This window comes from Trinickia sp. (assembly GCF_036503415.1).
Lineage (GTDB): Bacteria > Pseudomonadota > Gammaproteobacteria > Burkholderiales > Burkholderiaceae > Trinickia.
In genome coordinates, this window is record NZ_DASXWY010000162.1 from 1 (window position 1) to 55,382 (window position 55,382).

Annotated in this window: 53 protein-coding genes; 18 read left to right on the forward strand and 35 right to left on the reverse strand. The window is 64.4% G+C overall.

The window, feature by feature from the left end; translation table 11 throughout:
• Positions 1–342: FAD-dependent oxidoreductase (locus VGL01_RS20265; RefSeq protein ID WP_331572496.1), on the reverse strand; the 342-nt coding region annotated here is incomplete at its 3' end.
• Between the two features lie 2 nt (positions 343–344).
• Complete coding sequence (locus VGL01_RS20270; protein WP_331572498.1) at positions 345–1,079, reverse strand: cupin domain-containing protein; 735 nt, start codon at positions 1,077–1,079, stop codon at positions 345–347.
• Between the two features lie 393 nt (positions 1,080–1,472).
• Here VGL01_RS20270 and VGL01_RS20275 point away from each other — a divergent pair, with 393 nt between their 5' ends.
• Positions 1,473–2,168, forward strand: a complete 696-nt coding sequence (locus tag VGL01_RS20275; protein ID WP_414720312.1) for a 2OG-Fe(II) oxygenase — start codon at positions 1,473–1,475, stop codon at positions 2,166–2,168.
• Positions 2,169–2,212: 44 nt separating this feature from the next.
• On the forward strand, positions 2,213–2,875 hold the full coding sequence (locus VGL01_RS20280) for a phosphoribosyltransferase (RefSeq protein ID WP_331572500.1): 663 nt from the start codon (positions 2,213–2,215) through the stop codon (positions 2,873–2,875).
• A gap of 28 nt (positions 2,876–2,903) precedes the next feature.
• On the opposite strand, the gene VGL01_RS20285 is transcribed toward VGL01_RS20280, so the two are convergent.
• The 9 genes from VGL01_RS20285 to VGL01_RS20325 all read right to left on the reverse strand — a co-directional run bounded on the left by VGL01_RS20285 (position 2,904) and on the right by VGL01_RS20325 (position 14,781).
• Entirely contained in the window at positions 2,904–4,592 is a 1,689-nt protein-coding gene (locus tag VGL01_RS20285; RefSeq protein ID WP_331572502.1) for a SpoVR family protein, read from the reverse strand.
• The gene (locus VGL01_RS20290; RefSeq protein WP_331572504.1) at positions 4,582–5,856 is read right to left on the reverse strand and encodes a YeaH/YhbH family protein; all 1,275 of its coding nucleotides are present in this window, start codon (positions 5,854–5,856) and stop codon (positions 4,582–4,584) included. Before VGL01_RS20290 ends, VGL01_RS20285 begins: the two co-directional genes overlap by 11 nt.
• A 125-nt stretch (positions 5,857–5,981) precedes the next feature.
• A complete protein-coding gene (locus VGL01_RS20295) occupies positions 5,982–7,904 on the reverse strand; it encodes a PrkA family serine protein kinase (protein ID WP_173258615.1) in 1,923 nt (640 codons plus the stop codon).
• A 500-nt stretch (positions 7,905–8,404) separates the two neighbouring features.
• Complete coding sequence (gene rbsK, locus VGL01_RS20300; RefSeq protein WP_331572506.1) at positions 8,405–9,379, reverse strand: ribokinase; 975 nt, start codon at positions 9,377–9,379, stop codon at positions 8,405–8,407.
• 29 nt (positions 9,380–9,408) lie between these two features.
• The gene (locus VGL01_RS20305) at positions 9,409–10,428 is read right to left on the reverse strand and encodes a LacI family DNA-binding transcriptional regulator (RefSeq protein ID WP_331572508.1); all 1,020 of its coding nucleotides are present in this window, start codon (positions 10,426–10,428) and stop codon (positions 9,409–9,411) included.
• A 106-nt stretch (positions 10,429–10,534) separates the two neighbouring features.
• Positions 10,535–11,542, reverse strand: a complete 1,008-nt coding sequence (locus tag VGL01_RS20310; RefSeq protein WP_331572510.1) for an ABC transporter permease — start codon at positions 11,540–11,542, stop codon at positions 10,535–10,537.
• Entirely contained in the window at positions 11,539–13,122 is a 1,584-nt protein-coding gene (locus VGL01_RS20315) for a sugar ABC transporter ATP-binding protein (protein ID WP_331572512.1), read from the reverse strand. Before VGL01_RS20315 ends, VGL01_RS20310 begins: the two co-directional genes overlap by 4 nt.
• A 176-nt stretch (positions 13,123–13,298) precedes the next feature.
• Entirely contained in the window at positions 13,299–14,276 is a 978-nt protein-coding gene (locus tag VGL01_RS20320; protein WP_331572514.1) for a sugar ABC transporter substrate-binding protein, read from the reverse strand.
• 223 nt (positions 14,277–14,499) lie between these two features.
• Positions 14,500–14,781 (reverse strand): hypothetical protein, encoded by a 282-nt coding sequence (locus VGL01_RS20325; RefSeq protein WP_173258626.1) that lies wholly within the window; start codon positions 14,779–14,781, stop codon positions 14,500–14,502.
• 342 nt (positions 14,782–15,123) lie between these two features.
• Here VGL01_RS20325 and VGL01_RS20330 point away from each other — a divergent pair, with 342 nt between their 5' ends.
• Together VGL01_RS20330 and VGL01_RS20335 are read left to right on the forward strand one after the other, a co-directional pair.
• On the forward strand, positions 15,124–15,567 hold the full coding sequence (locus VGL01_RS20330; protein WP_331572516.1) for a hypothetical protein: 444 nt from the start codon (positions 15,124–15,126) through the stop codon (positions 15,565–15,567).
• A gap of 130 nt (positions 15,568–15,697) precedes the next feature.
• Positions 15,698–16,300, forward strand: coding sequence for a BPSL1445 family SYLF domain-containing lipoprotein (locus VGL01_RS20335; RefSeq protein ID WP_331572518.1), 603 nt, complete (start codon positions 15,698–15,700; stop codon positions 16,298–16,300).
• 67 nt (positions 16,301–16,367) lie between these two features.
• Here VGL01_RS20335 and VGL01_RS20340 read toward each other — a convergent pair whose 3' ends face one another.
• From VGL01_RS20340 to mltG, 8 genes are all read right to left on the reverse strand, one after another.
• Positions 16,368–17,435 carry a glycosyltransferase family 4 protein gene (locus tag VGL01_RS20340; protein ID WP_331572520.1) on the reverse strand — a complete coding sequence of 356 codons (1,068 nt, stop codon included), beginning with the start codon at positions 17,433–17,435 and terminating at the stop codon, positions 16,368–16,370.
• 209 nt (positions 17,436–17,644) lie between these two features.
• Positions 17,645–17,998, reverse strand: coding sequence for a Rap1a/Tai family immunity protein (locus VGL01_RS20345; protein WP_331572522.1), 354 nt, complete (start codon positions 17,996–17,998; stop codon positions 17,645–17,647).
• Positions 17,999–18,106: 108 nt separating this feature from the next.
• The gene (locus tag VGL01_RS20350) at positions 18,107–18,880 is read right to left on the reverse strand and encodes an ankyrin repeat domain-containing protein (RefSeq protein WP_331572524.1); all 774 of its coding nucleotides are present in this window, start codon (positions 18,878–18,880) and stop codon (positions 18,107–18,109) included.
• A gap of 49 nt (positions 18,881–18,929) precedes the next feature.
• Entirely contained in the window at positions 18,930–19,721 is a 792-nt protein-coding gene (locus tag VGL01_RS20355; protein ID WP_331572526.1) for a TatD family hydrolase, read from the reverse strand.
• Positions 19,722–19,756: 35 nt separating this feature from the next.
• Positions 19,757–20,278, reverse strand: coding sequence for an N-acetyltransferase family protein (locus VGL01_RS20360; protein ID WP_331572528.1), 522 nt, complete (start codon positions 20,276–20,278; stop codon positions 19,757–19,759).
• A gap of 14 nt (positions 20,279–20,292) precedes the next feature.
• Positions 20,293–21,342 (reverse strand): DNA polymerase III subunit delta', encoded by a 1,050-nt coding sequence (locus VGL01_RS20365; RefSeq protein WP_331572530.1) that lies wholly within the window; start codon positions 21,340–21,342, stop codon positions 20,293–20,295.
• Positions 21,343–21,414: 72 nt separating this feature from the next.
• A complete protein-coding gene (gene tmk, locus VGL01_RS20370) occupies positions 21,415–22,035 on the reverse strand; it encodes a dTMP kinase (RefSeq protein ID WP_331572532.1) in 621 nt (206 codons plus the stop codon).
• Positions 22,036–23,049 carry an endolytic transglycosylase MltG gene (gene mltG / locus VGL01_RS20375; protein ID WP_331572534.1) on the reverse strand — a complete coding sequence of 338 codons (1,014 nt, stop codon included), beginning with the start codon at positions 23,047–23,049 and terminating at the stop codon, positions 22,036–22,038. It lies immediately after the preceding gene.
• A 79-nt stretch (positions 23,050–23,128) separates the two neighbouring features.
• Here mltG and VGL01_RS20380 point away from each other — a divergent pair, with 79 nt between their 5' ends.
• Entirely contained in the window at positions 23,129–24,166 is a 1,038-nt protein-coding gene (locus VGL01_RS20380) for a folate-binding protein (RefSeq protein WP_331572536.1), read from the forward strand.
• 8 nt (positions 24,167–24,174) lie between these two features.
• The gene (locus tag VGL01_RS20385; protein WP_331572538.1) at positions 24,175–25,011 is read left to right on the forward strand and encodes an NRDE family protein; all 837 of its coding nucleotides are present in this window, start codon (positions 24,175–24,177) and stop codon (positions 25,009–25,011) included.
• A 4-nt stretch (positions 25,012–25,015) separates the two neighbouring features.
• Here the strand turns inward: VGL01_RS20385 and VGL01_RS20390 are convergent, their stop codons facing one another.
• The 6 genes from VGL01_RS20390 to VGL01_RS20415 form a co-directional block, all read right to left on the reverse strand.
• The gene (locus tag VGL01_RS20390; protein WP_331572540.1) at positions 25,016–25,864 is read right to left on the reverse strand and encodes an SDR family oxidoreductase; all 849 of its coding nucleotides are present in this window, start codon (positions 25,862–25,864) and stop codon (positions 25,016–25,018) included.
• A gap of 16 nt (positions 25,865–25,880) precedes the next feature.
• On the reverse strand, positions 25,881–26,879 hold the full coding sequence (locus VGL01_RS20395) for an NADP-dependent oxidoreductase (protein ID WP_331572542.1): 999 nt from the start codon (positions 26,877–26,879) through the stop codon (positions 25,881–25,883).
• 113 nt (positions 26,880–26,992) lie between these two features.
• Entirely contained in the window at positions 26,993–27,475 is a 483-nt protein-coding gene (locus tag VGL01_RS20400) for a PaaI family thioesterase (protein WP_331572544.1), read from the reverse strand.
• Positions 27,476–27,504: 29 nt separating this feature from the next.
• Positions 27,505–27,807 carry a Dabb family protein gene (locus VGL01_RS20405; protein WP_331572546.1) on the reverse strand — a complete coding sequence of 101 codons (303 nt, stop codon included), beginning with the start codon at positions 27,805–27,807 and terminating at the stop codon, positions 27,505–27,507.
• Between the two features lie 107 nt (positions 27,808–27,914).
• The gene (gene pncA, locus VGL01_RS20410) at positions 27,915–28,541 is read right to left on the reverse strand and encodes a bifunctional nicotinamidase/pyrazinamidase (RefSeq protein ID WP_331572548.1); all 627 of its coding nucleotides are present in this window, start codon (positions 28,539–28,541) and stop codon (positions 27,915–27,917) included.
• Complete coding sequence (locus VGL01_RS20415) at positions 28,538–30,184, reverse strand: 3-(methylthio)propionyl-CoA ligase (protein ID WP_331572551.1); 1,647 nt, start codon at positions 30,182–30,184, stop codon at positions 28,538–28,540. Before VGL01_RS20415 ends, pncA begins: the two co-directional genes overlap by 4 nt.
• A 138-nt stretch (positions 30,185–30,322) precedes the next feature.
• Between VGL01_RS20415 and VGL01_RS20420 the strand changes: the two genes are divergently transcribed.
• From VGL01_RS20420 to VGL01_RS20440, 5 genes are all read left to right on the forward strand, one after another.
• Entirely contained in the window at positions 30,323–31,879 is a 1,557-nt protein-coding gene (locus tag VGL01_RS20420; protein ID WP_331572553.1) for a protein adenylyltransferase SelO, read from the forward strand.
• 62 nt (positions 31,880–31,941) lie between these two features.
• The gene (gene msrB, locus VGL01_RS20425) at positions 31,942–32,394 is read left to right on the forward strand and encodes a peptide-methionine (R)-S-oxide reductase MsrB (RefSeq protein WP_331572555.1); all 453 of its coding nucleotides are present in this window, start codon (positions 31,942–31,944) and stop codon (positions 32,392–32,394) included.
• 100 nt (positions 32,395–32,494) lie between these two features.
• Positions 32,495–33,025 (forward strand): septation protein A, encoded by a 531-nt coding sequence (locus tag VGL01_RS20430; protein WP_331572557.1) that lies wholly within the window; start codon positions 32,495–32,497, stop codon positions 33,023–33,025.
• 3 nt (positions 33,026–33,028) lie between these two features.
• Entirely contained in the window at positions 33,029–33,367 is a 339-nt protein-coding gene (locus VGL01_RS20435; protein ID WP_331572559.1) for a BolA family protein, read from the forward strand.
• 107 nt (positions 33,368–33,474) lie between these two features.
• The gene (locus VGL01_RS20440) at positions 33,475–34,254 is read left to right on the forward strand and encodes a peptidylprolyl isomerase (RefSeq protein ID WP_173258662.1); all 780 of its coding nucleotides are present in this window, start codon (positions 33,475–33,477) and stop codon (positions 34,252–34,254) included.
• A 105-nt stretch (positions 34,255–34,359) separates the two neighbouring features.
• On the opposite strand, the gene purL is transcribed toward VGL01_RS20440, so the two are convergent.
• Positions 34,360–38,445 carry a phosphoribosylformylglycinamidine synthase gene (gene purL / locus VGL01_RS20445; RefSeq protein ID WP_331572561.1) on the reverse strand — a complete coding sequence of 1,362 codons (4,086 nt, stop codon included), beginning with the start codon at positions 38,443–38,445 and terminating at the stop codon, positions 34,360–34,362.
• Between the two features lie 293 nt (positions 38,446–38,738).
• On the opposite strand from purL, the gene VGL01_RS20450 reads away from it, so the two are divergent.
• From VGL01_RS20450 to pgi, 3 genes are all read left to right on the forward strand, one after another.
• Positions 38,739–40,040 carry an FAD-dependent oxidoreductase gene (locus VGL01_RS20450; RefSeq protein WP_331572563.1) on the forward strand — a complete coding sequence of 434 codons (1,302 nt, stop codon included), beginning with the start codon at positions 38,739–38,741 and terminating at the stop codon, positions 40,038–40,040.
• Between the two features lie 116 nt (positions 40,041–40,156).
• Entirely contained in the window at positions 40,157–41,743 is a 1,587-nt protein-coding gene (locus VGL01_RS20455) for an NAD(P)H-hydrate dehydratase (protein WP_331572565.1), read from the forward strand.
• A gap of 183 nt (positions 41,744–41,926) precedes the next feature.
• Entirely contained in the window at positions 41,927–43,543 is a 1,617-nt protein-coding gene (pgi, locus tag VGL01_RS20460) for a glucose-6-phosphate isomerase (RefSeq protein WP_331572567.1), read from the forward strand.
• A gap of 39 nt (positions 43,544–43,582) precedes the next feature.
• Here the strand turns inward: pgi and VGL01_RS20465 are convergent, their stop codons facing one another.
• Positions 43,583–44,275, reverse strand: coding sequence for an ABC transporter ATP-binding protein (locus tag VGL01_RS20465; protein ID WP_331572569.1), 693 nt, complete (start codon positions 44,273–44,275; stop codon positions 43,583–43,585).
• Here VGL01_RS20465 and VGL01_RS20470 point away from each other — a divergent pair.
• Entirely contained in the window at positions 44,274–44,963 is a 690-nt protein-coding gene (locus VGL01_RS20470; protein ID WP_331572571.1) for an arylesterase, read from the forward strand. The genes VGL01_RS20465 and VGL01_RS20470 overlap by 2 nt on opposite strands.
• Before the next feature lie 21 nt (positions 44,964–44,984).
• Here the strand turns inward: VGL01_RS20470 and VGL01_RS20475 are convergent, their stop codons facing one another.
• On the reverse strand, positions 44,985–46,919 hold the full coding sequence (locus VGL01_RS20475) for a SurA N-terminal domain-containing protein (RefSeq protein WP_331572573.1): 1,935 nt from the start codon (positions 46,917–46,919) through the stop codon (positions 44,985–44,987).
• A gap of 183 nt (positions 46,920–47,102) precedes the next feature.
• Here VGL01_RS20475 and phaZ point away from each other — a divergent pair, with 183 nt between their 5' ends.
• Both phaZ and VGL01_RS20485 read left to right on the forward strand, forming a co-directional pair.
• The gene (phaZ, locus tag VGL01_RS20480) at positions 47,103–48,410 is read left to right on the forward strand and encodes a polyhydroxyalkanoate depolymerase (RefSeq protein WP_331572575.1); all 1,308 of its coding nucleotides are present in this window, start codon (positions 47,103–47,105) and stop codon (positions 48,408–48,410) included.
• A gap of 36 nt (positions 48,411–48,446) precedes the next feature.
• Positions 48,447–48,914 carry a universal stress protein gene (locus VGL01_RS20485; RefSeq protein WP_331572577.1) on the forward strand — a complete coding sequence of 156 codons (468 nt, stop codon included), beginning with the start codon at positions 48,447–48,449 and terminating at the stop codon, positions 48,912–48,914.
• A gap of 67 nt (positions 48,915–48,981) precedes the next feature.
• On the opposite strand, the gene VGL01_RS20490 is transcribed toward VGL01_RS20485, so the two are convergent.
• Entirely contained in the window at positions 48,982–49,458 is a 477-nt protein-coding gene (locus VGL01_RS20490) for a universal stress protein (RefSeq protein ID WP_331572579.1), read from the reverse strand.
• 289 nt (positions 49,459–49,747) lie between these two features.
• Between VGL01_RS20490 and fnr the strand changes: the two genes are divergently transcribed.
• The gene (gene fnr, locus VGL01_RS20495; protein ID WP_331572580.1) at positions 49,748–50,527 is read left to right on the forward strand and encodes a fumarate/nitrate reduction transcriptional regulator Fnr; all 780 of its coding nucleotides are present in this window, start codon (positions 49,748–49,750) and stop codon (positions 50,525–50,527) included.
• Between the two features lie 28 nt (positions 50,528–50,555).
• On the opposite strand, the gene VGL01_RS20500 is transcribed toward fnr, so the two are convergent.
• From VGL01_RS20500 to VGL01_RS20525, 6 genes are all read right to left on the reverse strand, one after another.
• A complete protein-coding gene (locus tag VGL01_RS20500) occupies positions 50,556–51,545 on the reverse strand; it encodes a zinc-dependent alcohol dehydrogenase family protein (protein WP_331572583.1) in 990 nt (329 codons plus the stop codon).
• Between the two features lie 21 nt (positions 51,546–51,566).
• Positions 51,567–51,845 carry a DUF1488 domain-containing protein gene (locus tag VGL01_RS20505; RefSeq protein WP_331572585.1) on the reverse strand — a complete coding sequence of 93 codons (279 nt, stop codon included), beginning with the start codon at positions 51,843–51,845 and terminating at the stop codon, positions 51,567–51,569.
• A 149-nt stretch (positions 51,846–51,994) separates the two neighbouring features.
• Positions 51,995–52,843, reverse strand: coding sequence for an ureidoglycolate lyase (locus VGL01_RS20510; RefSeq protein ID WP_331572587.1), 849 nt, complete (start codon positions 52,841–52,843; stop codon positions 51,995–51,997).
• A 34-nt stretch (positions 52,844–52,877) separates the two neighbouring features.
• The gene (locus VGL01_RS20515) at positions 52,878–53,654 is read right to left on the reverse strand and encodes an SDR family oxidoreductase (protein ID WP_331572589.1); all 777 of its coding nucleotides are present in this window, start codon (positions 53,652–53,654) and stop codon (positions 52,878–52,880) included.
• Positions 53,651–54,979: a UxaA family hydrolase gene (locus VGL01_RS20520; protein WP_331572591.1), complete on the reverse strand. Its 1,329-nt coding sequence runs from the start codon at positions 54,977–54,979 to the stop codon at positions 53,651–53,653. Before VGL01_RS20520 ends, VGL01_RS20515 begins: the two co-directional genes overlap by 4 nt.
• 29 nt (positions 54,980–55,008) lie before the next feature.
• Complete coding sequence (locus VGL01_RS20525; RefSeq protein WP_331572595.1) at positions 55,009–55,338, reverse strand: UxaA family hydrolase; 330 nt, start codon at positions 55,336–55,338, stop codon at positions 55,009–55,011.
• Positions 55,339–55,382 lie beyond the last annotated feature (44 nt).

Sequence of the window (55,382 nt, forward strand, 5' to 3'; positions counted from 1 at the left end):
CCAACGGGACAATTCGGCGTCGTCATTGCTGAGGTACAGCAGCCCACACCGATGAAAGCCCGTGTCTTCGCCCGTTTCGATCGCAAATCGTTGCCAGAGCTCGAGACTCTTGCTCGCCATCGGCAATTCGCGCGCGTCGCGGTTCTGCTGCCGGCACCAGCCCCAATTGCGGCTCGACTGCTCGGCGCCGATTCTCCCCTTCTCGACCAGCGCGACCGAAACCCCGCGCCGGGCCAGGTAGTAGGCTGCAAAGACGCCGATGATGCCGCCACCGATCACCACCACGTCGGCAGCGGCCGGCAGCGTGGGCGAAGTTTGAATCTGCTGCAGCGGGGGCGACATGATCAGCCTCGCTCGGTTGAAGTCTGAACGTTCTGCGTCACGTAGAATTTCGCTACGCGCTCGCTACTCTCCCATCCGATCGGCGCGCCCTGGGGCACGAAGATCGCGTCGCCGGTGCCAAGCGACAGCACGCTGCCGTCAGGCGCCGCGAACCGCACGCTGCCGGCCACGAGATGCATGAACTCGTTCACGCGATGCGGCCGGACGATCCGATGGTAGGGCGTCGAATCCCACGTGCCCGCGAGGTACTCTGCGCCATCGTCGGTGAAGACATTGTCGCTACGGCATTGCGGCGCGGGGCCCAGGAGTATTTCCGCCGGTAGCGACGCGGAGGGCTTGAAGTCGGCCTCGGCCCGCAAAGGGATGAGTCCGCGCTTGGTCGGTTTCTCGCAAGCGGCCGCGCAATACACGAAACGCACGCGGGACTCAGCCTGGACGCGAAGCGCTGTACCGGCCGCGATGACCGCACCCGCCTGCGGACCGAGCAGCAGCGGGGCTTCTCCGGCGGCATGTAGCGTGAGATTTCCCTCGACTACGACGAGAGTTTCGATATGAGGAAACCTTGCGACGTCGAGCTCGCCAATGAAGCTGACCCGACCCGCGACCATCGAGTCCGGTCCTTCCCACGCGATCTCGCGATGTCGTGCAAAGGGGTCGTCGTTGCCGAACGCCGCCCTGCGGAACGAGGTTGAAAGCGGTGCGCCGTCCCCACGGTGCAGCACGAGTGCCACGGTCATTTTTGCTCCTCTGTATTGCGCGATTTCCGGACCTTGCTAGCCTGATCTAGCTCGTATCTGTAAAGCGAAGTCAATTTATCGCGTAACAGGCGGGACGTGCGGTTGTTCGCGGCGAACAAACCGCATGGACGTTACGTTTTTGCCGGTGCATGCGGAATTTTGTGCTGCGCCGCCGTCGGTGCCCCGGCTCGCGGGCGAACCGCTCCGAGTCGGGGATCGGATGAAGAACGAAATAGCAAATTTCGGAGCGTGGGCAGCGCGCCCGAGCGTTACATTGAATCCTTCCGGCAATTCCTGGAGGCTGCATTGGCCACGCAACCGTACACGTCCGCCGCTGCCGTGGCAGCGCTGGATGCCGACGACAAAGTTCCCGGCGAATGCCCGGCAACGCAATTGCGCATCCAAACGCTCGACTGGCCCGCACTTTCGGAAACGCTCGACGAAGCGGGTGTTGCAGTCGTCCCCCGCCTGCTGTCGCCCTCGCAATGCGAGGCGTTACGTGGCCTATATGACAATGCGGCGCACTTCAGAAGTCGTGTCGTGATGACGCGCCATGGGTTCGGTCGCGGCGAATATCAGTATTTCAGCTACCCGTTGCCCCCTCTCCTCCAGATGCTGCGCGAGACGCTCTACGCGTTTTTGGCCCCGATCGCAAACCGCTGGAACGAGCGGCTCGGAATCGACACCCGTTATCCTCGCACGCACGCGGCGTTCATCCGTCGTTGCCACCAGGCGGGTCAAGTGCGCCCCACTCCCTTGCTACTGCAATATGCCGAGGGCGACTACAATTGTCTGCATCAGGATCTCTATGGCGAGCATGTTTTTCCGCTTCAGGTTGCGATTCTGTTGTCGCAGCCCGGGCGAGATTTCACCGGCGGAGAGTTTGTGCTGACCGAACAGCGTCCGCGCATGCAGTCGCGCGTCGAGGTCGCTCCGCTCGCGCAGGGCGACGCCGCAATATTCGCTGTCAGCCATCGCCCTGCAAACGGCTCCCGCGGCGCTTATCGGGTCAATATGCGTCACGGGGTAAGCCGCTTGCGATCGGGGCACCGGCATACGGTCGGCATCATCTTTCATGACGCGCTCTGAGCGTCAGGCGTTCATGCTGCAAAAGCCGATCGACGGATGGTCCGATGTTCATGCACGCATTGTTCAAAAATCGCGCCGAAGCCGGCCGTATGTTGGCCGATCGTTTGAAAGGCAATACGGCCCACGACGCGGTGGTGCTCGCCCTGCCGCGCGGCGGCGTGCCAGTCGGCGCCGAGATTGCTCGCGCGCTCGGCCTTGAACTCGACGTGATGCCCGTGCGCAAATTGGGCGTGCCGGGGCAACGCGAACTCGCGATGGGCGCGATTGCGCCTGGTGGCGCGCAGTTCGTCGATCGCGAGATCATGCACTCGGCGCACGTGTCGCACGCTGCATTCGAAAAGGTGTTGGAAGAAGAACGGGTAGAACTCGCTCGCCGGGAAACGCACTATCGCGAGCATCGCCCGCCCGCTTCCGTGGAAGGAAGAACCGTCATCCTCGTGGATGACGGCATGGCGACCGGCGCCACGATGCGAGCCGCCTTGAGCGCCCTGCGGCAACGCAACCCGGCCCATGTGATCGTTGCGCTGCCCGTTGCGCCGCCGGGCGCCGAGTCGGAGTTGACCGATCTCGCGGACGAATTCGTCTGCATTGCCCAGCCGGCTCTCTTTTTCAGCGTCGGGCAACACTACGACGAATTCGATCAAACGAGCGACGAGGAGGTCCGCCGGCTCCTCGGCAATGCCAACGAGCGCATGTCAGACAGTTAGTCCGTCGCGTTCAGGAAACGAGCGGCAATCAGAGCCTGAGCTCCGGCGCCGTATATCGGCACTCGTACCGTTTGCGCACGGTCCCGTTCTCGTCGACGCTTTCCAGATAGACGTCGAACTGCCAAAGCCGGGCCATGTGTCTGAGCACTTCCTCGCTGTCCCCGGACAAGTGCCGGTTATCGCTCATGAAGTGTCGCAGCGTCAAACTCCGGTCTCCCCGGGTGTTGACCGACCAAACCTGGATGTTCGGCTCGCGGTGGTGCATGTCGTATTGCCGCGACAATGACTGGCGCACGTGTTGATAGCCGCTCTCGTCGTGAATCGCCGACACCTCCAGCGTCTCGCGCGTATCGTCGTCGAGCACCGAGAAGAGCCGCATATCGCGGATCAGTTGCGGCGAGAGGTACTGCGCGATGAAACTCTCGTCCTTGAAATTGCGCATCGCGTAGTGCAGCGTCTGCAGCCACGGCGATCCGGCGATGTCCGGAAACCACTTGCGGTCTTCTTCGGTGGGCGACTCGCAGATGCGGCGTATGTCGCTCATCATCGAGAAACCCAGCGCGTACGGGTTGATCCCGCTGTAATACGGTTTCGTGACCGGGGGCTGATAGATGACGTTGCTATGCGAATGGAGGAACTCCATCATGAAGCCGTCTTCGAGCAACCCCTGGTTGTACATCGTGTTGAGCAGCGTGTAGTGCCAAAACGTGGCCCAGCCCTCGTTCATGACCTGGGTTTGACGCTGCGGGTAGAAGTACTGCCCGATCTTGCGCACGATGCGGATCACTTCCCGCTCCCACGGCTCGAGCAGCGGCGCGTTCTTTTCGGCGAAATAGAGCAGATTCTCCTGCGGCTCAGGCGGATAGCGCTCCTCTTCTTCCGCTGCAAGCGGCGTGTGATGCGCGGGCAGCGTCCGCCACAGCTCGTTCACCTGCGATTGCAAGTACGCTTCGCGATCGCGGCGCAATTCGGCTTCCTTCGCAAGCGAGGGTTTCTGGGGCCGTTTATAGCGATCGACGCCATAGTTCATCAGTGCGTGGCACGAATCGAGCAGTTCCTCCACGCGGTCGAGCCCGTAACGCTCTTCGCACTCGGCGATGTAGTTCTTCGCGTAGACGAGGTAATCGATGATCGCGTGCGCGTCGGTCCAGAGCTTGAAGAGGTAGTTGCCCTTGAAGAACGAGTTGTGCCCGTAGGCGGCGTGGGCGATCACGAGCGCCTGCATCGTCATCGTGTTCTCTTCCATCAGATACGCGATGCAAGGGTTCGAATTGATGACGATCTCGTAGGCAAGCCCCATCTGTCCCCGGCGATAGCTCTTTTCCGTCGAGAGGAAGTGCTTGCCGAACGACCAATGGCGATAATTGACCGGCATGCCGACGGACGCATAGGCGTCCATCATCTGCTCGGCGCTGATGAGCTCCAACTGGATCGGATAGACATCGAGCTGATACTGCTCGGCGACCTGCGCAATATGCGTGTCGTACTCTTCGATCAGCTCGAAAGTCCAATCGGACGGCCACGGCAGAGGTCTGCGGTCGGCAACGTTCATGCGAGGTTCCTTCGGCTGCACAACGGGCGCCTCAACCGGGCGGCGCGCCGGCTCGGTCTCGGCGTGCTGCTTGCCTTGCTCGTGCGACCCGCTTGTGTGCGAGCCTTTGCGGCGACGCTCCGGCTGATATCCGCGCGATTCGTTATGCAGATGCTTAGTAGTCATGCGATGCCACCTGCTTTTCGAACAGCTCCCTGAACACAGGGTAGATATCGGCTGCGGCATCCACCTTCTTCATTGCAAGATGCGGCTGCGTCATGGCCAGCTGCGCATACTCCACCCAGAGATTCTGCTCTTCGGGTGCGACTTGAATATACGCGAAGTAGCGGACCTTTTGCAGGATGTCGTCCTGCAAAATTCGACGGCATTTCGGCGAATCGTCCGTCCAATTGTCGCCGTCCGACGCCTGTGCGCCGTAAATGTTCCATTCGGTCGGCGAATAGCGCTCGTCCATGATCTTGCGCATGAGCTCGAGCGCGCTCGATACGACGGTGCCGCCGCTTTCCGTCGAATGGAAGAACGTGTCCTCATCGACTTCTTCCGCCCGTGTATGGTGCCGGATGAAGACGACTTCGATCTTTTCGTAGTTCCGCTTCAAGAAGAGGTAAAGCAGGATGAAGAACCGTTTGGCGAGATCCTTGCGCTGCTCGTCCATCGACCCGGAGACATCCATGAGGCAAAACATGACCGCCTGACTCGAGGGCTGCGGCTGTTTGACGCGATTGATATAACGCAGGTCGAACGGATCGATGAACGGGATGCGCCAGATGCGGCCCCGCAAATGATGGACCGCTTCCTCGAGGAGCTGGATTTCCTCGCTGTTGTCTCCCGGCTCGTTCTTCAGCGCTTCGAGCTGCTGCTCGAGCTCGCGGAGCTGATTGACGAGCGGTGCGCCAAGGGCAATGCGGCGCCCGAGCGCACTGCGCAGCGAGCGAACGACATCGATGTTGTTCGGCGTTCCCTCCGCCGCCCAGCCCGCGCGGATGTTCTTCCACGTGGGCACGGCAAGCAGATGCGTTTTGACGAGCCGCGGCAGCTCGAGATCGTCGAAGAAGTACTGCATGAATTCTTCTCGCGAAAGCTCGAAGACGAAGTCGTCCTGCCCTTCGCCCTCGTTGCTGGCCTGGCTGCCACCGCCTCCGCTGCCGCCGTTCGGGCGCGGAATCTTGTCGCCGCGCACATAGTCTTCATTGCCGGGATGCACGAGCTCGCGCTTGCCGGCCGAGCCGTGCCGGAACATGGGTTCGGCGATATCCTTGCGCGGAATCGTGATGCTCTGCGTGCTTTGAATATCCTTGATGCTGCGATCGCGCACCGCCTCGGAAACAGCCCGCCGAATGTAGTTCTTTACACGGCGCAAAAAGCGTTCGCGGTTCGCAATGCTCTTGTTCTTTCCTGCCAGCCTGCGGTCGATGATTTGGTGAAGCACATCCAGTCTCCCGCTTCAATTCCTCAAAGCGGTGCGCGCAGCCTCCGGGCAGACCGTATGCCTGCCCACCGCGCGTACCGCGAAACGCCCGGCCGGCGTCGGCCCGCCGGGCGCTGCGCCTTTCGTTACGAGGACTTGCGCACCCGCAAGTACCAGTCGCACAACAGGCGTACTTGTTTCGGCGTATAGCCTTTCGCAACCATCCGATTGACGAAGTCTTCGTGCTTGCGCTGCTCCTCGGCCGAGCCCTTTGCATTGAACGAAATGACCGGCAACAGTTCCTCGGTGTTCGAGAACATTTTCTTCTCGATCACCACGCGCAGCTTCTCGTAGCTGATCCACGCCGGATTCTTGCCGCCGTTTGCCGCCCGTGCCCGCAACACGAAATTGACGATTTCGTTGCGGAAATCTTTCGGATTGCTGATGCCGGCCGGCTTTTCGATCTTTTCCAGTTCGGCGTTCAGCGCGGCGCGATCGAAGCTTTCGCCCGTGTCGTGATCGCGGAATTCCTGATCCTGAATCCAGAAGTCGGCATACGTGACGTAGCGGTCGAAGATGTTCTGACCGTACTCCGAATACGATTCGAGGTATGCGGTCTGAATCTCTTTGCCGATGAATTCCGCGTAGCGCGACGCCAGCACATCCTTCACGAACGACAGATATTTCTGTTCGGTCTCCGGTGGGAACTGCTCCCGCTCGACCTGCTGCTCGAGCACGTACATTAGGTGAACGGGGTTCGCCGCGACCTCGGTCGTATCGAAGTTGAACACGCGCGAGAGAATCTTGAATGCAAAGCGCGTGGACACCCCTGTCATCCCTTCGTCGACCCCGGCGTAGTCCCGGTATTCCTGATAGGACTTCGCCTTCGGGTCGGTGTCCTTCAGGTTTTCGCCGTCGTAGACCTGCATCTTCGAGAAGAGATTCGAGTTCTCGGGCTCCTGCAAGCGCGTCAGCACGGAGAACTGCGCCATCATCTTCAGCGTGCCGGGCGCGCACACGGCGTCGGCCAGCGAGGAGTTGCGAATCAGCTTCTCGTAAATCTTGATTTCTTCCGACACCCGCAGGCAATACGGCACCTTCACGACGAAAATCCGGTCGAGCAATGCCTCGTTGTTGCGGTTGTTCCTGAACGCCTTCCATTCGGACTCGTTCGAGTGCGCCAGAATGATGCCGTCGAACGGTATCGCCCCGAAGCCTTCCGTACCCTTGAAGTTGCCTTCTTGAGTCGCAGTCAGCAGCGGGTGCAGCACTTTGATCGGCGCCTTGAACATTTCGACGAATTCAAGCAACCCTTGATTCGCGAGACACAGACCGCCCGAGTAGCTGTAGGCGTCTGCATCGTCCTGCGCATACTGCTCGAGCTTGCGGATGTCCACTTTGCCGACGAGCGAGGAGATATCCTGGTTGTTCTCGTCGCCCGGCTCGGTCTTCGCGATGCCGATTTGGCGGAGCACCGACGGATACCGGCGTACGACGCGGAACTTGCGAATGTCCCCGTTGTACTCGTGCAGGCGCTTGACCGCCCACGGGCTCAGAATGCTTTTGAGGTAGCGGCGAGGAATGCCGTACTGCTCTTCGAGGATCGGGCCGTCCTCGTCGTAGTCGAAGAGCCCGAGCGGCGACTCGTTAACCGGCGAGCCCTTGATCGAATAGAACGGCACGCGTTCCATCAGTTGCTTGAGCCGCTCGGCGATGGACGATTTACCGCCGCCCACCGGCCCGAGCAAGTACAGAATCTGCTTTTTCTCTTCGAGGCCTTGTGCCGCGTGACGGAAGTACGCGACGACCTGCTCGATCACATCCTCCATCCCGTAGAACTCCCGGAATGCCGGATAGACCTTGATGACCTTGTTCGCGAAGATCCGCGACAGCCGCGGGTCGTTGCGTGTATCGACCTGCTCCGGCTCCCCGATAGCCGTCAACATGCGTTCGCTGGCAGTGGCGTACGCGGCGGGATTGTCTTTGCAGAGCGCGAGGTACTCCTCAAGCGAGAACTCTTCCTCTCGCGTTTTTTCGAAGCGGTTCGCGAAACTGCTGTAAATATCCATGCTCCCTCCTCGCCAAGTATGCGGTCGATGTCGTCTCCAGGCCACTATACCGAAACGACCTCGCTCGAATTCATCCTAAACCCTTTTAAATTATTTTTCACGGCTTACGTTGTTCACGTGACTACTAACTTGGAGATGCGACCGCGCTCGCCTACAATCTACGTCCGCGATGTGCGTGCCTCTCGTTCCTCTTTCGCCCCCACCTTCGTATACGTTGCAAGTGTCGCGTTCGTCGACACATGTACGCTTCCGTTACAACTTTTCGCGTTGGAGCACCATCCGCAAAAATGGCGGGCGGTGCCGCGCTGCTTGCGTCCCCATTTAGAGCGGACGCGAAATGCGAACGCGTCGTGTGGCGGTGTGAGCCAACAGGTTTCGTGCTGCCTGCGCGTGCGTTGCACTATCTGATTTAACGGCCGGCGCGAACTAGCGCTTGAGCGATTTCCGAGGACGCGCCCCCCGGAGGAAACCCGCGGCGGGGCGATATTGGCGAGGGGGAATCAGCAAGCCGCTGCGTCGAGCTCGGCGCGCGTTGGAATCGACGGCTGGGCGCCCGCGCGTGTCACGGAGATCGCAGCGGCGCGTTGGGCAAAACGCAGTGCTGCATCCGTGCTGGCGCCTTGCGCGAGCTGCGCTGCGAATGCGCCGATGAATGTGTCGCCCGCCGCCGTGGTGTCGACCGCGGCCACCCGCGGCGCCGGTACGTGCACCGGCTCCTCGCCGCCGACTGCCGCCACCACGCCCGCGGAACCCAGGGTGATCAATACATTGCGCGCACCTTGCGCCACGAGCGCCTGCGCCGCCACGACCGCGTCGTGAGGCGAGCCGATCGGCAAGCCCGTGAGGGTTGCCGCCTCCAGCTCGTTCGGAACGAGGTAATCGACGAGTGGCAGCCACTGCGCCGGCAAAGGCCCGGTGACGGGCGCGGGATTCAGAATGACCGTCTTGCCGAGCCGGCGAGCTGCCGCAAGGGCGGCCAAGACGGTGGCAGGCGGAGTTTCGAGTTGGCACATGACGACATCCGCCTGGGCCAGCACCGCTTCGTGCCGGGCAATATCGTCGGGCGTCAGCGCGCCGTTGCTGCCGGCCACGATGACGATCGAATTGCGGCCGTCATCGTCGACCAGAATCAGCGCGACGCCGGTAGGCGTCGAAGGCGTCTCGGCAAGTGCGGCGCAGTCGATTCCTTCGGATTCGAGGCCCGCGCGCAGCGTGGCGCCATTCGCATCGCCGCCGATTCGCCCGATCATCGAAACCTGCGCGCCGAGTCGCGCCGCCGCGACGGCCTGGTTGCCGCCCTTGCCGCCCGGGACCTGCGCGAACGTCTGTCCGGCGAGCGTTTCGCCCGGGAGCGGCATGCGCGCAACCCGGGCGACCAGATCCATATTGAGGCTGCCGACCACCGCCACGCGCGCCGTGGCGCGCGCCTGGCCCGGCAAAACGCCTGCGCTCGCCGGCCCGTTCGCTGCTGTCATCCTGTTGTTCTCCGTCGAGATTGGCGGGGCTATACGTACTGCGCCGCGCCCGCATAGACCGCGGTCGATTCGCGCAGCACGAGGCGAGGCGAAACGACGCGACGCTGAATCGGCCCCGACATCGAACCGTTGATCCGAGCAATCAGCATCTTGGACGCGGCCTCGCCGAGCGCACGCACCGAATGCCCCACCGTCGAAAGCGACGGATAAGTATAAGCGGCGAGTTCGATATCATCGAAGCCGATGATCGAGCATTGCCGCGGCACCGCAATACCGCGTTCCGCCGCGACACGCAATGCGCCGATGCCCATCATGTCATTACAGGCGAAGATCGCGCTCGGCCGCACGGTATCGAAAAGCCGCCCCGCCGCATCTTGGCCGCCCGGGCCCGAGAAATCGCTTTCGACGATGGCCGAAGGCTCGATATCGATACCGCGCTCGGACATCGCCCGAATGAAGCCATGCACACGCATGGCGCTGACCGCCGTCGAAACCGGCCCCGAGATGCATCCAATCCTGACGTGTCCGAGTTCGAGCAAGTGACGGGTCGCGAGATAGGCACCGCGTTCGTGATCGATCTGGACGAGATCGGCGGCGAGCCCCTGGATGTTCCGATCGACGATGACGAGCGGCTCGCGCGCGTCGGCAAGACTCGCCGCCAGCACCGCATCTTCGCCGGCCGATGCGATGATGAGTCCGTCGATGCGCTTTTCCTGCAACACGCGCAGATAGTTGCGCTGTTTGGCCGGATCGTCGTCCGAATTGCAGAAGAACATGCAGTAGCCTTCGCGCGCGCAGCCGTCCTGGATTCCGCGCGCCAGTTCGGCAAAGTACGGATCGCTGCTGTTGGGCACGACGAGCCCGATCGTGGCGGTGGTCTTGGCCTTCAGGGAACGCGCCACGGCAGAGGGCACGTAGTTGAGTTGGCTGATCGCGCGCTCCACTTTCGCGCGCACATCCGCGGACACCGGCCGCGTGTTGTTGACCACGTGCGATACCGTGGTGAACGACACGCCGGCGATGGCCGCCACATCCTTGATCGTTGCCATAACCCGTTTCTCTCTCGCTTGTTTTTCTTCGCCGCGGCCAAACCGCTTTTGTGCCCTGTTCCGTTCGCTCCGCCGCGCATCGCCTGCCGCGGCAGAACACGCGCTCTCAACTGCGTTTGCGGCTTCGGTAGGTGTCGAGCACGACCGCAACCACGATGACGGCCCCCGTGATGATCCGCTTCGTCGGCTCGTTCGCACCCACTTGCGCGAGACCGGCCGCCAGCACCGAAATGATCAGCACGCCGAAGAACGTGCTGATAACGGAACCGCGTCCGCCCATCAGGCTCGTGCCGCCTATCACCACGGCCGCGATGACCTGCAACTCCGCGCCGGCGCCCGCATTGGGATCGGCCGCTTCCAGCCGGGACACCTGAAAGAGCGCGGCCAGCCCGGAAAGTGCGCCCATCAGCGCAAACACCGCGACCTTGTAGGGCCGCGGATCGACGCCGGCCAGCCGCACCGCCTCCTCGTTCGTGCCGATGCCCACGAGGTGGCGGCCGAAAACAGTGCGCGTGAGCACGACCTGCGCGGCGATCATCACCGCCACCGCGATCAGGAACGCCGGCGATATGCCGACGGCGATCGGGTTCGACAGGAAATCGAACGCATCGCCGATATACGCCGTGCGCGAATTCGTCATCTGATAAGCCAGGCCGCGCGCCGCTTCCAGCACGCCGAGCGAGACGATGAACGACGGAATCCGCCAGCCGACCGTCACCCCGCCGGTGACCGCGCCTGTCAATGCCGCGGCCGCCATACCGGCGAGCGCGGCCGGCACTGGCGGCCAGTGCCATTGGAGCGCGGCGACGCTGACGACCGATGCGGACAGCGCCAGCACCGAGCCGACCGACAAATCGATGCCCGCGACGATCAGCACGAACGTCATACCGACCGACATGACGACGAGGTCGGGAATCTGGTTGGCGATCGTGCTGAACGTATCGTATGTCAGGAAGTGCGAGCTCAGCAGCGAAAAGAGCGCAACCATCACGGCTAGCGCACCCGCCAGGCCGAGGTAATTCGAAAGTCCGAGCCGAGTGCCGCCCGGCTTTACGCTCGGCGTCTCGTCGGCAAGGACAGGCGCACCATCGGGGCGCGCGGATGGATCGGTCATGAAGCACTCCGTGCGTTTGGTTCATGATCGGGGGCCGTTGGACGAGTCCCCTTCATATGTCCTGCGAACGCTGCGGCGAGCAGCGCGTCCTGGCTCCATTCGTCGCGCTCGAATACGCCGGTCAAGCGCCCCGCCGACATGACGGCGATTCGGTCGCAGATCAGCATCAATTCGCGCAGATCGCTCGAAACGACGACGAGCGCGCGACCTTCGCGCGCGAGCGCCCCCATCAAGCCGTAGATATCGAACTTCGCGCCGACGTCGATGCCCCGCGTCGGTTCGTCGAAAAGCAGCACATCCGCCTCGCGCGCGAGCCAGCGCCCGATCACGACCTTTTGCTGATTGCCGCCCGAGAGCTCGCCCACGGGCTGCGTCGGCCCGCTCGCGCGCACGCGAAGCGCATCCATCTGGGTGCGCGCGAGCGCCTGCTCGCGCCGCGCGTCGATGAAACCCCAGCGTGCCACGCTTCCAATATTGCCGAGCGACACATTGGCGGCGATCGAATGCGGCAGCAGCAGGCCCTCGCCCTTGCGGTCCTCGGTGATCAGCGCAATGCCGTGCCGTACCGCGTCGGCTGGCGAACCGATATGCACGGGTGTCGGGGGCCGCCCCACGGCGATCGTGCCGGAATCGGCCCGGTCCGCGCCGTAGATGAGCCGCATGAGCTCCGTCCGGCCGGCACCGATCAGGCCGCTCACGCCCAGGATCTCGCCTTCCCGGACCTCGAACGACACGTCGTGCACGACATCGCCGCGTCCGAGCCCTTGCACCTTCAAGAGCGGCGCGCCGATCCGGCGCTCGCCGAGGTCGATGCGCTCGCCGATGACCCGCCCGACCATCAGCGTCACGAGCCGCTCGCTCGAGACGTCGGCCATCCGGGCGGTATGGACAAGTCTGCCATCGCGCAGCACCGCCACGCGATCGGCAATGCGCGCGAGCTCTTCGAGCCTATGCGAAATGTAGACGATCGCGACGCCATTCGCCTTCAGCCGCGCAATCTGATCGAACAGCAGGTCGACTTCGCGATCCGTCAGCATGGCGGTCGGCTCGTCGAAGATCAGCACACGCGTGTCGCCGATCAGATTGCGCGCGATCTCGACCATTTGCTGGTGGCCGATGCCGAGCGCGCCCACGGGCGTGTCGGGATCGATCGAATCGAGTCCGACTCGCGCCATCGCGCGGTGTGCGTCCCCAGCCAGGCGCCGGCGGTCGATCCAGCCGAGGGCACGCGGCCCGCGGCGCGGCAAGTTGTCGAAAAAGAGGTTCTCGGCAACCGTCAGCGTCGGCAGCAGGTTCAACTCCTGCATGACCATACGCACGCCGAGCGCCTCGGCTTCGCCGCGGCTTGCCGGCGCATAGGGCTTGCCGCCGAGCCGCATGACTCCGCCCGTAGGGGCGACGAGCCCACCGATGATTTTCGAGAGCGTGCTTTTACCGGCACCGTTCTCGCCGGTCAAGGCCAAGACCTCGCCCGAGCGAAGCGCAAGCGTCACATCGGACAGCACCGGCTCGGCATAGGTCTTGCCGATGCCGCTCACCGCAAGCACTGCATCCGTATCGTCTGCGTCGGTCGAATCCATCGCGATCCTGTTCTCGAGGCCGCCCATCCCATTCCGGCGACATCGCACGCCGCGCTGGCCTGTCGCATCACGCCTATTCTCACGGATAACGGCACCGGCGCGCGATACTTGAATATTCGACTGAGGAGTGGGCCGGGCCGCGACGGCGGCCCGCTGAGGCTTGCGCTGCTTTACTGTTACTTGACGACGCCGGCTTTGGTCACCAGGTCGACCGGCGTTTCGACGACGCTCGAGAGGTCGGCCTGCTTCTTGTGCTCGGCAATCGCCTTGAGCGCCGTGTCGATGCCGAATACGGCCTGCTTGGCGGCGTATTGGTCGGCAGTCGCGAGGATCCGGCCATCCTTGAGCATCGGCTTGATGGCGCCGATGTTGTCGTAGCCCACCACGTAGACCTTGCCTTGCTTGCCTGCCGCGCGCACGGCCGAGACGGCCCCGATCGCCATGTTGTCGTTGCCGCACAGCAGCGCTTTCAGATTCGGATACTGATTCAGCATGGCCGACGCGATGGCGTTGCCCTTGTCGATCTCCCATTCGCCGGACTGGACCGAGACGACCTTGGCGCCCACTTTTTGCATCGCGGCCTTGAACCCTGCGGTGCGTTGCTGAGCGTTGGTGGTCGTCGAAACGCCTTCGACGATGCCGACTTCGTCACCCGCCTTGAGTTTCTTCGCGAGTTCGTCGCCGACCTTCTCGGCGCCCTTCGCGTTGTCCGGACCGACGAACGGTACATTCAGGTCCTTGGACTTCAGTACGTCGGGATCGAGCCGATTATCGATATTGACGACGATGATTCCCGCGTCGACGGCCTTTTTGACAACCGGCACGAGCGCCTTCGAGTCGGCCGGTGCGAGCACGATCGCATCGACCTTCGAATTGATCATCTGCTCCACGATGTTGATCTGCGCCGCCGTATCGGTCTCGTTCTTGATACCGTTCGTAATGAGCTCGAACTTGCCGGCATTGTGCTTTTGATAGTCCTTCGCGCCAGTTTCCATGGTCAGGAAGAACTCGTTCGCGAGCGATTTCATCACGAGCGCCACTTTCGGCTTATGGGCCGTTTGCGCGGCTGCATCGGTGGCAGCGAACGGCGCGGCGGCGACAGCAACGAGGCTGGCCGCGACGGCGAGCATGCGGCGACGGGTGCGATGAACCATGAGCTTCTCCTTTTTTTCGCATATTGTGATCGGGCTCGCTAAAGCCTGAATTTTCGATTCGAACATACGCTCGAGATCACCGGTATCGCCGTGCGATACGCGGGCGATGATATTTTGCGCTAAATACCGCGCGCCGCGCGCGATCCGGACCCCATATGCTGGACCGTTCCGCGGGCGCGCGCAAGGAGAAAGGGAAAGAAGCCTCGCTAAAGCCGAAGCTTGCTTAAAGCTTATCGACGGACGAGCCCTCGACTTTGCCGTCGATGATGTCGCGGGCGTATTGCAAGCCGATCTTGTGGGCGGCGATCTGATCGTCGAGCGGTTCGTGCTCCGGCACGCCGAACATTTCGGATTTGCCGCGCTCCCCGCTCGCATTGCGAGAAATCATCACGACGATATCGAAATGTCGCGGCGCGCTTGGCGCCTCGTCCGGCTCTTTTGCACGCCGCAATGCCTGCACGCCGATCGAAAACCCTTTGTACTGTTCTGTGAATGGTTCCGACATGGACCGAACCCCCGTGCGGATGCACATAGGTTAAGGGCGACTGCCCGCCGAGCCCGCGAACCGTCGCGCAGGCTTCCAGTGTAGGCCCTACGCAAAAGCCGTTCCGCGTGTCGATGAAGGCTGGGCTGTGGGCGGCGCCCCGGTGACTGCGTCCTGCAAGCGGTAAATGACAGAGAATTTGAAGAAATTACGCACCCTTTCGCGAAGCGGTTCGACTCCCGCGACGATTCGTCGCATTTCTTCTATGATGGCTGCCAAGACGGCCCGCTATCCCCTACATCGATAAAGACGCCATGGGCCGACGTCTCGTCGTTGATGCGTAAAGCATAGCGGAGGCAACGAATGGCATGGAGACAGAACCGGTGGCTCAAACGCTGGGTCGTCACGATCCTGATTTGGGCCGTACCGGTGGCGCTCGTGGCAGTACATGAGATTCGCGAAGAGATGGCTTACAACGTCGTCGATCGCGACCGTGCTCTGACCACCTGGGTGCTCAACGACGCGCAACGCGCGGCCGGCGCTGAGGCCCGCTGTCGCGGCACGCCGGACGAGGCGCGCGCCGCCGGCTGCCCGAGCGACGTCCTGGCGGGCAACGCGCCGCGCCAGCAAGCCGCGATCGACGAATATATCGTGCGGCGCAACACGCTTGCCAGTTATCTTTGGCACGCTTTCGTCGGCTACTGGGTCGTGCCGGCAGCCTTTCTCTTCGCATTGGGTCTCGTCGTGGCCGGCGTCAGGCGCGCACTGCGCCGTCCGCCGGTGCCCAAACGCCCGGTGGCTCACTGACGTGAAATCGGGACAGGTACGGGCATGCACCGTGCTTGTTACCTCGACACGCGCGGAATGCGTGGGATCGACGCTTCGTCCAAACCTGCCGTCGAAGGTTTGACCGACGGATCAATACGGAGAAAGAGCCATGAACAAACAACAACGCTTCATGCTGAAGGCGGCAACCGCGGTGGTGGCCGGCGGCCTTGCCCTCGCGGGCTGTACCACGACCACGAACAACGGCAGCCCGACGGCGCAAAGTCCAGGCAGCACGTCGTCGAAGCGCCAGGAGATCAATAGCGGCGTCGATGCGGCGTTGTCGCGGATGTACGCGCAGGTACCCGGCTCCCGTGACCTGGTCTCGAGGGCGCGCGGCGTCCTGGTATTCCCGAAGGTCCTGCAAGCAGGCTTCGTGGTCGGCGGCGAATTCGGCGAAGGAGCGTTGCGCACCGGCGGTACAACCCAGGGCTACTACAACCTGGTGTCGGGTTCGTTCGGGCTGCAGGCCGGGGCTCAATCGAAAACGGTCGTGTTTCTCTTCATGACCGATGACGCGCTGAAGGCGTTCCAGCAGCGCCAGGGATGGTCCGTAGGAGGCGACGCCTCGGTCGCCCTCCTGAAGATGGGGGCCAACGGCGCGGTTGATACCACCACCGCCACCAAGCCCGTCCAGGTCATCGTCATGACCAATGCAGGCCTGATGGGCGATCTCTCCCTGCAGGGCATGAAGATTTCCCGCATCAACCTCTGAAGCAGGCGTTTTGCCCTGGCGCGGCGCACTCGCGCCGCGCTTGTCCGGTCCTCGCCGCCTTTTGCGCTCAGCTTGTTTTCGAATCGATCACCTTGAAGCGCGAGCGCTTCTGCGCCCGGATGACCGTCTGATAAGCGTCCAGATATTGCCTGGCCATGAAATGCGAGGTGAAGCGTTCCTCGAAGCGTCTGCGCACTCCCGCGCGGGAGACCGTATGCAGCCGGTTGACCGCGGCGACGGCGCTGATCTCGTCTTCGACGATGAATCCCGACACCCCTTCGTCGACCACCTCAGGCACCGAGCCGCGATTGAACGCGATCACGGGCGTGCCGCAGGCCATGGCCTCGATCATGACGAGACCGAACGGCTCCGGCCAATCGACCGGGAACAGCAAAGCGTGCGCACCCGACAGAAACGTCGCCTTCTCGTCATCGGCGATTTCACCGATGAATTCGACGTGCGGCAAGTCGAAAAGCGGCTTGATCTCGCGCTCGAAATACTCGCGGTCGGCCGAGTCGATCTTGGCCGCGATGCGAATGGGCAAGCCGCAATGCGAGGCGATCCGTATCGCCGTGTCGACGCGCTTTTCGGGTGAAATACGGCCCAAAAATGCGAGGTACCGCTGTTCGACCGGCTGCGGCTCGTAAAGCGTGCCCGGCAGACCGTGGTAGACCGTCCTCAGCCATTTCGCCTGCGGCATCGGATGGCGCTGGGCATTGGAGATCGAGATGACGGGTGCCGTATCGAACGTGTCGAACACGGGCTGCTGCTCGGGCAGATCGAGACGGCCGTGCAGCGTCGTGACGAACGGCGTGTCCTGCCGGTTGAACAGCGAAAACGAGTAGTAGTCCATATGGAAATGCAGGACGTCGAACTCGTCCGCGCGACGTCTCACGAGCTCCATCAACAGCATATGCGGCGCAATGCGGTCGCGAATAGCCGGGTCGAGCCGCAGCGCCCGCGGCCAGACGGCCTCGAGCTTCGCACTCGTTTTGGAATCGCCGCTCGCGAAAAGCGTGACGTCGTGGCCCAAATCCACGAGCGCCTCGGTGATGTATGAGACGACGCGTTCCGTGCCGCCGTAAAGCTTCGGCGGAACGGATTCGGTCAAAGGTGCGATCTGCGCAATCTTCATTCGGTGAACTCCATGCAAGCGGGCGAGGTTCCGGACAAGGCGCCGCCCAGGCGCGCCGCGTCAGTTCGACCGATCAGGGCGAGACCCGGGCCGTTCGCATCGCGCCGGCACTCGAGCCTTCATTATTGAGTACGGCTCTCGGAAGGAAACGCGCCATTTTCACTTATTCCCGGCTGTTACAGTCGGGAAACATGCGTTCGGCGACTGTTTCAGTCGTGTTTGCAGGGAAAAGCCTTGCCGAGCCCGAGCGAAACACTCGTACTGGCGTTGTAATCGGCCAGTTTCGGGTTTTCGGCCACGTATTTACGGACCGCATCGACGAGCTGCTGGGGCTTCACGCCGCTCGGCAGGCAGAAATACTGGCCCACTCGCGGTCCCGTCGTGCCGCCGATCGCGTCGATCGTGTTATAGACGCCGTCGGCGACGCCGAGTACGTACGCCTTGCATGCCGCGCGCGAGACCGTATCGGTTCGGCCGCACAATCCGCTGAGCTCGCTCCCCGAAAATGCGAACGCCGCCACCGGCATGGCGAGTGCCCCAAGGCCAATCAAAGCCCGCAACATGGTTATCCTTTTCTCCGAGCGGTGAATCCGCGGGCTGCGAACCGGTCCCGTACTTCGCGACCGGTCGACCCGTCAGCCAGGCACGGCGCCAGCCGTGCCAAAAAACGCTTATTTTGCACCGTTTTGCCCGCTTGCAGGGGCCACAGCGGACGCACTCGCGGCGTCGCGGGCGAACATGGCCTCCAGCCCTTCGGTTGCGTCCTTCGCGTGGTATTGCTTCGCGAAGTCGAGCGCGGTCATGCCGATCTGGTTCTTGACCCGCGGGTCGGCCCCCGCATCGAGCAGCACTTTCATCGTCGTGATGTGATTGCCCCGCGCGGCCATCATGAGCGGCGTCGTGCCGTTCGGCGATGGCGTGTCCAGATAGGCGGAATGGTCGATCAGCAGTTGGACGATATCGTCGTGACCGTTCGCCGCGGCATAGTGCAACGGCGCCCAGCCTTTTTTGTTGACTTCGGCGTCCTTGTCGATCAGCAGCTTCACGAGATCGAGATCGCCGTTCAATGCGGCGAGCATCATGGCGTTTTCATCGGCGCTATCGACCTTGTCCAGATCGGTCTTGGGATTCGATGCGAGCACTTTGGCCACCTTGTCCGACTTCTCGCGTGCGGCGAGGACGATGAGTGGCATGTGCAGCTTGTCCGGCGTCGTCATGTTCGGATCGACGCCTTGCGCGAGCAGCTTCGCAATGCGCTTGTCATCGTCGAATTTGACGGCTTTCACGATGCTGTCGGTGTCGGCCCCGTAGGCCGGCGCGACGGCGGCCGCAGCCACGAGCGCGGTTGCACATGCCGCAAGCACCCGGCGCAGGCCACTGGCGGTTCTCAGGCGGGAGGCGGCGCGGCCGGGGCGTTGGATGAGCGGCAGGGTGAGCGTGTTCATAGGCAATATGGTTTTCCTTTCTGTTGCCTGACAAAGGCGAACGTGTGGTTCAGCTCGAGGATCGCGCGGCCGAGGCGAATAGCCGGAAGAAATTCCGGGTCGTCGCCTCGGCGAGCGCTTCCTTGGGCATATCGCGTATCTGTGCGATGAAAGCTCCGACATGGCTGACGTACGCAGGTTCATTGGGTTTGCCACGGTAGGGAACCGGTGCGAGGTACGGCGAATCGGTTTCGATCAGCAAGCGCTCGAGCGGCACACGCCGTGCGACGTCCTGCACGTCGGCCGCGCTCTTGAACGTGACGATGCCGGACAGCGAAATGTGGAAGTTCTGCGCGAGCGCGCGCTCGGCGATCGGCCACGGCTCCGTGAAGCAATGCATGACGCCGCCCGGTACGTGAGCCGCTTCTTCCTCCATGATCCTCAGCGTATCGTCGGCCGACGCTCGCGTGTGGACGATGAGCGGCTTCATCGTCGCGCGCGCGGCGCGGATGTGCGTACGAAAGCGCTCGCGCTGCCATTCCATGTCGGCGATCGAGCGGCCTTCGAGCCGGTAGTAATCCAGTCCGGTCTCGCCGATCGCCACGACCTTCGGATGCTTCGCGAGCTCGACGAGTTCCGACACGGTGGGCTCGCGCGCGTCTTCATGGTCGGGATGCACGCCGACCGAGGCAAAGACGTTGTCATACGCCGAAGCAATGTCGAGCACGGCCGGCAGCGTCTCCAGATCGACGCTGACACAAAGCGCGTGCGTCACTTGCTGAGCTCGCATGTTCTCGAGCACTTCGGGCAGGCGATCGGCCAGTCCTTCGAAGTTGATATGGCAATGAGAATCGACAAACATCCTGAGTTCCTTTGCGCAACGGGCGAACGAATTCGCTATGCGATTCGCTTGCCGAGAATGACGAGATCGCGCTCCACGCCGTCCAGCACCGCGACACGGGGCAGCATGCCCCAGTCTTCGAAGCCTGCCCGGCGAAACAAGGCCAGACTGGGCGCATTGTGGCCGAAGATGAATCCAAGCGCGGTATCGATCCGAAGGCCGGGCGACGCTTCGAGCGCTTGCTCCAGCAGTTGCCTGCCGAGTCCACGGCCGCGTGCGCACTCGTCGAGGTAAATGCTGAGCTCGGCGGTGCGCGCATAGGCCGGACGCCCGTAGAAGTCGGAAAAGCTCAGCCAGCCGATCACGCGCCCCGCGCCGTCGCGCTCGTCGCGCTCCGTCTGCTCGGCGACCCACAATGGCCGACGCGCCGCGCCGTGGGCGTGGAACCACCGCAGGCGGCTCTCGACCGTCACGGGTTCGAGGTCGGCCGTGACGCTACGCGAGGCGATCGTCGAATTGTAAATGGCGACGATCGCGGCAAGATCGTCGAGGGTTGCATCCCGAATGTGTATCGACATGGCGTGGGCTCGTATCAAGCGTGCGCGGACTGGACGAAGAGCTCGCGGTAACCGAGAAACAGCGCCTCGAAGACGAGACGCGCGTTGAGAGGATGGTTTTCGACCGCACGTTCACGTGCAACGGTTTTCATATAGCGCGCGAACGCATTGGCGTCGATCCGCTGCGCGCAATGCGCGAGATCGCGTGCCGCCGCTGGAAAGTAGCGCGGCCGATGGGCGGTGCGCTCGGCGAGCAAGTCGTAAAGCCAGCGCTGCAGCCAACCGAGCACGATGGGCACGGGAAGCTTTTGCAGCGCCTCGGCGCAAGCGAAGGCGTCGCATTGGGGGCCGGCCGCGAGCTGCTTGAGCGTGAACTCGCGCAGCGGCCGGTTTTCGTCCGCCGCGAGCGCGAGTGCGGCGAGCGGCGCGCCGCCCACCATGGCCAGTAGCGCGTCGGCGTCCGCCACGCCTTGCTGCGCCAGCCATTCGCGCGCGAGTTCAGGTGCGGGCGTCGGCATCGGCCATTGGCGGCACCGGCTGACGATCGTCGGCAAAAGCCTGTCGAGGCGTGCCGAGACGAGCAAAAAGACGACGCCGGCCGGCGGCTCCTCCAATGTCTTCAGGAGCGCGTTGGCCGCCGCCGCATTGAGCGCTTCGGCCGGATAGACGAGCACCACGCGCGCGCCGCCGCGATGGGCGCCCACGCCGCAGAAATCGAGCAGCGCCCGCACCTGCTCGATCTTGATTTCCTTGCTCAGCGTGCGCGTCTTTTTGCCGTCTTCGCTGTCCGCTTTCTCGTCGTGCTCAGCGGCAGGCGCCGACGAGCCCAGCTCCGAAGCCAGCGCTTCCGGGAACAGGGCCCGGTAGTCGGGGTGGTTGCCCTGGACGAACCAATTGCAGGCCGCGCAGGCCCCGCAAGGCTCGCCGTTGGCGCGCGGGGCCTCGCACAGCAGGCCTTGCGCGACGTGCTGCGCGAAACGGAGTTTGCCGATACCGGCTTGGCCGTACAGCAAAAGGGCGTGCGGCCACTGCCCGCGCAACGATTGCAAGCGGTTCCAGTCGTCCAGTTGCCAAGGATGAATCATCGTCGAATCGTCCAGACGTTGCGTTTCAATGAGAAGCGGGGCGCGGTGCCGCGTACGTCGCGGCGATTCGCCTCAAAGCGTCGACACCAGCCGCGCGAGCTGGTGACGGATTTCGTCGATGCCGAGCGTCGCATCGACAACCACGAACCGGTGCGGGGCTTCTTGCGCGCGCCGCAGATACTCGGCGCGCGTGCGCTCGAAAAAGGCGAGCGTCTCGCTCTCGAACTTGTCGGGCGAGCGCACCGCGCCGCGCCGCTCGCTGGCCGTTCGCGGCGGCACATCGAAAAGCACGGTCAGATCCGGCTGGAATCCGCCCTGCACCCAGCGTTCGAGCGCCTCGAGCTTATCGCGCGGCAAGCCGCGGCCGCCGCCCTGATAGGCGAACGTCGCATCGGTGAACCGGTCGCTCAGGACCCAGTCGCCGCGTGCGAGCGCCGGCTCGATGACCTGCGCGAGATGCTCCCGGCGTGCCGCGAACATCAGGAGCGCCTCGGTCTCGAGGTCCATCCGCTCGTGCAGCAGCAGCTCGCGCAAGGCTTCGCCGAGCGGTGTACCGCCGGGCTCGCGCGTCGTCACGACAGCGCTGCCCGCCGGGCTCAGCTTGTCTTCGAGACGTTCCCGAAACCATGCCAGATGTGTCGTTTTGCCTGCGCCGTCGATGCCTTCGAAGGTGATGAATTTGCCGCGCGCCATTTACTGTTGACCTCGAATATATTTATCGACCGCCTTGTTGTGATCGCCGAGCGTATCGGAGAAGACACTGGTGCCGTCGCCGCGCGAAACGAAATAGAGCGCGCCCGTGGGCGCCGGCTTCGTCGCCGCCTCGAGCGATGCCGCGCCCGCGAGCGCAATAGGCGTCGGCGGCAGACCGCGCCGCATATAGGTGTTATACGGGGTATCCGTTTGCAAGTCCCGCTTGCGCAGCCGGCCGGTATACGCGTCGCCCAGACCGTAGATCACCGACGGATCGGTTTGCAACGGCATGCCGATACGCAACCGATTGGCGAACACCGCCGCGACCAGCGGACGGTCCGCAGCCCTGCCCGTCTCCTTCTCGACGAGCGACGCCATCGTCAGCGCCTCGTACGGCGTCTGGTACGGCAACCCAGGTGCGCGCTCGATCCAGACGCGCGCGAGCTGCTGCTGCATCAACCGGTACGCGCGCCGGTACACGTCGATATCGCTCGATCCCTTGTCGAACAGGTACGTATCCGGGAAGAAGAGCCCCTCGGCATTCGCGAGGTCCTTTTCCTGCGCCCCGATCGCAGCCAGCAACTGGGCGTCCGTCATCCCCACGGTGTCGTGCTTGAGTGACGGGTCGGCGTCGATTTCGGCGCGCATGCGCTTGAACGACCAGCCTTCGATGATCGTGACGACGTCCTCGTTCGTGTCGCCGAGCGCCAGCTTTTGCAGCACTTCGTACGGCGTCACGCCACTCTTGAACTCATAGTTGCCGGATTTCAGCCGCGTTTGCAGGCCCAGCGCGCGCGTCATCAGAACGAACGGTTCGGGGGCGAGCGTCACGCCTGCCCGCACGAGCTGCAACGCGACGCTGCGCACGCTGCTGTGCGGCTTGATCGTGACATCGACCACGGGAGCCGAGAGCGTGACGGGGCTCGTGGCCCAGAAATATCCGCCGCCCGCGGCGGCGGCAAGCAAAACGACGGCAACTGCACCGAGGGCGAAGCATTTCTTCAGAAGGGACATGCGAAACAAGGCTCGGGTAGACCCCATATAATAGCTTGCTCGCATCAGCCAAAGTCAGGATTGACCGGATATCGAATCCATGAATGCCCCCCACGCACCCGATTTGCCCCCCGCTTCGCCCGCACCGGGCCTATCCCGCCCGCCTGCGGGCGAATTCGACGCGGTCCTCGCGCGCGGCGCTTTCATGGCGCTCGATCAGTTCGGTGTGATCGAGGCCACGGGGGACGACGCCGCGAGCTTCCTTCATGGCCAGCTGACGAACGACGTTCAGCATCTGGACGCCGCAAGTGCGCGGCTGGCCGGCTACTGTTCGCCGAAAGGCCGGCTCATCGCCTCCATGCTCACGTGGCGCGCCGGGCAATCGATTCGGCTGCTCGTCGCGCGAACGGTTTGTGCGAATGTTCAAAAGCGGCTGTCGATGTTCGTGTTGCGCGCAAAGGCGAAGCTTGTCGATATCACGGACGCGGTCGCCGTGATCGGCTTCGCGGGCGATGTGCGCGAAGCGCTTTCCAGCGTATTCGAAGCGCTGCCGGACGGCGTGAACGTGCAGGTCGCCGGCCCGTTGGGCTCGCTCGTGCGTGTGCCCGACGCCAACGGCCGCGCCCGCTATTTGTGGATCGGCCCGAAAGCCGAGGTCGAGGCCTGCCTGCCGGGGCTCGAAGCCCGTCTCGCGCACGTTTCGTCGGCCGTTTGGGATTGGCTGGACATCCGCGCGGGCGAGCCGCGCATCACAGCGGACGTGGTCGAACAGTTCGTGCCGCAAATGGTCAATTTCGACGCGTTGGGCGCCGTCAACTTTCGTAAGGGCTGCTATCCGGGCCAGGAGGTCGTTGCTCGCAGCCAGTACCGCGGCACGATCAAGCGGCGCGTGGCACTCGCGCATATCGCCACCGATAGCGACCCGGTGCGCGCCGGCGCGGAACTCTTCCATTCGGCCGATCCGGGCCAGCCGTGCGGGATGATCGTCAATGTCGCGGCCGCGCCACGAGGCGGTTTCGACGCGCTCGTCGAGATCAAGCTTGCATCGCTCGACGAAGGCGTCGTTCGAGTCGGTACCGCCGAGGGGCCCGAACTGGCGTTCGAGCCGTTGCCGTACGCATTGCCCACGGAAGTCTGACGCGCCAGATGTGCCTCATCGTCTTCGACTGGCGGCCCGATGCGGCACACGGCCCTCTGTTCACGCTCGCCGCCAATCGCGATGAATATTTTCGCCGCGAGACCGCTCCCCTCGGATGGTGGACCGATCTTCCGCAAGTACTGGCCGGCCGCGACCTGGCGGGCGGCGGGACCTGGCTGGGTGTGTCGCGCGACGGACGCTTCGCCGCGCTCACGAATTACCGCGCCCCGCTCGACACACGGCCCGATGCACCGACGCGCGGGATGCTCGTCGCGGAGTATCTCGCCGGCGAGCGTCTCGCCCCACTTGACTACCTCGCGCGGGTGGCCGAGCGCGGCGCAATCTACAACGGCTTCAATCTGCTGGCAGGCGATTTTGCCCGGCGCGAGCTCGCGTGGTACTGCAACCGCGGCGAAGCGCCGCCCGTCCTACTCCCGCCCGGCACACACGGTATTTCGAATGCGGTGCTCGACACGCCTTGGCCCAAGCTCGCGAGAAAGCGCGCCGAACTGGCTGCGCTGACGAGTGCTGGCAACGGGCAAGCCCCGCTTGCGGGCCTCATCGAACTGATGCTCGACAGACAGATCGCACCCGACGACACGCTGCCTTACACCGGCATCCCGCTCGAACGCGAACGCGCGCTGTCCGCGGCGTTCATCGAGACGCCCGATTACGGGACGCGCGGCACGACTGCCTTGCGCGTCGATACGGGGAGCACGGGCCTCCGGGCCCATCTCGCCGAGCGCAGCGACGATGACGGATCGCATCGCGTGCGCCGCCCGGGCGACGTCGAACGCATCTTCGATTTCTGGATCGACGGCGGCCCCTCGAACACCGGGGGCTGACGATTCACGCCGGACTGCTCGGATCGCTGGGCTGACGCTGCCTTTCGATATCTTCGTGCCGCAAGCGGATGCTCGGAACAATGGCCGGATGCGTAAACACATAAAAGCGTTCGTCGCGTATCGCGTCGAACGTCGCGTCGGCGATATCGGCGGCCGTGAGCCGTCCGGCACGCACGGCTTTGCGCAACTCGCGCGCAGCGAGGATCTGCGATGCCGTCGGTGCCGCGTCGTTGCGCAAGCGCGCGGGGCGCGCGCGCTCGGCATCAGCGATGTTTGTCGGTGCGAACGCCGGACTCAGCAGGGAGCACCCCACCGGGGCGCCGACCTTGCGCAAATCGTGATAAAGCGTTTCGGTCAGTCCGACGACGGCATGCTTCGAGGCGTTGTAGACGCTCATCAATGGCGGCGCGAGGAATCCCGCGACGGACGCGGTATTCACGATATGCGCGGGCTCGTTCTGCCCGATCATGATCGGTGCGAACACGCGCACACCATGCGCCACACCCATCACGTTCACGCCGAAGACCCACGCCCAATCGTTCGCGCTCATCTCCCAGGCGAGGCCGCTTGCACCCACGCCCGCATTGTTGAACAGCAGATGCGCTTTGCCATAGCTATCGAGCGTCTTGCGGGCGAGCGCTTCGACCGCGCCGGCGTCCGAGACATCGGTGGGCACAGCGACGACCTCTGCACCGGCCGCCCTCAGCGTCGCTGCCGTATCGGCCAGAGCATCGGAATCGATATCCGCGAGCACGAGTCTCATGCCGAGCGCGGCGCCCTGTTCGGCAAACGCGCGGCCCAATCCGCTCGCCGCGCCGGTAATCACGGCAACCTTGCCTTCGAACACCTGCATGACGGACTCCGATTCCTCAAACGAGCTTGACGAGTTGCTTGCCGAAGTTGCGCCCCTTGAGAAGCCCCATCAAAGCGTCGGGCGCATGCTCGAGCCCCTCCATTACGCTTTCGCGATAGTTAAGCTTCTTTTGCGCAACGAACGAGGCGAGCTCGGCCAACGCCCGCGGCCAGATATCCAGATGCTCGGTCACGATGAAACCCTGCAATGTCAGGCGCATCGTCAGGATCAGCGCGGGCTGCCGAAGCGGCTGGGGCGCCCCGTCGTAACCCGCGATCATGCCGCATAACGCGATGCGCCCAAACGGGTTCATCCGCGTGAGCGTCGCATCGAGCGAGGCGCCGCCCACGTTTTCGAAGCAGCCGTCGACACCCTCGGGCGTGGCAGCCTCGAGGTCCTCCTGGAGCTTGCCGGCCTTATAGTCGACACAGGCATCGAAGCCGAGTGTCTGCGTCACGTAGCGGCACTTCTCGGCGCCGCCCGCAATCCCCACGGCACGGCATCCGGCCAGCTTCGCCAACTGGCCCACGACGCTGCCGACGGCACCGCTGGCCGCGCTGACGACGATCGTCTGCCCAGCCTGCGGCGCAATGATCTCGTTGAGCCCGTACCACGCCGTCACGCCCGGCATTCCCGCGACGCCGAGATAAGCCGAGAGCGGGATCGCCGTATCGTCGACCTTCGTCACGCCTGTGCCGTCCGATGTGCCGAATTCCTGCCAACCGAATACGCCCGTGACCTTGTCGCCCACCGCAAAGCGGGTGTTGCGCGATTCCACGACTTCTCCGGCCGTTGCGCCGATCATCACTTCGCCGAGCGGTTGCGGCGCGGCGTACGACTTCGTTTCGTTCATCCGGCCGCGCATGTACGGGTCGATCGACAGCCAATGATTGCGGACGCGAAACTGCCCGTCGGCAAGCGGCTCGAGCGGCGTGGCGACGAGCTGGAAGTTGTCGGCCGTCATGGCACCCTGTGGACGCGAGACGAGCAGCATGCGGCGGTTCATCTGAGTCATGGCGATTTTCTCCTTCGATAAGCGTCCGGCAAGCGCAAAGCCGAAAACGAAAAAATCCCCGTGGACGGCGGGAGCCCGGGGGGCCGTGGCCGCCCGAGCGGTAGGCGAGAGGATCAGCCGTCGCTGGGGCCTGGTTTGCCCGTCGGTATGCGCCGGGTTCGCTGCTCGACGATGTCCCGGCCGACGGCCAGGCGCCGCATGTATTTGAACGTCCCGAGTGCCTTGGCGACGAAATGGCCCTCGCTGTCGCGCACTTCGCCTTCGCAGTACGCCATCGTCGTCGAACGATGCAGCACGCGGCCGAACGCGCGCAACTCGCCGCGCCCGGGCTGCATGAAATTGACCTTCATTTCGACCGTGACGACGCCCATGCCGTCGCCGGCCAGGCTGCGCGCGGCCGTCGCGAGCGCGACATCGGCCAGCGTCATGGTGACGCCGCCGTGCGCGACCTGCCACGTGTTCATAAGGGTTGCGTCAAGCGGCAGTTCGACCTCGCTGACACCGTCGGCGGCCGATACGAGACGCACACCGAGGTGATCGACGAAGGGGCTTTCGATCACATTGGCATGACCGGCGGGAGGCGGAGTGTGCGGCATCGCGGTTTTTGCGGGGGGGCTGATGGGTCTCAGATTTCGTAGTCGATGCACTGGCGCGCTTCGCGCACGGCGCCGACGAACGACTTGAGCGCTTCGTGCGTGGGGTGAACCTGATACGCGTCGAGCGCGGTCTTGTCGGCGAAATCGGACACGAGCACGACGTCGTAGGTCGATTCGAGCCCAGGCTTCGCGATGCCGACTTCGATGCGCAGGATGCCCGGCACGATATCGCGGCAGCCTTCGAGCTTTTCCTTCAGCTTCAATGCGTTTTCCGCGCGCGTTGCACCTTCCGCCGTGTCCTTCAATTTCCACATTACGATGTGTCGAATCACGCTGAGCTCCGTTCGTTTGCGTTCGGCCGGCTGTCGCGCCGACGGTCGGCCTGTCAGATGTCAGCGACGGATGATACCCGTTTCGTTTCGAGCCTGTTCGAGGCCGACTACCGCAATGCGTCCTCGGCGCGAGCGCGCGCAATGCCAGCCGCATCCATGTCCCGCCACGCGCGTTCGAGGGAGCCTTCGAGGTCGATGGCTCGGCAGGCGTCTTCGACGACGACGGCTTCGAAGCCCGCGGCCCGCGCATCGAGCGCGGTCCATGCCACGCAGTAGTCGGTTGCGAGACCGCAGCACCACACCCGCTTGACGCCCGACTCCCGCAAATAGCCGGCCAGTCCGGTCGGCGTTTTGCGATCGGCCTCGACGAAGGCGGAGTAACTGTCGATCGTGCGGCGATAGCCCTTGCGAATGACGAGCCTCGCATGGGGAATGTCGAGCGCTTCGTGCAGCGCCGCGCCCGCCGTGCCCTGCACGCAGTGCACGGGCCACAGCACCTGCTCGCCGTACGGCAACGCGATGCGCTCGAACGGTGACTTGCCCGCATGGCTCGCGGCGAACGAGATGTGGTCCCGCGGATGCCAGTCCTGGGTCACGATCACATGCTCGAACGCGCGTGCGAGCCGGTTCGCCACGGGCACGACTTCGTCACCGCGCGCGACGGCCAGGGCACCGCCCGGCATGAAGTCGTTTTGCAGATCGATTACGAGGAGGGCCTCGTCTTGCCCTTTCATGTTCGCTCCTTCGTCGGCCACACATGATCCCGGAACATATCGCGCAGCTTCATCTTCGACAGTTTGCCCGTCGCCGTATGGGGCAATTCGGGTACGAAAACGATGTCGTCGGGAATCCACCACTTCGCCAGTTTACCTTCGTAAAACGCGCGCAGCGCCTCGCGAGTCAGGCCATCGCCGGTCGGCCGTTTGACGACGACGAGCAGCGGACGTTCGCCCCATTTCGGATGCGGGCACGCGATGCACGCTGCCTCGGCGACGTCGGGATGGGCGACGGCGATATTCTCCACCTCGCTCGAGCTGATCCATTCGCCGCCGGATTTGACGACGTCCTTGCTGCGATCGGTGATATGCAGGAAGCCTTCGCTGTCGATCGTCGCCACGTCGCCCGTCGGGAACCAGCCGTCGACGAGCGCGGACGTCTCGGTCGCGAAGTAGCGGTCGATCACCCATGGGCCGCGTACGTATAGATCGCCGAACGCCACGCCGTCGCGCGGCAATTCCGCGCCGTTCGCATCGACGATCTTCATGTCGACGCCGAAGATGACCGTGCCCTGCTTTTCAAGCAACCGCCGCTGTTCTTCGCGCGGGCGCTGCGATTGCTCCCAGTTGAGCCGCGCGAGCGTGCCGAGCGGCGAAAGCTCGGTCATGCCCCAGGCATGGATCACGCGCACGCCATAGTCGTCTTCGAAGCTGCGCAGCATCGCCGGGGGACAACTGGAGCCGCCGATGACCGTGCGTTCGAGCGACGAAAAGCGCTTGCCGCCTTCGCGCACGTGCGCGAGCAAGCCCATCCAGACCGTGGGCACGCCAGCCGAAAAGGTGACCCGCTCCGCCTCCATCAGCTCGTAAAGCGATTTGCCGTCGAGGTCCTTGCCCGGCAGCACGAGCTTTGCGCCGTTCAGCGGCGCCGCGTGAGGGATGCCCCAGGCGTTGACATGGAACATGGGCACGACGGGGAGCACCGAATCGCGCGCCGAAATTCCCATCGCGCCGGTCAGCGATGCGCCGTAGGCATGCAGCACCACGGATCGGTGCGAGTACAGCGCGCCTTTCGGATGCCCCGTCGTACCCGAGGTATAGCAAAGGTACGAGGCGAGCCGCTCGTCGAGTTCGGGCCACTCGAACTCACCATCCTCGGCCGCGAGCAGCGGCTCGTAGTACAGCAAAGGCACACTGTCCGGGGGGCTTTCCTTCGGGGCATCCGCGAGCGCGATCCAGCCCTTCACGTTCGGGCAGCGCGGCGCGAGCTCGGCCACGAGCGGCGCGAACGTCGTATCGAACAGGATGTACCGATCGTCGGCATGCGCGACGATATAGGCGATCTGCTCTGGAAAAAGCCGCGGATTGATCGTATGGCACACCGCGCCGAACCCCGTCGTCCCATAATAGGCTTCGAGGTGACGGTAGCCGTTCCACGCCAGTGTGCCGATGCGCTCTCCGGGCTGCACGCCCAGCCGGATCAGCGCCTGGGCGAGTTGCCGGGCGCGCTTTTCGCAATCGCGATAGGTGTAGCGGTGAATATCGCCCTCGATGCGCCGGGAAACGATCTCCGTATCCCCCGCATAACGCGCGGCATGCCGCAGCAGCATCGAAACGTTGAGCGGTATGTCCATCATCTGGCCCAGCAAAGGCTCGGTCATGGCGGCGCCCTCCTGTTTTCGTTGTCGTCCCGCGATCGCGTCCGGTGCGCTCGAGTGCCCGCAGCCCGGGCTCGCGCGGCTTGCGACGCGCCCTCGGCCGGCGCCTTACAATAGCGGGTAACTCAAAGGCACCTCAATATGTCGTTTTCCCCAAGCATCGCAGCACCGCTCGACACCGCCGATGAACTCGCGAGCGCGCTGGGCGCCGCGCGCAGCGGTTCGTTCGCCGAGCTGGGCTCCGCGTTTTTCACGCGGCTGCCCGCGGCCCCGCTACCCGCCCCTTATCTGGTGGCGTTTTCGGCCGACGCGGCAGCGCTCCTCGGGCTCGAGCCGCGCATCGCCGAGACGCCCGGCTTCGTCGAGCTTTTCAGCGGCAATGCCACGCGCGAATGGCCGCAGGCGGCGTTGCCGTACGCATCTGTCTACTCGGGGCACCAATTCGGCGTCTGGGCGGGACAGCTTGGCGACGGTCGCGCGCTCTCGCTCGGCGAGCTCGAGCACGGCGGTCTGCGCAACGAGCTGCAGCTGAAAGGCAGCGGCCGCACCCCCTACTCGCGCATGGGGGACGGACGCGCCGTCCTGCGCTCTTCGATCCGGGAATTTCTCTGCTCGGAGGCCATGCATCATCTCGGCATTCCGACGACGCGTGCTCTATGCGTGATCGGATCCGATCAACCGGTGCGCCGCGAAGAGATCGAAACGGCGGCTGTCGTCACACGGGTGGCGCCGAGCTTCGTGCGCTTCGGACATTTCGAGCATTTCTATGCGGGCGAGCAGATCGACGCGCTGCGCGCGCTCGCGGATCATGTGATCGATCGCTTTTACCCGCAGTGCAGGGAAACGCCGGACCCCTATCTGGCCATGCTCCCACAGATAGTCGCCCGTACCGCCGACATGGTCGCGCAGTGGCAGGCAGTGGGCTTTTGCCACGGCGTCATGAACACGGACAACATGTCGGTACTGGGCCTCACCATCGACTACGGTCCGTTCGGTTTTCTCGATGCCTTCGACGCCAACCACATTTGCAACCATTCGGATACGCAGGGCCGCTACGCCTATCGTATGCAGCCGCAGATCGCCTATTGGAACTGCTTTTGCCTGGCCCAGGCGCTGCTGCCGCTCATCGGCGCGCATTACGAGGAGAGCGTGCGCGCCGAGCGCTCGGTCGCCGACGCGCAAGAGGCGCTCGAAGGATTCAAGGCCCGCTTTGCGCCGGCGTTCGAGCGCCGGATGTGCGACAAGCTCGGCTTGTCGGACGTGCGGCCGGGCGATGACAAGCTCGTCGACCGACTGCTCGAACTCATGCATGCCAGCCGTGCCGATTTCACGCTGACGTTCCGCCGCCTCGCGCAGGTCTCGAAGGACGATGCGCGCGGCGATGCGCCGGTGCGCGACATGTTCCTCGATCGGGAGGCGTTCGACCGATGGGCCGCGGACTATCGCGCGCGGCTTGCGTTGGACCCGCGCGACGACGCCACGCGGCGCGAGGCGATGAATCGCATCAACCCGAAGTACGTGCTGCGCAATCATCTGGCCGAAACCGCGATCAGGCGGGCGATGGAAAAGGACTTTTCCGAAGTGGCGCGCCTTGCCGCGGTGCTCTCGCGGCCATTCGACGAGCAGCCGGAATTCGAGGACTACGCGGCGCTGCCGCCGGAGTGGGCGGGCACGCTCTCGGTGAGCTGCTCGTCTTAGCCCTCTTCACGCTCGCAACGAGCGCCCGCCAAGCGGGCGCCATTCGATGGAGACATCATCCCATGAACCGTCATACCGATCATCCTCACGATCCGCTCGCCTCCCCGGCCCCCACCGACGAAGACTATCCGCTGGGCAAACCCGACGAGGCGTGGCGCGGTCAGCTTTCCGAAACCGAGTACGTGGTTACGCGCCACGCCGCCACCGAGCGCCCTTTCACGGGCCGGTACTGGGATCACTGGGAACGCGGCATTTACGATTGCGTGTGCTGCGGAACGCCGCTTTTCGAGTCGTCGACGAAATTCGACGCTGGCTGCGGCTGGCCCAGCTATTTCAAGCCCCTCGACGGCGAGGTCATCGAAGAACGTACCGATCGCTCGCATGGCATGCTGCGCATCGAAGTGCGTTGCAAGCACTGCGGCGCACACCTGGGCCACGTATTCGAGGATGGCCCGGCACCGACGGGCCTGCGTTACTGCATCAATTCGGCTGCGCTACAATTCGACCCCAAGTAGCGCCGCCCGGCGTGCCGTCCCTGGTTCTCGAGCGGGGCCGAACCGGGGCGGCCGCGTTCGCCGACATTTCGTCGCCTTCTTCCGACACCCTCGGCCATTCATGAAATTTCTCTTCGACCTTTTCCCGATCATCCTCTTTTTCGTCGCATTCAAGGTCTGGGGCATCTTCACGGCGACCGCCGTCGCCATTGCCGCGACCTTGCTGCAAGTTGCCTGGGTCGCGTTTCGCCATCGCAAGGTCGATACGATGCTGTGGGTCAGTCTCGGCGTCATCGTCGTCTTTGGGGGTGCGACGCTCGTCTTGCACGATCAGAAATTCATTCAGTGGAAACCGACCGCGCTTTACTGGCTCTTCGCGTCGGGCCTGCTTGTCGCGCGCTACGCCTTTCGCAAGAATCTGATCGAGACCATGATGGGCAAACAGTTGAGCCTGCCCGACGGCGTCTGGGATAAGCTCAACGTGGCATGGGCGCTCTTCTTCGTGGCGCTCGGTGTGGCCAACCTCTATGTGGTCGGCAATTTCACGGAGTCGCAGTGGGTCAACTTCAAGCTGTTCGGCACGACGGGGGCGATGGTCGTCTTCATCGTCGCGCAAAGTCTGTGGCTCGCGAAGTATTTGAAGGAGGAGTGAGCGATGAGTGAACTGTCGAGCAGCGCTTTCGTCGAAGCGGGACCCGCCGCACGCATTGCCTTCATCGAGGCGCGCCTGAATGCGGCGCTGCCCGTCTCGTCGCTGTCGGTTCGCGATGACAGCGCGCTGCATGCGGGCCATGCCGGTGCGGCCGCCGGCGGGCACTATGCGGTGACGCTCGTATCGTCCGCGTTTGCGGGCAAACCCCGGCTGGCGCGGCATCGGCTGGTGTATGATGCGCTGGCCGACGTGATGCAGCGCGGCATTCACGCGCTCGCCATCACGGCCTATACGCCCGAAGAATTCACGCGGCTCGGCGATGCGCCGTCTTCGACGTCCTGAATGCGACGCTCCGAACGATAAACACGCATCGTGTCGAACCCGTGCGGAGCCTTCGCGGCGCAACGATTGACCGAACCCTTCCCGTTAGGAAACGTTAGGAACTCTCGATGACCTTTAACCAACCCCGTCTTTGGGTGCTGCTGGCTGCGTTCGCCGCCGCCCCGGCTTTTGCGCAAAATGTTGCCGTCGTGAACGGAACGCCGATTCCGAAATCGCGCGCGGATGCGCTCGTGGGTCAGCTCGTCAAGCAGGGGCAGCAGGATTCGCCGCAATTGCAACAAGCTGTACGCGATGAACTGATCAATCGCGAAATTCTGATGCAGGAAGCCGTACGCGAAGGGATCCCGTCACACCCCGACGTCAAGGCCCAGATCGCCGTCGCTCAGCAGACGGTCGTCCTGCGTGCGCTCATCGAGGACTTCGTCAAGAAGCACGCACCGAGCGATGCCGAGGTCAAGGCGCGCTATGACGAACTCGTCAAGCAAGCCGCCGGCAACGAACTGCACTTGCATCACATCCTCGTCGAGAACGAACAGCAGGCAAAAGACCTGATCGCCAAGATCAAGGGCGGTGCAAGTTTCGAAGACCTGGCGAAGCAGTATTCGAAAGACCCCGGTTCGGCGAAAAACGGCGGGGACCTCGATTGGTCGAATCCGAAGGCCTATGTGCCGGAATTCGCGCAGGCCGCGGAACACCTGAAGAAAGGCCAGATGACGGACGCGCCCGTCCATACGCAGTTCGGCTGGCACATCATCCGGCTCGACGATACGCGAGCCATCGCCCCGCCGCCGCTCGATCAGGTCAAGCCGCAGATCGTTCAGCAGATGCAGCAGGAAAAACTGCAGGCGTTCGAGCAGAACCTGCGCGCCCAGGCCAAGATCCAGTAATCGCAGGCCGCGCCTCAAGCGACAAAGCCGCCCTTCTTCATCGGGCGGCTTTGTCGTTTCTGGAGCCAGCGTGCCGCAGCGAGGCGGGGAGGCGGCGCCTTGCGCTCAGCCGAGCCAGCGCCGTGCGTTACGGAACACGCGCATCCACGGACTCGCCTCGCCCCACCCCTCGGGGTGCCAGCTCATCTGCACCGTGCGATGCACGCGCTCCATGTGCGGCATCAGCACGGTGAAGCGGCCATCGGGCGTCGTCACCGAAGTGATGCCGTTCGGCGATCCGTTGGGATTGAACGGATACCGCTCCGTGGCCTCGCCGCGATGATCGATATAGCGCATCGCGACGCTTACGCGGGACGCATCGCCTTGCTGCGAGAAGTCTGCAAAGCCTTCGCCGTGTGCGACGGCAACCGGAAGGCGCGATCCTTCCATGCCGGCAAAGAAAATCGACGGCGAAGAGTCGACGCGCACGAGCGAAAAGCGCGCTTCGAACTGCTCGGACTTGTTGCGCGTGAACTTTGGCCACGCTTCGGCGCCGGGGATCATCGAAGCGAGACTGCTGAGCATCTGGCAGCCGTTGCAGATACCGAGCGCGAACGTCTCGCCACGGCCGAAGAATGCGGCGAACATGTCCGCGAGCCGCGGATTGAAGCGGATCGTCTTTGCCCAGCCTTCGCCGGCGCCCAGCACATCGCCATACGAAAAGCCGCCGCATGCCACAGCGCCCGCGAAGTCGGCAAGCGTCGTGCGGCCCGAGAGCAGATCGCTCATATGGACGTCATAAGCGTCGAAACCGGCGCGATCGAATGCGTAGGCCGTTTCGAGATGCGAGTTCACGCCCTGCTCGCGCAGGATCGCCACGCGCGGGCGTGCGCCCGTGCCGATGAACGGCGCGGCAATGTCCTCGCTCGGATCGAACGTCACATGGGGCGCGATTCCCGGGTCCGCCGCATCGAGCAACGTCTCGTACTCGGCGTCGGCGCAGGCGGGATTGTCGCGCAGCCGTGCGATGCGCCAGCTCACCTCGGTCCACGCCCGCTGCAGCTCGGTGCGCGGCGCGTCATAGATCTTCCTGGCGTCGCGGTAGATTTCCACGATGTCGCGCTCGTTCGGCTTGCCGATCACATGCGAGCAGGCACCCAGCCCATGCTGGCGCAACAGCGCGAGCACGGTGTCGCGCTCGCTCGCACGCACTTGCACGACGGCGCCCAGTTCCTCGTTGAGCAGCGCATGCAGCGTGCGGTCGTCGCGACGCCCGCTCGTTTGCTTCGCCCAATCCTTGGCGTCCCCGTAATCGAACTCATGACCGGCATCGAGCGCGAGCATGTCCACGTTCAACGAGACGCCCACATGCCCGGCAAATGCCATTTCGCAAACCGTGGCCCACAGTCCGCCATCGGAGCGATCGTGATAGGCCAGCAGCAAGCCGTCGGCATTGAGCGTTTGAATCGCCGTGAAAAAGCGCTTGAGATCTTCGGGATCGTCGACGTCCGGCACAGTGTCGCCGACTTGCTGCGTGACCTGCGCGAGGATGCTGCCGCCGAGCCGATGCTTGCCGCGGCCCAAATCGATTGCGATCAGGACACTGTCGCCAACCTCGGCCGCACGCCGCAACTGCGGCGTCAGATGCCGGCGAACGTCGTCGACAGGCGCAAATGCCGAAATGATCAGCGAGACGGGCGCCGTGACTTCCTTTGCCACCCCGCGCTCGTCCCATTTCGTTTTCATCGACAGCGAATCCTTGCCGACCGGAATGCTGATACCGAGCGCCGGGCACAGTTCCATGCCGATCGCCTTGACGGTATCGAACAGCGCCGCATCCTCGCCAGGGCTACCGCAAGCGGCCATCCAGTTGGCCGACAGCTTGAGCTTGTCGAGCGAAGCGATGGGCGCAGCGGCGATGTTCGTGATGGCCTCGCCGACGGCCATCCGGCCGGACGCCGGTGCATCGATGACGGCCAGCGGCGCGCGCTCCGCCATGGTCATGGCTTCGCCGCGAAAACCCGCGTAGTCGAGCGCCGTGATCGCGCAGTCCGCCACCGGTACTTGCCACGGGCCGACCATCTGGTCGCGCACGCTCGTGCCGCCGACCGTACGGTCGCCGATCGTGATCAGGAAGGACTTGCTTGCCACGCTCGGATGCTTGAGCACCGCCACCGCCATCTCGGCGAGCGACAAACCGGTCACGTCGACCGGTACCCGCGCAGCACCCACGCGCGCGACATCGCGGTGCATGCGCGGGGGCTTGCCCAGCAGCACATCCATCGGCATATCGACGGGATGCTGCGCCGGGCCCTCGCCTTGCGTGTCGACCAGTTGGAGCTGGCGCGCCTCGGTCGCGACACCGACGACGGCGAGCGGGCAGCGCTCGCGGACGCAGATGGCTTCGAAACGCGGCAGATCGGCCGGCGCAATCGCCAGCACATAGCGCTCTTGCGCTTCGTTCGACCAGATTTCGCGCGGCGACAGTCCACTCTCTTCGAGCGGCACGCGGCGCAGTTCGAAACGCGCGCCTTTGCCCGCGCCATCGACGAGCTCGGGGAACGCGTTGGACAGACCGCCCGCGCCGACGTCGTGAATGCTGAGAATCGGGTTGCCGGCGCCCAACTGCCAGCAGGCGTTGATGACTTCCTGCGCACGACGCTCGATTTCCGGATTGCCGCGTTGGACCGAGTCGAAATCGAGTTCCGCCGTGTTCGCGCCCGTTGCCATCGAACTCGCGGCGCCACCGCCCATGCCGATGCGCATGCCGGGGCCGCCGATCTGAATCAGCAGCGAGCCTGCCGGCAGGTCGTGCTTGTGCGTGTGGGCATCCGAGATGTTGCCGATGCCGCCCGCGATCATGATCGGTTTGTGGTAGCCCCGTACCTGGCCGCCGACGTTTTGCTCGTAGACGCGGAAGTAGCCGCCAAGATTCGGCCGCCCGAATTCGTTATTGAACGCGGCGCCGCCGAGCGGACCGTCGATCATGATCTGCAACGGCGATGCGATGCGATCCGGGCGGCCGTAGGCGCCGTATGTGTCCGCGGGATTGCGCTCGGCGAGCGGCACGGCGGCGTCACGGGCGCTTTCCCAAGGTTCGAGCGCATCCGGCAGTGCCAGGTTCGACACCGAGAATCCGGTGAGCCCCGCCTTCGGCCGCGCGCCGCGTCCCGTCGCGCCTTCATCGCGAATTTCGCCGCCCGCGCCCGTCGCGGCGCCCGCGAACGGCGAGATGGCGGTCGGGTGGTTATGCGTTTCGACCTTCATCAGCGTGTGCGTGAGCTCGACGTGGCGGCTGTACCGCTCGTCGAACATGCCCGCGCCGTCACCGCCGGCATCGGCGGCCTGCCGCGGGAACCAGCGCTCGGCCGGGCCGCCCGCCATGATCGCCGAATTGTCCGAGTAAGCGACGATCGTGCCTTGGGGATTCAGCTTTTCCGTGTTCTTGATCATCGCGAAAAGCGACATGTCTTGCGGCTCGCCGTCGATCGTCCATTGCGCGTTGAAGATCTTGTGCCGGCAGTGCTCGCTGTTCGCCTGTGCGAACATCATCAGCTCGACGTCGCTCGGATTGCGCGCGAGCTTCGTGAAGGCATCGACGAGATAGTCGATCTCGTCATCCGCCAGCGCGAGGCCCAGCTCGCTATTGGCCTGCTCGAGCGCGGCCCGGCCTGCGGCGAGGACATCGACCGTCGCAAGCGGCTTGGCGGGCAATTCGTCGAACAGATGGTGCGCATCCCCGCGCGAGCCCACGATACTTTCGGTCATCCTGTCGTGCAGCGCCGCCGCGACCGCGGCGCGCGCCTCGTCCGAAAGTCCTTTTTTGGCCCCCACTCCGAGAAAGCCCGCTTTGAGCGTCACCGTGTACTCGATTCCGCGCTCGATACGCCGCACGTGATCGAGACCGCAGTGATGAGCGATGTCGGTCGCCTTGCTGGCCCACGGCGAAATCGTGCCGAAGCGGGGCACGACGAGAAACGTTTCGCCCGCGCCGCGCCCTTCGCCGGCAGCGAACGGCGCGCCATAGTGGAGGAGCGCCTCGATGCGCTCGTTATCCTCGCGCGAGAGCGGCTCGGCCGCACTGACGAAGTGCAGGTATTGCCCGCGGACATCGACGATGTTCGCGTCGATGCGGCCGAGCGTGTCGATGAGACGGGATTGACGGAAGTCGGAGAGCGCCGAAGCACCGGGAAAGCACGAGAAGTGAGCCATGAAAGGACGTGGGCGTCGATGGGTCGGGCACGCGCGTCACTGGCCACGCGTGCGGACGACATGAAGCGAAAGGAAGACCAGGATTATACCCGGAAGTCGGCCCCCAATAAGCCGCTCCGATCCAAGCCGCGATGCCGCCACGGCGGAACTGCGGCGGTGACGCGGGACCGCTTTCGCTCGCGCGGGTGAGGCGTGCAGGCACGATTGGCGCTATCATCCGCGGTTTGCTTCCTCGACGCGAAGGCGCAATGCAAGCGCGCCTCGCGGTTTGCACGGCTCCGAGCAATCATTCAATGGATGTCATCGTCATAGGCGGCGGGGTCGTCGGCGTCGCCACCGCATATCAGCTGCATTCGGCCGGACACCGCGTCTGCGTCATCGAGCGCCATGCAACCGTTGCGCAGGGTGCCACCTATGGGCATGGCGGCGCGCTCCTGCCCACGCCGCTCGACGTATGGTTCGGCCCCACATTCGTGCCCAATGCGCGGATACCGCGCAGCGGTCTCGTCTACAAGCCGGGCTTCAACGGCACCACGCGGCGCTTCATGCAGCGCCTCGCCGCCTTTCAGGAGCCGGATGCGTTTCGGGACCAGTATCGGCGCCTCGGGCCGCTCGTCGATCTGTCGCGCGAGACGCTCGCGGCGCTCGAGACGCGCTTCGATTTCGAGTTCGAGCAGCGCAGCGGAATGCTTCACGTCGTGCGGCACCCGCGCGAGTGGGAGCTTGCGCAAAGCGCGCTCGATTTGCTGCGCGAGTTCGAAGTCCAGCATCAGGTGCTCACGGCGCGCGAATGTGCCGATCTCGAGCATTCGATACCCACCGATCCCGAGTTTGCGGGCGGCGTGTTCTTCGAGCATGAGCGCCTAGGCAACTGCCCGCTGTTCACGAAGCTCGTCAAACAAGTGCTCGAGGAGCAAGCCGGTGTCCGGTTCATGTTCGGCCGCGCGGTCGAAGCCTTGCGGCTCGACGAGCAGCGCGCGGCGGTGGAACTCGCGCCTGCGCCGAGCGAACGCGCGAGCGCACGGGAAGTCGATGTCGTATCGGCCGACGCGATCGTCGTTGCCGCGGGCGCCGGCAGCCTCCCCCTCATCGAACGGGCCACAACGAATCTGCCCTTGCACCCGGCCCGCTTTTTCGCATTGACGGCACCGATCGCTTACGAGGAGTGTGTGCCGCATGTCGCGGTCGTCGATACGGTCCGGCGCATTACGATGACGCGCGTGAATCAGAGGGTGCGCGTGGCGGGTGCGGCACTCGTGCAGCCGGAGCGCGAAATCGCAAAACCGGCCCCGGAACCGCTTGCCACCGCGGCAACGGCGCTGCTTGCGCAAGCCACGCATGACTGGATACCGGGCGCCGCCAAGATTTCGGCCGCGCACTCATGGGATGGCGTCCAGTTGCTTTCGCCGGACGGGTTGCCCGTCGTCGGCCGGGCGTCGCATCCGCGGCTCTTCGTGAATCTCGCGCACGGGCCGGCCGGTTGGGGGCTCGCCTGCGGGTCTGCTAAAGTGCTTGCTGAAATCATCAGCGGCACCGAGCCCAGTGTTCCGCCCGATACGCTTGCCGCGTTGCGCGCCGATCGTTTCGCGAGCTGAGCGAACCCCCGCATGGCCGCAAGCGTGCGGCCACCCACCGCCGAGGCACGCCACGGGTGGCGAGCGATCGGTCTCGCGCCCGTTGCCGCTGCGACGCTCCCGGATATCCGAGACCCATGACAGAAGCCGCCTCGCCCCCGCCGCGTTCCAGTTTTGTCCATCCGCACGAGCAGCCGCTGCCGCTTTATTCGGTGGCCCAAGTGCGCGAAATCGAGCATCGTGCGGCGGCAAGCTTGCCGGCCAACACGCTGATGGCGCGCGCCGGTGCGGCAGCGGCGCGATGCCTGCTCGAGCAGGCCGGACACGACGGTTCCCTGGCGGGCGGATGGCCCGTCTGGCTCGCGGCAGGTCCCGGTAACAACGGCGGCGACGCGCTCATGTGCGCAACGGGGCTGCACCAGGCCGGCGTGCCTGTCGAAGTGTGCATGCCGGTGGAGGTCAAACCCGACGATGCGCGGTGGGCGCTCGGTACGGCGCGCTCGGCCGGCGTGCCGATCTCGCATGTGCCGCCGGCCTCGTTCGAGCGCTACGGTTGGATCGTCGACGGTCTGTTCGGGATCGGGCTCGCGCGTCCGCTCGAGGGCATGTTCGCCGAGCTGGCCGGCCGCATCGGCGCGCACGCCCGTCGATGCGGCCGCGTGCTCGCGCTCGACGTGCCGAGCGGGCTGGACAGCGACTCGGGCACCATCGTCGGCGGCGCCGTCGCCGCTTGCGCTTCGCACACGATCACGTTCATCGGCGCGAAACCGGGCCTTTACATGGGCCACGGCCGCGATTTGAGCGGCACTTTATGGGTTGCGCCGCTCGACATCGACGCTGACGCCATCGAGCTGTCGACGCCTGTCGCTCGGCTGAACGCGCCAGATCTCTTCACCGACGTTTTTCCCGCGCGCACATTCGCATCGCACAAAGGGACGTTCGGCAGCCTTGCGGTGGTCGGTGGCGACACCGGTATGTGCGGCGCACCGATTCTCGCGGCGCGGGCCGCGCTGCATGCCGGGGCGGGCAAAGTGCATGTCGCCTTTCTCGGCAGCGGCGCGCCGCCTTACGATCCGCCCTACCCCGAATTGATGCTGCATCCGCTGGATACGCTTCGCCTCGCGAGCATGGACGCGCTGGCGATCGGCTGCGGCATGGGGACCAGCGAACGCGCGGCCGATGTGCTTGCCGACGCTATCGCGCTCGATATGCCCAAACTGCTGGATGCGGACGCGCTCAATTTGCTGGCGCAGCAGGCCCCTCTCGCGCAAGCGCTCGTCGAGCGCGGCGCGGCGGGCGCAGCGACTGTCCTGACGCCGCATCCGCTCGAGGCGGCGCGCCTGATGGGCTGTGACGCGGCGACGGTGCAGTGCGATCGCGTCGCAGCCGCGCGAACGCTCGCTTCCAGGTTCGGTGCAGTTGTCGTCCTGAAAGGCGCAGGGACCGTCATTGCGGCTCCCGATGCGCGTGTGGCGATCAACCCCACCGGCGGCGCGGCGTTGGCCACCGGAGGCACGGGGGACGTTCTCGGCGGCATCATCGGCGCCTTGCTCGCTCAGCGCCTGCCGGCCTTCGAGGCCGCGCTCGCGGGCGTCTACTTCCATGGTCTTGCCGCGGATACGCTGACGGCCCACGGGATCGGGCCGGCCGGGTTGACGGCGGGAGAGCTCGCCGCGACGGTGCGCGCTTCCATCAATCGGCTGATTTATCCGGCGCGCGAGTGACGCGTGCTGGTAATGCGAGCCACCCTCCAACGCCGCTATACTGTTCGACCCCGCCGCATTTCTTGAGAGGCGCCACCGCCATCGCGGCCGGCGGCGCACAGCGGGTCGCAGCAGCAAGCGAAAGCCGGCCCGGCCAGCTGTGCCGCGGCCTTCGTTCGAGCCCCCAACGATCGACCGACAGCCATGACGACGAACTCGCTTTCCTCCTGGTCCGCGCTGCAAGCGCATTACGACACGATTCGCGAAGCGCGGCTGCGCGACTGGTTCGCCGCCGACACCAGCCCCACCCGCGCCGAGCGCTTCACCTTCGCAGGAGGGGGCCTCGCCGCCGACTTCTCGAAAAACCGGATCACCGACGACACACTGCGCCTGCTCGTTGCGCTCGCGCGCGAAGCGGGCGTCGAAGCGCGTCGCGACGCCATGTTCGAGGGTGCCATCGTCAACCCCACGGAGGGCCGTGCGGCGTTGCATACCGCGTTGCGAGCCACGCGCGCCGATGCCCCCTACCACGAGCAAATCCGCGCCGAGCGCGCCAAGATGGCCGCCTTTGCCGAACGCGTGAGGAGCGGCGCGTGGACCGGCTACTCCGGCAAGCGCATCCGTCATGTCGTCAATATCGGGATCGGCGGTTCGGATCTCGGTCCGAAAATGGTCGTCCATGCACTCGATCATCTCGCGCATCCCGAGATCGCCAGCTACTTCGTTTCCAACGTCGACGGTGCCGACCTCGCTCGCGTCCTTGCGCGCATCGATCCCGAAGAGACGCTCGCGATCGTCGTTTCGAAGACCTTCACGACGCTCGAGACCATGACGAACGCGCGCTCGCTGCGCGACTGGTTCGTGCAACGAGGCTGCCCCGAGCAGGCGCTCGCCAAGCATTTCGTCGGCGTGTCCGCCAATCCGGCCGAAGTCGTCAAGTTCGGCATCGATGAAAAGAACGTCTTTGAAATGTGGGACTGGGTGGGTGGGCGCTATTCGCTGTGGTCGGCTGTCGGTCTTTCGATCATGATCGCCGTCGGGCCCGAGCATTTCGACGCGCTGCTAGCCGGCGCCGACGCCATGGACACCCACTTCCGGCAAGCCCCGCTCGAGCGCAACCTGCCCGTCCTGATGGGACTCGTCGGCATCTGGTACCGCAATTTCTTCGGCTCGCAAAGCTATCTCGTCGCACCGTATTCCGAGGCGCTGCACTACTTGCCGTCGTATTTGCAGCAGCTCGAAATGGAGAGCAACGGCAAGTCCGCGCGGCTCGACGGACAATTCGTCGACTACGCGACTGCGGCCGTCACGTGGGGCGAACCGGGCACGAACGGGCAGCACGCGTTCTTTCAGATGCTGCATCAAGGCCCGACCATCGTGCCGATCGACTTCATCGCGGTGCTCACGCCCGAGCATCCGCTCGCGAGCCATCATCCGAAGCTGCTCGCCAATTGCTTCGCGCAGAGCGAAGCGCTCATGCTCGGGCGGACGGTCGAGGAAGCACGCAAGGTCGCCGGCCCCGACAAGCCGGAGCTCGTACCGCACCTCGTCTTTCCGGGCAACCGGCCATCGACGACACTGCTTGTCGACGCATTGACGCCCCACTCGCTGGGTGCGCTCATTGCACTTTATGAGCACAAGGTGCTCGTGCAAGCCACGATCTGGAACATCAACCCGTTCGATCAATGGGGCGTGGAGCTCGGCAAGATACTCGGCAAAGTCGTGGAGGCGGACCTCGTCGCAGCGCAATTCGACCCATCGAAGCACGATTCGTCCACTTCCGCGCTGATCGCGCGAGCGCGCGAAGCCAGCAAGCGTTGAACCTAAACGGGGTGGGCCCGGCTTGTTGGCGGGGCTCGCCTACCGATGCGCCACCCGTCCCGCGTCGAGCGTCACGATGCGCGCGCAACGATGCGCAAGTTCGAGATCGTGCGTGACGAGCACGAGCGTGGCCCCGTGTGCCGCGTTCATCTCGAACATGAGATCGATGACCGCGTGCCCGGTCGCCGCATCGAGACTGCCTGTCGGCTCGTCTGCGAACAGGATCGCCGGGTGGGTGACGAAGGCGCGCGCGAGCGCGACACGCTGCTGCTCGCCGCCGGACAGGACCTTCGGATAGTGCCCAGTGCGCGCCCCGAGGCCGACTTGATCGAGCAGCGCGCGGGCACGGCCCGTTGCCTCGTGCGAGGTGACGCCGCCTTGCAACTCGAGCGGCAAGCGCACGTTCTCGAGAGCGGTCAGATGCGGCATCAGCTGAAACGATTGAAAGACGAACCCGACCATGCCGTTTCGGAGATTCGCCCGTTCATCCTCCGACAACGTTTCGAGCGCCTTTCCGAACAATCGAACCGAGCCCGACGTGGCATTGTCCAATCCGGCGAGCAAGCCCAGCAGCGTCGACTTACCCGAGCCGGAGGCACCGACGATTGCCACGCTGCTGCCGGGCGTGACCTCGAGTGTGATGTCCTCGAGTATCGTCAGCTCGCCCGTTGCGTTCTTAACCCGCTTGGATAAATTGCGTACTTCGATGATGGGATCGGTATTTTTATGCATGAGGAAGGCGCGTCGCTCGAAAGTAGGTGCGCTCGCCGGCAATCTGCACCGAGCGTTGCTGGCTATCGCGCTCGCCGTGGTCGCGACCTCGGCCGGTGCAACGGCGGATGCCGCCGCGCCGGCCAAGCCGGTCATCGTCGTGCTCGGCGACAGTCTTTCGGCCGAGTACGGCCTGCCCAGAGATTCAGGATGGGTCGCGCTGCTGAGGCGCCGCCTGGCGAACGAGCGCATCGATTATAGCGTCGCCAATGCAAGCATCAGCGGAGACACGACGAGCGGCGGCCGCGCGCGGCTGCCCGAATTGATATCCCGCCTCAAGCCGTCGATCGTGATCGTCGAGCTGGGCGCCAACGACGCGTTGCGCGGTGTCCCGCTCTCGACGACGGAAGACAATCTGCGCACGATCGTCAAGGACGCGCAGCAGAGCAAGGCGAAAGTGGTGCTCGTCGGGATGTATGTGCCGGCCAATTACGGCCCCGCCTATACGGAGCAGTTCCATCGAATCTACGGCTCGCTCGCCAAGGAACTCGATGTACGGCTCGTCCCTTTTCTGCTCGCCGGCATCGAAAACAAGCCGGACATGTTCCAGAGCGATCAGATGCACCCGACCGAGCAAGCGCAGCCGGTACTGCTCGACAATGTCTGGCCGGTTCTCGCGCCGCTCCTTCAGCGCCGGCAAGTCCGCTAAGTCGGACCTGCCGGCAATCGCTCAATCGGTACTGCCTGACTTGCCGTCCGCCGCTCCGTAGAACTTCACCTTCGAGCGCGCGCGCAGCGCATCGATATAAGCCTGCATATCGGTCTGTCCGCTCATCTGCGAAAGTTGCTGTTGCGCTCCCGCAAGCCGGGCGGGGTCGATCGGCGCACCGGGCAGCACGGCATTCACACGATAGATGGCGTAACCGGCCTCGCCAAGATCGACGCCGGTGTAGACGGGCGGCTTGCTGGCATCGGCTTTGAAGATCGCGCTCAACGCTGCGGGCGGGACGCTTTGCGCATCCGTGCGCGAGAGCTTCATCTCGGCGCCGAAGCCCGCGGTCGACTTCGACTTTTGCAAGTCTGCAAGCTTGGCGGCGCCGTCCTTGCGGGCGAGCTCGGCAGCCTGCTCGGCCACGTAGCGGGCGCGCACGGCATCCTTGATCGATGCCAGCGGCGGCGTGGCAGCCGGTTTGAAGTCGGTCACGCGAGCCGAGATCAGCATGTTATTGCCGACGTCGATCGCCTGCGTGTTGTTATGGTCCTTGACGGCATCGTTGGCGAAGACAGCAGCCAGGAACTTGGGATTGTTGAGCGGGCTGTCGGGCGGCAGCGACGCGCTGGGCTTGTTGGTGACCGTGGCCGTTTGCAGCGTCAACTTGAACTTGTCGGCAACCGGCTGCAGGCTCTTCGCCTGTTCGTAGACTGTCGACGTGAACGCGTCCGAGCCGTCGCTGAAAGCCTTGGCGGCCTGCTGCGACTTGAGTTCCTTCTCGATCTGGTCCTTCACGCTGGCGAACGGCTTGACGACGGGCGGCTTTTCGTCGGTCAGCATGATCACGTGGTATCCGAACGCCGAACGCACCACATCGCTGACATCGCCCTTTTTCTTCAACCCGAGCGCGGCCGCGTCGAATGCCTTGTCGCCCGTGATCACACCACCGGTCGACCAGCCGAGGTCACCGCCCTTCGATGCGGAGCCCGGGTCCTTCGATTCTTTCTGAGCGATCTGCGCAAACTGATCGGGATGCGCCTTCACCTGCGCCAGTACGTCCTGCGCCGTTTTCTTCGCGGCCGCGTCCTCGTCGGGCTTCGCACCGCTCGGCGACGGAATCAGAATCTGGCTCACGCGCACTTCGCGCGGTGTCGTAAAACGCGCCGTGTTGTCGTCGTAGTACGTCTTCGCATCGGCTTCGGTCGGGTTGATCCCGGCGCCGAGCGTAGCCGGAGAGAACACGACGTATTGGATGGACGCCGTCGGCGGCGTCGCGAAATCGGCGCGATGCGCATCGTAGTACGCGGCGAGCTGCGCATCGTCCACCTTGACCTTCGATGCGTAATCGCTGGTATGCAGCACCAGCGGCTGCACCGCGCGCTGTTGCTCGGCAAGCTGGGCCAGGTGCTCGGCAACGCTCTTGGGCACGAACGCGCTCGCCTGGATGCTATCGGGGATCTGGTCCATCGCCAGGCCGTAACGGACACGCTCCTGGTATTGATCGGGTGTCATGCCCTGCATCGCGAGCAACTGGGTATAGCGATCGACGTCGATCGACCCATCGGGTTTGCGCAGCGACGCAATCACCGGATCGGCCAAGAGCGCTCGACGCACCGCGTCATCCGATGCGCTCAGGTGCTCGCGCTGCGCCTCGTCGGCCAGCACGCGCTGCTGAATCAGGCTGTCGAGCAATTCGCGGCGCCGCTCGGGCGTATCGAACATCTTCGCGTCGAAGCGCGCGCCGAGCACCTGCCGCGCCTGATCGAGCTGCCGACGCATCGCGTCGTCGAATTCGGCACGGGTGATTTTATGGCCGTTGACGCTCGCCACATTGGCGCTTTCGTCGAAGAACCCGCGGAAACCCTGGATACCGATGAAGCCCAGCCCCGGCACGATGACGAGGACGAGCATGAACATCATCAGGCGCTTGTGGTTGCGAAAGAAATCGAGCATGCGTGACTGGTTACGTTGGACAAAAACGTCCAATAGTACAACAGCTGCAACCGGCGGCGACAAATCCGGTTCTGGCGGAAAGACGGGCTTGCCAGCCGGCATGCCGCGTCGGCACAATAGCCGGGCACTGTCGCGCTGCGTGGGCCCCACGCTGGCGAGCGCGGCGTGCCGCGGGAGGCGGTCATGCTCTACGACTGGCTGGAAGCGCAGCGCGCGCTGGCGCGCTCCGTTGGCGCGTGGACCGAATATGCCGGGCGCCTTTTCGGATTACCGGTGGCGCCTGGCGATAGCGGCGTTCCGGGCAGCGACTGGTTCGGCCGCTTCATTCAGACCGCCGCCCAAGCGCCGGGCTTCGATATTCATTCGGTGACGATCGGCGAACGCCAGGTGAGCGTGAAAGAAACCATCGTCGCGGCAACGCCGTTTTGCGCACTCCGTCACTTCGCCCGCGAAGGCATGGTCCTTCGCTCATCCCCGTATCCCGTTCTGGTCTGCGCGCCGCTGGCCGGCCATCACGCCGTCATGATGCGCGAGACGGTCGAGACGCTGCTGGAGGACACCGACGTCTATGTGACCGATTGGGCCAACGCACGAGACGTTCCGATAACGGCCGGCAGGTTCGGCCTCGACGACTACGTCCAGACCATCGAACGGTTTTTGCGCATGCTCGGCGGCGCCGGACTGCATGTCCTGGCCGTATGCCAGGCCACCGCACCTGCCGCCGCCGCGGCCGCCCTCGTCGCCGCGTGCGGCGAGCCGGCTCCGCTCAGCCTCACGCTGATGGGCGGTCCCATCGATGCACGCATCAATCCGACGGCCGTCGGCCGCTTCGCGCTCGCGCACAGCATCGGCTGGTTCCGAGCCACTCTCATCGATATCGTCCCGCCGGGTTACGCTGGCGCAGGCCGACGGGTCTATCCAGGCTATATTCAACATGCGGCGCTGATGGCCGTGCATCCGGACCGCCAGCTCGCACTCGAATCGCGGTACTGGGCGCACCGGTGGCGCGCAGACAAGACAAAAGCGGCGGAAAGCCGACGCGCGCTCGACGAGTACGCCGCCGTGCTCGACATGACCGAGGACTATTTCCTCGATACCCTGCGGGTCCTCTTTCGCGAGCACCGGCTCGCGCACGGTATTTGGCAGATTGCAGGACGCCGCATCGATGGCTCGGCGCTTGCTAGCACCGCCCTTTGTACGGTCGAGGGCGATCGCGACGATATCACCGGCGCGGGCCAGACGCATGCCGCCCATACCGTTCTAGCGTCCGTGCCGCAGCGCTCGAGAATGCGCCTGACGATCGCCGATTGCGATCACTACGATCTTTTTACCGGAGCCCGCTGGCGCGAAGCGATCCACCCCGAGCTGGCCCGTTTCTGGCGTTCGGCGTCCTCCGCGCGTCGGCGTGGCTCCCGGGTCCGGCCACCCCCGACGGCCAGATCGCGCGCACTTGATTCAGATCAGGCTGCAACGATGAGCGTGCGCCGATGATGTCCGAAAAACGGATCGACTTCGCGGAAGGCCCAAATGTACCGACACATCCTCGCCCCTATCGACGGTAGTGCCACGTCCACGCGCGCGCTCGAGGCCGCGCTCCGGTTCGCCAGCGGTTCGGGCGCCGAATTGCTTGCACTTTTTGTCGTGGACGTGCCGGTCATCGGCTCGGAGGCGCCTGGCTACGATCCGAACCTGGTGCGCGATGCGCTTTTCGAGCAGGGAGCGCGCGTGGTCGACGAAGCGATCGAGAAAATGAAAGCGGCCGACGTTACCGGCACGCCGCGCGTGGTCGAGACCAACCCGCTTCGCGACGATATTGCGCATACGATCTTGCGTGTCGCCGAGGAGTGGCCGGCCGATCTGATTGTCATGGGTACACATGGGCGGCGCGGGTTCCAACGCCTCATGCTCGGCAGCGTAGCGGAACGCTTCCTGCGCATTTCGTGCTGTCCGGTTCTCCTCGTTCCGGCCAGCGATGCGGCGGCCGGTGAAAGTTGAGTGCCGGCCCGACGGCACGGCGGCATCGATCCGGCACGCCGAGGCACCGACGAGCCGCGGACTCCCGTCAGAGTTTGCCCGTTGCGCCGCGGGCCACTTCATCGTGGCGCACGAGCAATACCGGCAGTTCCACCGAGCGCAGCAACGATTCGGCAACGCTGCCCAGCAACACGCGGCGCACGCCATGGCGACCATGCGTTCCAATGACGATGAGTTCCGCCTCACATTCCGCGGCGACGCGAGCAATGACCGAGGCCACGCTTTCGCCGTACGCGTCGACGACACGCGGCGTGCCCTCGACCCCTCCCGCCTTGAAGACTTCTTCGGCTTCCTCGAGCGCCGCGGTCGCCGCCTCGATCGCCTCGGGGCTCGCGCCCTCACCGCCCTGATAGACCGCACCAACGTCCACCAGTTGCGGTGCGTGCTCCACGACGCAGACCGCGACGATCGACGCGCCCGAAGCGCTGGCAATCTTTACGGCCTCGTCGAGCGCAAGACGCGCTGCGCGGCTGCCGTCGATGGCAGCCAGAATACGTGTGTACATGATGGTTCTCCGGGGCACAGGCCCACTGCATCGATCATTGATGCAATAAGTGTGCGACCCGCCAGGCCTGCGCGCCTTGATGCCGATCAACGAGCGATCGGGGGCGTCGACAGGCCTGACGAATGAGCCGATTCCTGGCGCGACCGTAGGAAAATGCTTACAAAGCGCCGTCGATACCTACCCCAGTTTCGTATCGCGCTGATATTTTTTTCGCGGGGCGCTGGCCATACTCACTGCCATGAAGGATCACGTGCGTGCTGCCGCGCGCGCGTCACTGGCGGAGGCCACCATGTTGCTCGAACTGGATTTCCCCCGACAAGAAGGCCCATCCCCGGCCCCGCAGGAGACGTCCGGGGGTGCCCACAGTCGAAAGCTACCGTCGCCTGCCAAGGAGGGCTGCGCGTCCTGCTCGCTGCGCTCGGCCTGCGTCCCGGATGGGTTGACCGCTCAGGAAATCGCGCGCTTCGATGCGATCGTCAACACGACGCGGACCATCAAGCGCGGCGAAGCGCTGTACCGTACCCACGATCCGTTCGAGAGCATTTATGCCGTGCGGGCCGGTTCGTTCAAGACCGTCGTCATGCACCGCGATGGCCGAGAGCAGGTCACGGGTTTTCACCTTGCGGGCGAAGTGCTCGGGCTCGACGGTGTCTGTGCCGAACGACACAGCAGCGATGCGATAGCCCTCGAAGACAGCAGCGTATGCATCATGCCTTATTCGCTACTCGAGTCGATGTGCACGGAATCGAAGCAGTTGCAGCGGCAAATGCTGCGCACGATGAGCAGCGAAATCGTGCGCGAATCGTCGCTGATGATGCTGCTCGGCACGATGAGCGCCGAGCAGCGCGTCGCCACGTTCCTGCTCAATCTATCGAGCCGCATGAAGGCGCGCGGCTACTCGGCCGCCGAATTCAACTTGCGCATGACGCGCGAGGAAATGGGCAATTACCTCGGCATGAAGCTCGAGACAGTCAGCCGTATGTTCTCCAAATTCCAGCGCGACGGGCTGCTCGAAACCCACGGCAAAAAAATCCGCATCGTCGATCTGACCGCGCTCGAAGCGGTTTGAGCCCGCCGATATACGCCCTGGGGTTGCGTCAATCGCCGGTCGTCAACACCGCGGCGCCGGTGAGGCGGCCCTCGCGCAAGTCGGACAGCGCCCGATTGGCCTCGCGCAACGGATAGAGCGTCGTCTCGATGCGCAGCGGCACCTGGCCCGCGATCCGCATGAACGCGTGTCCATCTTCGCGCGTCAGATTTGCGACCGATACAAGGCACCGTTCGCCCCAGAGCAGGTCGTACGGAAAGGACGGAATCGCGCTCATGTGGATGCCGCCGCAAACCACGATGCCACCTTTGACGACGGCGGCCAGTGCGGCGGGCACGAGCGCGCCGACCGGTGCAAAAATAAGTGCCGCATCGAGCGGTTCGGGCGGTGCGGCATCGCTGCCGCCGGCCCAACGTGCGCCGAGTCGGCGAGCGAGCTGCTGCGCGGCCGTGTCGCCGGGCCGCGTGAACGCATAGACGATCCGCTGCTGATGGCTGGCCACTTGCGCCACGATGTGTGCGGCCGCTCCGAAGCCGTAGATGCCGATACGCCGGGCGTCGCCGGCCATCGCGAGCGTTCGATATCCGATGAGGCCCGCGCACAATAGCGGCGCCGCTTCCGCGTCGGAGTAACGAGCCGGTATGGGCAGACAATAGCGGCTATCCGCGGTAACCCACTCGGCATACCCGCCATCGAGTGTGTAGCCCGTGAACGCCGGCCGATCGCACAGGTTTTCGCGGCCCCCGCGGCAGTAGCGGCATTGCCCGCACGTATGGCCGAGCCAGGGCACCCCGACGCGCTCGCCCAGCCGGAATTCGGTGACGCCCTCACCCAGGCCCGCGACGACACCGACGATTTCGTGCCCCGGTATGACGGGCTTCTTGGGATGGGCCAATTCCCCGTCGACCACATGCAAGTCGGTGCGGCACACCCCGCATGCGCGAATGCGGATCAACAATTGCCCGGGGCCGGGCGTCGGATCTGGCAACTCGCGCTCGCTCAAGTGCGGGGACCGGCCGTCGAATACCATCGCGCGCACGTCGTTGTCTCCCGGTGCGAGTCAAGCGTCGTGAAAACGGAAAAACCCGCTATGCAGCAGCACCGGCTTCTTGCCGAGTTCTTGCAACAATTCGCGAGCGGCTCGTTCGATGGCGTGCCGATGCTTTTCGAACGCCGCAAGGACATCCTCTTCCCGGAGCGACTGGGCGCCAAAGTGGTCTTCGAGCGCCTCCGCGGTAATTGCGCATTGGACGCGCTCGCCATCGACGAGCGCCGGGAACGCGAGCACCAGGTCGCGGCCGCAGTACTCCGGAGCCTCGATCGGAAAAGAGATATGCATAGCGCCCCCTTTGCGGCAACCGTGCCGCGGCGAATCCATCCGGCAACCTTACGACAAAAGGCGCGGACGTGCCACGCGCCCTTGCCATCAGGATAGTCGATGGCAAGCGTCGTCCTGCTTGACTTGGATCAACGCTTGCGGGGCCCGGATCACTCCGCGGCGACCGTGCGTTGCCGCTGCTCGCCGAGCCCCTCGATGCCGAGGCGGATCGTCTGGCCCGCTTTCAAGTAAACGGGCTCCGGCTTGATGCCCAGACCGACGCCCGGCGGCGTGCCGGTCGAAATTACATCGCCAGGCTGCAGGCTCATGCACTGCGAAAGATACGAGACGAGCTTCGCGACCGTAAAGATCATCGTGCGCGTATTGCCGTTCTGATAGCGGTGCCCGTCGACTTCGAGCCAAAGATGAAGCTGCTGCGGATCGGCGATTTCGTCGCGCGTGACCAGCCACGGGCCCAGGGGGCCGAACGTGTCGAAGCCCTTGCCCTTGTCCCACTGCCCGCCGCGCTCGATTTGCCACTCGCGCTCGGACACATCGTTGATGACGCAAAAACCGGCCACGTAATCGAGGGCGTTCGCTTCGTCGACATACTTGCATGGCCGCCCGATGACGACACCGAGTTCCACCTCCCAGTCGGTCTTTTTCGATCCACGCGGGATCTCGATATCGTCGTTCGGGCCGACGATCGCGCTCGTCCATTTATTGAAGACCACAGGTTCGCTCGGAATCGGCATGTTCGATTCCGCCGCGTGATCCGCATAGTTCAAACCGATACATACCATCTTCCCGACCCGGCCGACGCAGGCACCGATCCGCGGTTCGCCCCGCACGACCGGCAGTGTCGCCGGATCGATCGCCCGCAGCCGCGCAAGGCTCGCATCGGAAAGCGCATCGCCGGCGATGTCGTCGACGTGGGTCGACAAGTCTCGAATGTTGCCCTCGGCATCGACGAGGCCCGGCTTTTCCTGACCTTTCGGCCCATAACGAAGCAGTTTCATATCAGTGGATTGCGATAAGAGAAAGTGGGAAGGATCAATTGGACCAGCCGCCGTCGATGAGATGCACCTGCCCTGTCGTGAACCCCGCTTCGTCCGATGCGAGATAGGCGGCGAGCGCGGCGATCTCTTCGGGTTTGCCGATGCGGCCCATGGGCTGACGCGCGACGAATGCCGCCTCGACTTCGGCGACCGACTTGCCTTGCGTGCCCGCCTGCTCGGCAATGCGCGCCGTCAACGAGGGCGAAGCCACGGTTCCCGGGCAGATCGCGTTGCATCGCACGCCGCGAGTCACGAAGTCCGCGGCGACCGACTTCGTGAGCCCGATCACCGCGGCTTTCGACGCGCCGTAGACGAAGCGGTTCGGCACGCCTTTGACGCTCGAGGCCGCCGACGCCATATTGACGATCGAGCCGCCGCCGCGCTCGAGCATCCCCGGTAAAAACGCGCGGATCGTCCGGTACATCGACTTCACGTTCAGATCGAACGAGAAATCCCAGTCGTGCTCTTCGCATTCGAGCACGCTGCCCGCATGCACGAAACCGGCGCAATTGAGCAGGATATCGATGCCGCCGAGCTCGCTCGCGAGCGCCGCGATCGCGGCCGTATCGCGCACGTCGAGCGGGCGCGCCTCGAACGGTACGTCGCCGAATAGATCGAGCCGGATATCGGTCGCGACGACGCGCGCGCCCTCACGCGCGAATCGCTCCGCGCAGGCGCGGCCAATGCCCTGCGCGGCCGCGGTCACGACCGCGACTTTGCCGGCGAGCCTGCCCGCGAGCGGATGCTCCGGTGATGTTGCCGTGGGATTCATAAACGCTCCGTTTGATGTCCGCCAGCTCGCGCCGCGGGCATGATCGGCAAACAGGCCGGCCCAACCGGCTCGAATGCCTTGTAGGTCAGAATGAATTCCTGGTGGCCGAGCATCTCCGACTTCGACCGCGCGCCGTTGGCGACATCGACGGTCAAATCGAATACTTCGCGCCCGAGCTCGTCGAGCGTGCCGCGTCCCTCGAGGATGCGCCCCGCATCAGCGTCCATGTCGCCCGATAGTTTGCGGTAGGTGTCTGGATTGGCGCAAACCTTGATGACCGGCGACACCGCCGAGCCGACGACCGAACCGCGGCCCGTCGTGAACAAAATCAGGTGGCAGCCGCAGGCGATCAGCTCGCCGATTTCGGCATTGTCGCTGATGTTCGGAAAACCGAAGCGCGGCTCGCCGTCGGGCACGACATCGAGCAGGTAAAGCCCGCCCGTCGGCGGCACGTCGCCCGGCTTGACGATGCCGACGATCGGCGATGCACCGCTTTTCGCATAGGCGCCGAGCGACTTCTCCTCCTGCGTCGTGAGCCCGCCGTCGGCATTGCCGACCGCGAAGCTGCCGTGTCCCATGATCGTGTAATAGCGCGCCGCTTTCGCCACGCACTCGACGATCGCGTCGCCCAGCTCTGGCCGCGCCGCGCGCGACTTCATATGGTATTCGCACCCGACGAGCTCGCCCGTCTCTTCGAAGACGCAGGTCGCGCCGCGCTCGATGAGCGCATCGAACGCGCGCCCCACGGCCGGGTTGGCCGTCATGCCGCTCGTGCCATCCGAACCGCCGCAGACCGTGCCGACGATGAGCTCGGAAAGCTGCATCGGCACGGTGCCCTGCGCGCGCAAAGCCTGCCGCGTGCGCTTCACCCAGTCGACGCCGCGCATCACCGTGCTGCGCGTGCCGCCCGTTTCCTGGATCGTCAACACCTCGACCGGCCGTCCGCTATCGCGCACGAGATCGGCCAGATAGTGCTTGTTCATACTTTCGCAGCCGAGCGAGACGAACAACACCGCGCCGACATTCGGATGTGTGGCGATACGCGCGAGCATTTTCTCCGCGTAGGCGTTCGGATAGCAGCCGGGAAAGCCGATCAGATGGACATCGGGTTGTTCGTCGTGGGCGTTGGCGACGTCGAAGTCGCCCGCCACGGCGTCGGCGTCGGACTCGTCGTAGCGCGGCCCGAAGCGCGTGACGATTTCGCGCGCCACGTGATGGGCGCATTCGACGAGATACGCGACTGCGATCACGTTGCGAATGCCCTTGCGGCCGTCACTGCGCAAGTAACCGCGAAGCGGGGCCGGTTCGGAAGAGAGCTCGTTCATCGAAGTATCCGTCGAAAAGTGACAAGTGCTCAACGCTTGTCGTGGGAGACGAAACTGTGGCCTTCGTCGTGGGTGTACGTGGGCAGATAGTCGCTCACGAGATTGTGCATGTGCAGATGCTCGCCGCGTGCGACGCTCGCCGTCACATGGCCGATCGGCGCGCCGTAGCGGACGACCTTCTCGCCAGCTTCGAGCGGACGGCGCGCGAGCTTGTGCGCGAGCGGGATCGTCGTCGCGAGGACGACGGTTTCGCCGTCGATGGCGAGCGCCGTACCGGCTTCGAGCGTCGTCGCGGCGATCACGCAGTTGTCCTCCGGCGCGAGCAGAATCAGGCGGGGATCGAATGTCGGAGAAGTCATCGTCGTCATGCGTCACCGCCGGCCCGTTTCGTCAACATCAGCGC

What these genes read in the sequence shown, in the direction of transcription:
- VGL01_RS20525 (WP_331572595.1), bottom strand. Translation starts at nt 55,338, where the DNA reads ATGACTTCTCCGACATTCGATCCCCGCCTGATTCTGCTCGCGCCGGAG.
- VGL01_RS20490 (WP_331572579.1), bottom strand. Translation starts at nt 49,458, where the DNA reads ATGTACACACGTATTCTGGCTGCCATCGACGGCAGCCGCGCAGCGCGT.
- VGL01_RS20485 (WP_331572577.1), top strand. Translation starts at nt 48,447, where the DNA reads ATGTACCGACACATCCTCGCCCCTATCGACGGTAGTGCCACGTCCACG.
- VGL01_RS20395 (WP_331572542.1), bottom strand. Translation starts at nt 26,879, where the DNA reads ATGACTCAGATGAACCGCCGCATGCTGCTCGTCTCGCGTCCACAGGGT.
- VGL01_RS20360 (WP_331572528.1), bottom strand. Translation starts at nt 20,278, where the DNA reads ATGTCGATACACATTCGGGATGCAACCCTCGACGATCTTGCCGCGATC.
- msrB (WP_331572555.1), top strand. Translation starts at nt 31,942, where the DNA reads ATGAACCGTCATACCGATCATCCTCACGATCCGCTCGCCTCCCCGGCC.
- tmk (WP_331572532.1), bottom strand. Translation starts at nt 22,035, where the DNA reads ATGGCGCGCGGCAAATTCATCACCTTCGAAGGCATCGACGGCGCAGGC.
- VGL01_RS20430 (WP_331572557.1), top strand. Translation starts at nt 32,495, where the DNA reads ATGAAATTTCTCTTCGACCTTTTCCCGATCATCCTCTTTTTCGTCGCA.
- VGL01_RS20280 (WP_331572500.1), top strand. Translation starts at nt 2,213, where the DNA reads ATGTTCATGCACGCATTGTTCAAAAATCGCGCCGAAGCCGGCCGTATG.
- mltG (WP_331572534.1), bottom strand. Translation starts at nt 23,049, where the DNA reads ATGTCCCTTCTGAAGAAATGCTTCGCCCTCGGTGCAGTTGCCGTCGTT.
- pgi (WP_331572567.1), top strand. Translation starts at nt 41,927, where the DNA reads ATGACGACGAACTCGCTTTCCTCCTGGTCCGCGCTGCAAGCGCATTAC.
- VGL01_RS20350 (WP_331572524.1), bottom strand. Translation starts at nt 18,880, where the DNA reads ATGAACACGCTCACCCTGCCGCTCATCCAACGCCCCGGCCGCGCCGCC.
- VGL01_RS20465 (WP_331572569.1), bottom strand. Translation starts at nt 44,275, where the DNA reads ATGCATAAAAATACCGATCCCATCATCGAAGTACGCAATTTATCCAAG.
- VGL01_RS20270 (WP_331572498.1), bottom strand. Translation starts at nt 1,079, where the DNA reads ATGACCGTGGCACTCGTGCTGCACCGTGGGGACGGCGCACCGCTTTCA.
- VGL01_RS20510 (WP_331572587.1), bottom strand. Translation starts at nt 52,843, where the DNA reads ATGAAACTGCTTCGTTATGGGCCGAAAGGTCAGGAAAAGCCGGGCCTC.
- VGL01_RS20320 (WP_331572514.1), bottom strand. Translation starts at nt 14,276, where the DNA reads ATGGTTCATCGCACCCGTCGCCGCATGCTCGCCGTCGCGGCCAGCCTC.
- VGL01_RS20385 (WP_331572538.1), top strand. Translation starts at nt 24,175, where the DNA reads ATGTGCCTCATCGTCTTCGACTGGCGGCCCGATGCGGCACACGGCCCT.
- VGL01_RS20295 (WP_173258615.1), bottom strand. Translation starts at nt 7,904, where the DNA reads ATGGATATTTACAGCAGTTTCGCGAACCGCTTCGAAAAAACGCGAGAG.
- VGL01_RS20450 (WP_331572563.1), top strand. Translation starts at nt 38,739, where the DNA reads ATGGATGTCATCGTCATAGGCGGCGGGGTCGTCGGCGTCGCCACCGCA.
- VGL01_RS20455 (WP_331572565.1), top strand. Translation starts at nt 40,157, where the DNA reads ATGACAGAAGCCGCCTCGCCCCCGCCGCGTTCCAGTTTTGTCCATCCG.
- VGL01_RS20335 (WP_331572518.1), top strand. Translation starts at nt 15,698, where the DNA reads ATGAACAAACAACAACGCTTCATGCTGAAGGCGGCAACCGCGGTGGTG.
- VGL01_RS20475 (WP_331572573.1), bottom strand. Translation starts at nt 46,919, where the DNA reads ATGCTCGATTTCTTTCGCAACCACAAGCGCCTGATGATGTTCATGCTC.
- VGL01_RS20415 (WP_331572551.1), bottom strand. Translation starts at nt 30,184, where the DNA reads ATGACCGAGCCTTTGCTGGGCCAGATGATGGACATACCGCTCAACGTT.
- VGL01_RS20310 (WP_331572510.1), bottom strand. Translation starts at nt 11,542, where the DNA reads ATGACCGATCCATCCGCGCGCCCCGATGGTGCGCCTGTCCTTGCCGAC.
- VGL01_RS20315 (WP_331572512.1), bottom strand. Translation starts at nt 13,122, where the DNA reads ATGGATTCGACCGACGCAGACGATACGGATGCAGTGCTTGCGGTGAGC.
- VGL01_RS20345 (WP_331572522.1), bottom strand. Translation starts at nt 17,998, where the DNA reads ATGTTGCGGGCTTTGATTGGCCTTGGGGCACTCGCCATGCCGGTGGCG.
- VGL01_RS20440 (WP_173258662.1), top strand. Translation starts at nt 33,475, where the DNA reads ATGACCTTTAACCAACCCCGTCTTTGGGTGCTGCTGGCTGCGTTCGCC.
- fnr (WP_331572580.1), top strand. Translation starts at nt 49,748, where the DNA reads ATGTTGCTCGAACTGGATTTCCCCCGACAAGAAGGCCCATCCCCGGCC.
- VGL01_RS20285 (WP_331572502.1), bottom strand. Translation starts at nt 4,592, where the DNA reads ATGACTACTAAGCATCTGCATAACGAATCGCGCGGATATCAGCCGGAG.
- rbsK (WP_331572506.1), bottom strand. Translation starts at nt 9,379, where the DNA reads ATGACAGCAGCGAACGGGCCGGCGAGCGCAGGCGTTTTGCCGGGCCAG.
- VGL01_RS20340 (WP_331572520.1), bottom strand. Translation starts at nt 17,435, where the DNA reads ATGAAGATTGCGCAGATCGCACCTTTGACCGAATCCGTTCCGCCGAAG.
- purL (WP_331572561.1), bottom strand. Translation starts at nt 38,445, where the DNA reads ATGGCTCACTTCTCGTGCTTTCCCGGTGCTTCGGCGCTCTCCGACTTC.
- VGL01_RS20400 (WP_331572544.1), bottom strand. Translation starts at nt 27,475, where the DNA reads ATGCCGCACACTCCGCCTCCCGCCGGTCATGCCAATGTGATCGAAAGC.
- VGL01_RS20390 (WP_331572540.1), bottom strand. Translation starts at nt 25,864, where the DNA reads ATGCAGGTGTTCGAAGGCAAGGTTGCCGTGATTACCGGCGCGGCGAGC.
- pncA (WP_331572548.1), bottom strand. Translation starts at nt 28,541, where the DNA reads ATGAAAGGGCAAGACGAGGCCCTCCTCGTAATCGATCTGCAAAACGAC.
- VGL01_RS20365 (WP_331572530.1), bottom strand. Translation starts at nt 21,342, where the DNA reads ATGATTCATCCTTGGCAACTGGACGACTGGAACCGCTTGCAATCGTTG.
- VGL01_RS20325 (WP_173258626.1), bottom strand. Translation starts at nt 14,781, where the DNA reads ATGTCGGAACCATTCACAGAACAGTACAAAGGGTTTTCGATCGGCGTG.
- VGL01_RS20305 (WP_331572508.1), bottom strand. Translation starts at nt 10,428, where the DNA reads ATGGCAACGATCAAGGATGTGGCGGCCATCGCCGGCGTGTCGTTCACC.
- VGL01_RS20470 (WP_331572571.1), top strand. Translation starts at nt 44,274, where the DNA reads ATGAGGAAGGCGCGTCGCTCGAAAGTAGGTGCGCTCGCCGGCAATCTG.
- VGL01_RS20515 (WP_331572589.1), bottom strand. Translation starts at nt 53,654, where the DNA reads ATGAATCCCACGGCAACATCACCGGAGCATCCGCTCGCGGGCAGGCTC.
- VGL01_RS20505 (WP_331572585.1), bottom strand. Translation starts at nt 51,845, where the DNA reads ATGCATATCTCTTTTCCGATCGAGGCTCCGGAGTACTGCGGCCGCGAC.
- VGL01_RS20380 (WP_331572536.1), top strand. Translation starts at nt 23,129, where the DNA reads ATGAATGCCCCCCACGCACCCGATTTGCCCCCCGCTTCGCCCGCACCG.
- VGL01_RS20520 (WP_331572591.1), bottom strand. Translation starts at nt 54,979, where the DNA reads ATGAACGAGCTCTCTTCCGAACCGGCCCCGCTTCGCGGTTACTTGCGC.
- phaZ (WP_331572575.1), top strand. Translation starts at nt 47,103, where the DNA reads ATGCTCTACGACTGGCTGGAAGCGCAGCGCGCGCTGGCGCGCTCCGTT.
- VGL01_RS20435 (WP_331572559.1), top strand. Translation starts at nt 33,029, where the DNA reads ATGAGTGAACTGTCGAGCAGCGCTTTCGTCGAAGCGGGACCCGCCGCA.
- VGL01_RS20420 (WP_331572553.1), top strand. Translation starts at nt 30,323, where the DNA reads ATGTCGTTTTCCCCAAGCATCGCAGCACCGCTCGACACCGCCGATGAA.
- VGL01_RS20355 (WP_331572526.1), bottom strand. Translation starts at nt 19,721, where the DNA reads ATGTTTGTCGATTCTCATTGCCATATCAACTTCGAAGGACTGGCCGAT.
- VGL01_RS20330 (WP_331572516.1), top strand. Translation starts at nt 15,124, where the DNA reads ATGGCATGGAGACAGAACCGGTGGCTCAAACGCTGGGTCGTCACGATC.